This window comes from Halohasta litorea (genome assembly GCF_024494645.1).
Taxonomy (GTDB): Archaea; Halobacteriota; Halobacteria; order Halobacteriales; family Haloferacaceae; genus Halohasta; species Halohasta litorea.
Genome location: NZ_JANHDJ010000012.1, coordinates 1 through 41,481, shown reverse-complemented (window position 1 = coordinate 41,481; position 41,481 = coordinate 1). Strand labels below are relative to the sequence as shown.

General features: G+C 53.9%; 33 protein-coding genes and 7 pseudogenes. 19 read left to right on the top strand and 21 right to left on the bottom strand.

Annotated features, from left to right (window positions below; translation table 11 throughout):
- The first annotated feature begins 270 nt into the window (after positions 1-270).
- Complete coding sequence (locus NO877_RS18485; protein ID WP_256397780.1) at positions 271-2,127, top strand: Eco57I restriction-modification methylase domain-containing protein; 1,857 nt, start codon at positions 271-273, stop codon at positions 2,125-2,127.
- A gap of 21 nt (positions 2,128-2,148) precedes the next feature.
- On the opposite strand, the gene NO877_RS18480 is transcribed toward NO877_RS18485, so the two are convergent.
- Positions 2,149-5,961: a helicase-related protein gene (locus tag NO877_RS18480; RefSeq protein WP_256397779.1), complete on the bottom strand. Its 3,813-nt coding sequence runs from the start codon at positions 5,959-5,961 to the stop codon at positions 2,149-2,151.
- Between the two features lie 147 nt (positions 5,962-6,108).
- On the opposite strand from NO877_RS18480, the gene NO877_RS18475 reads away from it, so the two are divergent.
- Complete coding sequence (locus NO877_RS18475) at positions 6,109-6,351, top strand: hypothetical protein (RefSeq protein WP_256397778.1); 243 nt, start codon at positions 6,109-6,111, stop codon at positions 6,349-6,351.
- Between the two features lie 226 nt (positions 6,352-6,577).
- Here the strand turns inward: NO877_RS18475 and NO877_RS18470 are convergent, their stop codons facing one another.
- Positions 6,578-6,724 carry a hypothetical protein gene (locus NO877_RS18470; RefSeq protein WP_256397777.1) on the bottom strand — a complete coding sequence of 49 codons (147 nt, stop codon included), beginning with the start codon at positions 6,722-6,724 and terminating at the stop codon, positions 6,578-6,580.
- A gap of 109 nt (positions 6,725-6,833) precedes the next feature.
- On the opposite strand from NO877_RS18470, the gene NO877_RS18465 reads away from it, so the two are divergent.
- On the top strand, positions 6,834-7,703 hold the full coding sequence (locus NO877_RS18465) for a hypothetical protein (RefSeq protein ID WP_256397776.1): 870 nt from the start codon (positions 6,834-6,836) through the stop codon (positions 7,701-7,703).
- A 192-nt stretch (positions 7,704-7,895) separates the two neighbouring features.
- Entirely contained in the window at positions 7,896-9,029 is a 1,134-nt protein-coding gene (locus NO877_RS18460; protein WP_256397775.1) for a DUF3644 domain-containing protein, read from the top strand.
- Here NO877_RS18460 and NO877_RS18455 read toward each other — a convergent pair.
- From NO877_RS18455 to NO877_RS18445, 3 genes are all read right to left on the bottom strand, one after another.
- Positions 8,979-9,647 carry a hypothetical protein gene (locus tag NO877_RS18455; protein WP_256397774.1) on the bottom strand — a complete coding sequence of 223 codons (669 nt, stop codon included), beginning with the start codon at positions 9,645-9,647 and terminating at the stop codon, positions 8,979-8,981. The genes NO877_RS18460 and NO877_RS18455 overlap by 51 nt on opposite strands.
- A gap of 293 nt (positions 9,648-9,940) precedes the next feature.
- Entirely contained in the window at positions 9,941-11,566 is a 1,626-nt protein-coding gene (locus NO877_RS18450) for a bacterio-opsin activator domain-containing protein (protein WP_256397773.1), read from the bottom strand.
- Positions 11,567-11,685: 119 nt separating this feature from the next.
- Positions 11,686-13,389 (bottom strand): histidine kinase N-terminal 7TM domain-containing protein, encoded by a 1,704-nt coding sequence (locus NO877_RS18445; protein WP_256397772.1) that lies wholly within the window; start codon positions 13,387-13,389, stop codon positions 11,686-11,688.
- Positions 13,390-14,600: 1,211 nt separating this feature from the next.
- Here NO877_RS18445 and NO877_RS19855 point away from each other — a divergent pair.
- A complete protein-coding gene (locus NO877_RS19855) occupies positions 14,601-18,035 on the top strand; it encodes a PGF-pre-PGF domain-containing protein (protein WP_256397771.1) in 3,435 nt (1,144 codons plus the stop codon).
- A 201-nt stretch (positions 18,036-18,236) separates the two neighbouring features.
- Positions 18,237-18,833: a tyrosine-type recombinase/integrase gene (locus tag NO877_RS18435; RefSeq protein ID WP_256397770.1), complete on the top strand. Its 597-nt coding sequence runs from the start codon at positions 18,237-18,239 to the stop codon at positions 18,831-18,833.
- A 128-nt stretch (positions 18,834-18,961) separates the two neighbouring features.
- On the opposite strand, the pseudogene NO877_RS19985 reads toward NO877_RS18435, so the two are convergent.
- From NO877_RS19985 to NO877_RS18415, 6 genes and pseudogenes are all read right to left on the bottom strand, one after another.
- Positions 18,962-19,018 (bottom strand): annotated as a pseudogene (locus NO877_RS19985) (hypothetical protein); the annotation flags it as partial.
- Complete coding sequence (locus NO877_RS18430; RefSeq protein WP_256397769.1) at positions 19,000-19,179, bottom strand: hypothetical protein; 180 nt, start codon at positions 19,177-19,179, stop codon at positions 19,000-19,002. The pseudogene NO877_RS19985 and the gene NO877_RS18430, both read right to left, overlap by 19 nt.
- Before the next feature lie 306 nt (positions 19,180-19,485).
- The gene (locus NO877_RS18425; protein ID WP_256397768.1) at positions 19,486-19,764 is read right to left on the bottom strand and encodes a hypothetical protein; all 279 of its coding nucleotides are present in this window, start codon (positions 19,762-19,764) and stop codon (positions 19,486-19,488) included.
- Positions 19,765-19,984: 220 nt separating this feature from the next.
- Complete coding sequence (locus NO877_RS18420) at positions 19,985-21,223, bottom strand: RNA-guided endonuclease InsQ/TnpB family protein (RefSeq protein WP_256397767.1); 1,239 nt, start codon at positions 21,221-21,223, stop codon at positions 19,985-19,987.
- A 137-nt stretch (positions 21,224-21,360) separates the two neighbouring features.
- Positions 21,361-21,558 carry a DUF6199 family natural product biosynthesis protein gene (locus tag NO877_RS20045; protein ID WP_465262063.1) on the bottom strand — a complete coding sequence of 66 codons (198 nt, stop codon included), beginning with the start codon at positions 21,556-21,558 and terminating at the stop codon, positions 21,361-21,363.
- A 148-nt stretch (positions 21,559-21,706) separates the two neighbouring features.
- Positions 21,707-22,579, bottom strand: coding sequence for a winged helix-turn-helix domain-containing protein (locus NO877_RS18415; RefSeq protein WP_256397766.1), 873 nt, complete (start codon positions 22,577-22,579; stop codon positions 21,707-21,709).
- Positions 22,580-22,689: 110 nt separating this feature from the next.
- Here NO877_RS18415 and NO877_RS18410 point away from each other — a divergent pair, with 110 nt between their 5' ends.
- The 7 genes and pseudogenes from NO877_RS18410 to NO877_RS19850 form a co-directional block, all read left to right on the top strand.
- Positions 22,690-23,451 (top strand): CPBP family intramembrane glutamic endopeptidase, encoded by a 762-nt coding sequence (locus NO877_RS18410; protein WP_256397765.1) that lies wholly within the window; start codon positions 22,690-22,692, stop codon positions 23,449-23,451.
- Between the two features lie 492 nt (positions 23,452-23,943).
- Complete coding sequence (locus NO877_RS18405; protein WP_256397764.1) at positions 23,944-24,684, top strand: hypothetical protein; 741 nt, start codon at positions 23,944-23,946, stop codon at positions 24,682-24,684.
- Between the two features lie 77 nt (positions 24,685-24,761).
- Positions 24,762-26,549: a spermidine synthase gene (locus NO877_RS18400; protein ID WP_256397763.1), complete on the top strand. Its 1,788-nt coding sequence runs from the start codon at positions 24,762-24,764 to the stop codon at positions 26,547-26,549.
- On the top strand, positions 26,546-27,100 hold the full coding sequence (locus tag NO877_RS18395; protein ID WP_256397762.1) for a hypothetical protein: 555 nt from the start codon (positions 26,546-26,548) through the stop codon (positions 27,098-27,100). Before NO877_RS18400 ends, NO877_RS18395 begins: the two co-directional genes overlap by 4 nt.
- A gap of 48 nt (positions 27,101-27,148) precedes the next feature.
- Positions 27,149-29,326 carry a potassium channel family protein gene (locus tag NO877_RS18390; protein WP_256397761.1) on the top strand — a complete coding sequence of 726 codons (2,178 nt, stop codon included), beginning with the start codon at positions 27,149-27,151 and terminating at the stop codon, positions 29,324-29,326.
- A 43-nt stretch (positions 29,327-29,369) separates the two neighbouring features.
- Positions 29,370-30,326, top strand: coding sequence for a hypothetical protein (locus NO877_RS18385; protein ID WP_256397760.1), 957 nt, complete (start codon positions 29,370-29,372; stop codon positions 30,324-30,326).
- 11 nt (positions 30,327-30,337) lie between these two features.
- A pseudogene (locus NO877_RS19850) lies at positions 30,338-30,490 on the top strand (transcriptional regulator TrmB); the annotation flags it as partial.
- A 33-nt stretch (positions 30,491-30,523) separates the two neighbouring features.
- On the opposite strand, the gene NO877_RS18380 reads toward NO877_RS19850, so the two are convergent.
- Positions 30,524-30,937, bottom strand: a complete 414-nt coding sequence (locus tag NO877_RS18380) for a MarR family transcriptional regulator (RefSeq protein ID WP_256397759.1) — start codon at positions 30,935-30,937, stop codon at positions 30,524-30,526.
- A gap of 126 nt (positions 30,938-31,063) precedes the next feature.
- Between NO877_RS18380 and NO877_RS18375 the strand changes: the two genes are divergently transcribed.
- Positions 31,064-31,612, top strand: coding sequence for a DUF8170 family protein (locus NO877_RS18375; RefSeq protein WP_256397758.1), 549 nt, complete (start codon positions 31,064-31,066; stop codon positions 31,610-31,612).
- Here NO877_RS18375 and NO877_RS18370 read toward each other — a convergent pair.
- A pseudogene (locus tag NO877_RS18370) lies at positions 31,610-31,906 on the bottom strand (SWIM zinc finger family protein); the annotation flags it as partial. The gene NO877_RS18375 and the pseudogene NO877_RS18370 overlap by 3 nt on opposite strands.
- 402 nt (positions 31,907-32,308) lie before the next feature.
- On the opposite strand from NO877_RS18370, the gene NO877_RS18365 reads away from it, so the two are divergent.
- Entirely contained in the window at positions 32,309-33,487 is a 1,179-nt protein-coding gene (locus tag NO877_RS18365; RefSeq protein WP_256397757.1) for an outer membrane protein assembly factor BamB family protein, read from the top strand.
- Here the strand turns inward: NO877_RS18365 and NO877_RS18360 are convergent.
- Both NO877_RS18360 and NO877_RS19845 read right to left on the bottom strand, forming a co-directional pair.
- Positions 33,484-33,633, bottom strand: a pseudogene (locus tag NO877_RS18360) (DUF6735 family protein); the annotation flags it as partial. The gene NO877_RS18365 and the pseudogene NO877_RS18360 sit on opposite strands and share 4 nt — an antisense overlap.
- A 17-nt stretch (positions 33,634-33,650) precedes the next feature.
- Positions 33,651-33,875, bottom strand: a complete 225-nt coding sequence (locus tag NO877_RS19845) for a hypothetical protein (protein WP_321169434.1) — start codon at positions 33,873-33,875, stop codon at positions 33,651-33,653.
- Here NO877_RS19845 and NO877_RS19840 point away from each other — a divergent pair.
- The 4 genes and pseudogenes from NO877_RS19840 to NO877_RS18340 form a co-directional block, all read left to right on the top strand.
- Positions 33,813-34,064 (top strand): annotated as a pseudogene (locus NO877_RS19840) (primase-associated protein); the annotation flags it as partial. The gene NO877_RS19845 and the pseudogene NO877_RS19840 overlap by 63 nt on opposite strands.
- A gap of 630 nt (positions 34,065-34,694) precedes the next feature.
- Positions 34,695-35,246, top strand: coding sequence for a DUF7342 family protein (locus NO877_RS18350; RefSeq protein ID WP_256397756.1), 552 nt, complete (start codon positions 34,695-34,697; stop codon positions 35,244-35,246).
- 75 nt (positions 35,247-35,321) lie between these two features.
- Positions 35,322-35,696: a hypothetical protein gene (locus tag NO877_RS18345; protein WP_256397754.1), complete on the top strand. Its 375-nt coding sequence runs from the start codon at positions 35,322-35,324 to the stop codon at positions 35,694-35,696.
- 318 nt (positions 35,697-36,014) lie between these two features.
- A complete protein-coding gene (locus NO877_RS18340) occupies positions 36,015-37,154 on the top strand; it encodes a helix-turn-helix domain-containing protein (protein WP_256397753.1) in 1,140 nt (379 codons plus the stop codon).
- A gap of 1,086 nt (positions 37,155-38,240) precedes the next feature.
- Here the strand turns inward: NO877_RS18340 and NO877_RS18335 are convergent.
- The 6 genes and pseudogenes from NO877_RS18335 to NO877_RS18310 all read right to left on the bottom strand — a co-directional run.
- Entirely contained in the window at positions 38,241-38,522 is a 282-nt protein-coding gene (locus NO877_RS18335) for a DUF8108 domain-containing protein (RefSeq protein ID WP_256397752.1), read from the bottom strand.
- An 88-nt stretch (positions 38,523-38,610) separates the two neighbouring features.
- Positions 38,611-38,886: a hypothetical protein gene (locus tag NO877_RS18330; RefSeq protein WP_256397751.1), complete on the bottom strand. Its 276-nt coding sequence runs from the start codon at positions 38,884-38,886 to the stop codon at positions 38,611-38,613.
- A gap of 30 nt (positions 38,887-38,916) precedes the next feature.
- Positions 38,917-39,792 carry a DUF6997 domain-containing protein gene (locus tag NO877_RS18325; RefSeq protein ID WP_256397750.1) on the bottom strand — a complete coding sequence of 292 codons (876 nt, stop codon included), beginning with the start codon at positions 39,790-39,792 and terminating at the stop codon, positions 38,917-38,919.
- Positions 39,793-40,079: 287 nt separating this feature from the next.
- Positions 40,080-40,742 (bottom strand): alpha/beta hydrolase, encoded by a 663-nt coding sequence (locus NO877_RS18320; RefSeq protein ID WP_256397749.1) that lies wholly within the window; start codon positions 40,740-40,742, stop codon positions 40,080-40,082.
- Positions 40,742-41,353, bottom strand: a pseudogene (locus tag NO877_RS18315) (VOC family protein); the annotation flags it as partial. The pseudogene NO877_RS18315 and the gene NO877_RS18320, both read right to left, overlap by 1 nt.
- Positions 41,354-41,386: 33 nt before the next feature.
- Positions 41,387-41,481 (bottom strand): annotated as a pseudogene (locus tag NO877_RS18310) (IS5/IS1182 family transposase); the annotation flags it as partial.

Sequence of the window (41,481 nt, the reverse complement as noted above, 5' to 3'; positions counted from 1 at the left end):
GAGCCGACGCATAATCCGAGATGAGGAGGTTTCGTGGTACACACTCGTTGCCTCCTCGTTCCTTCCGCAAACATACCTCGATACGCCGCCGCTGTCATGCGGTTCGTCTCCTAACTAAAGACGGATGATGGTGGTGGTATCGGTGTTAGTGTTGAGGAACTCTATAACGATATTATCGAAGCCGTCGAACGGCATCGATATGCCTCAACCGGGAAGGAAGCAGCAAATGCGCGCCGACTAGCTGAATCGAAAATCAACAGACACAGCGAGGTGCTCAACGAGAAGATTCTCGAACAATTTGAGGCTGCTGGCGTCGAGGGTGTTTCTGAAAATGCCCTAAACTCGTACCACCCCTTCCACTGGGTGCTGGAGTTCGCCACTGTGTATCAAGACGGTGGCTTCGACGTGATTATCGGGAACCCTCCGTGGGATGTCCTCACTTCCAACCGTGATGATTTCTTCCCAAAATATGACGAGACATTTCGTACACGAATGCCGGAGGACAAAGATGCGATGATGGAAGAACTGCTAGAAGACTCCTCCATAGAAGAGGAATGGGAAAAATACCAGACAGAGATGGGACGACGTGCGAAATACTTCAATGATGGGGGACAATATGAGTTACAGAATCCCGAAGTAGGTGGCTCAACCGTAGGAAATGAGAATGACCTCTCAATGCTATTCTTGGAGCGGGTATTTGATATTATAAGTGAAGATGGATACGTAGCACAAATTCTTCCCGGTGTAATTCTCAACGGTGCAGCAGGCAAGGACCTAAGATCGCATCTGTTGGATAAAACAAACATTCAGCACATCATTGGTTTCGAAAATCGCGGCATTTTCGATCAGATTCACTTCCAGTATCGATTCGGTATAGTAACATTCAAAAATTCGGGGTCTACAGACGTTGTTAACGGCATATTTAGTCAGACAGATACTAGCATCCTTCCACAGCATGAATCGAAGACAGTCAAAATTCCAAGAAGGGTTTTAGAAGAATATTCTCCAAACTCACGGATATTCCCCAACATTGAGTCCGAACAAGAAGTTAGGGTACTCAATGAAGTTCTGAAACCTCCCTCTGTTGGCGAGGATGTTGAAGGATCGTGGTATGCGTCATTATATAGGGAGTTGGACAGGGCCCAAGACTCTGACCGGTTTGTTGAAGATATAAACAAAGGCGATTATCCGGTATATCAGGGTAAAAACGTCTTCCAGTTTGCCTACACCAATGAATACGTAGATGGGTTGGAAGACATTGCTCTTTGGAGCGTCGACGAGGATGATTCCGAAGAAGACAGTGCGAAGGCCCGAATACGTGGGAAGAATTTCCGTTCCCGTGATGCTGACATCAGTCTCAAGAAGGCCATCTACGAGAGATTCACTGAACACCCAGCGTATTCACATTTGAGCACTCGGTCCCAGAAAGGATTCGTGAACGATGTCCTGACGGACGAACACAACCGTCAGGAGTTATCACCACAAGATGTACTTTTGGACTCCACAGAGTATCGAATTGTTTTAAGAGAGATCGCTCGGGCAACTGATGAAAGGACGCTTATTGCCGGTGTTATTCCAAAAGGTGCTGTGGCAGTCCACACTCTTCACACGGTTCGTCCATATAAAGTCGAGCCAGAACAGGACGATCTTGATGAGTACCCGATGCACGGTGCTTATCAACGAGTGTTCACAGACAAAGAGCTGTTCGCCGCTGTCGGACTGCTGAACAGCATTCCTTTCGACTACCTCCTGCGAACCAAGGTCGACTCACACATTGTCAAATACAAGTTCGAAGAGTCACAGATGCCCCGTCTTACTGCGGGTGACGATTGGTTCCACTATATTTCCGACCGGTCTGCTCGATTGAACTGTTATGGCGAAGCCTTCGCCGAAATGCGTGATCGGCTGGGTGGTATCGAACCTGCAACCGATGAATCTGAGCGCAGAGAACTTCAGGCCGAGATTGATGCTGCTGCTCTACACGCCTACGAACTCAACCGTCGTGACACGGAGTTCATTCTCAACGACTTTCATCGAGTCTCTAATCCACGAATTATGGACGAGGAATATTTCGATATGGTCTTCGAAAAGTACGATCACCTCATACAGAATAGACCAGAACCCTGAGAAAAGACGGAGCTGGTCTTATTATCGTCCAACCACGCCCCAACACATCAATTTAGCTTGCACATCGCTTTCACCCACAAGTTTCGTCTGATACTCACTCGACGCTTCGACATTCTCTTCCAAGAACTCCGTAAGCGTCTCTAGGAATTCCATAGGCGGCCAGTCCGGGAACGACTCGTACTGTTCGCTGTGTCGGAACGTGTCCCGAAGGATACGGTCCTCATCGGTGTTGGCAAGCTTCACGCCTTGCAGCCGCTCTCGGAGATCCCCTGTCCAGTCGGCAAGCGTCTCGTAGCCATCCACAGACACTGCCATCTCACCGTGGTTCGGCTCCAGATAGTGTGAGATGAAGTCCAGAATCGTTTCCTGCTCCTTCGAAAAGGAGTCGCCCTGTTTGAACGCCCCCTCGACCTGTCCCTCTCGAATCGCTTCCAGCCGCTCGTCGAGTACCGCCTGCATCGCCTCGCGGTTTGCCACTACGTTGTCGGCGCTGTCCGTGATCGGCTCCCCTGCTACCTCGGGATCGAATTTGAGCATCCCGACCGGCCGTTCTTTCACCTCTCCGGCAAACGGTTTGTAGTAGAACGCCCGGCGTACACGCCCGAGTGGTGAGGATTCGTCGTCGTCATCGAACCAGAGATGTGCCAGCCCGAACACACCGGGCCGTGGCCCCGATTCGTGGTCGACGACGTTCGTATACAGGAACTCCCGCTCGTCGGGCGACTGGTCGAAATACTGCTCGGCATACTCAAAGTCCTCTGAGTCGAGACCAAACTCCTCGTTCAACTCTTTTTTCAGCAGGAACCGCTCGTAGGCGGCCTGTTCGTTGCTCCCGGCGTTCCGCAACAGCGGATTTTTGCTTGTATCATCGAGTTCGTTCACGTCGTCGATCTCGCGGGACTGCTGGAGGGACTCGCCGATCTCGTCGACCTGCAGTTCCCCAATTGTCTTTTCGGTCTCGACACCGGTCTGTTCGAGGATCTGGTCTTCGTTCGGATCGAGGATGTTGTTCTCCTTGCCAACGATGAGCGCGATGTCGTTGATCTTCGCCTGCAATCGCTTGAGGAGCTTGATCGCCGCCTCGATATCGCCGTCCGGGTAGAAGTTGTGGACGTACTTGTCGGCCATACTCCCGATGCGGTCAATCCGTCCAACACGCTGGACGATCCGCATCGGATTCCACGGCAGATCGTACGAAACCTGCACCGAGACGTCCTGCAGGTTGACACCCTCTGAGAGCGTATCAGTCGCTACGACGTACTGTAGTTCCGACTCACCCGACTCCGCGAGCGTCTGCTGATAGCCCGAGGCCTCGGGGGCGAACCGCTGGATAACGTCCTGCTTGTTGTCGTCACCACCCTTGACGACCGCACTATTGGCCTCCTTCAGCGGCGACTCGGAGTTGTTCAACAGCGTCCGATGGACGTAGTCAGCTGTGGCCCGGTACTGGGTGAAGATGAGGACCTTCTCGTCGTCGTACCCGTTAAGTACGTCCGCAAGCCGGTCGATCTTCGGATCGCGGAACTCCCGCAACGAAAACACCGCGTCGTAGAACTCTCGCGTCGCCTCGTCGACCTCGTTCAAATCGCTTTGCGGGTACAGAATCGGATTCAATTCCTCTTCAGGCACGTCTGGAAGCACACCCGCATTGTGATCATGCAACCACTGACGTGTCGACACGGCCTGATCATTCACATCGCCGGAGTCACGAGCAACGTCGCCGATGAACTGCGAGAGGAAGTACGCCAGTAGCGTCAGATCCTCACGAATGTAGGTTTTCACCTCGCCAATCGTCGCATCCGCCAGCTCGTCGCTATCGACATTTTCACCACTATCTTCGGCTCGAACCGCGGTCGCGTCGAATCCGAACTCTTCGAGCGTCTGTTCGAGATCTTCGGCCGCATCACGCCCCTCAACGAAGTCATTGAGCGTCTCCGGATGGTCATCACCCTGTGCCGCACGGAGTCTGTCGATCTTCTCATCTTCCGGCAGCCCATTGAGAAGCCCGAGGAGTTGCCGCTCGCTCTGGTGCAGCGTCTCGATTGACTGAACGAACGCATACGTCGACGACTCCAACCGTTTGAGCAGATTCAGCTTGTACAGTGCTTTGAGTGTCCCGCCCGCCTTCGGGTTCTTTACCGTGATGTGCGGGAGATGAAGCGCGTCCATCACATCCGGCAGCATCCGATACACCGGCTGGTAGGCCGCCGGGAGCGAATACTGCTCTTTACTGAGCGACGGCGGCTTGAAACTCATCTCGAAATCTTCTTCGTCCTGAATCTGCTCTTTGACGTGCTTTCGGGTCCGAAGCACCATCACCTCGTTGAGGATCTCCGAAATCTCTTCGGAGTGCCGCTGGAGCTGCTCAGTGATCTGCTGCTGTTCGTCCTTTCCTACCTCCTCCTTTCCGGCTGCGATGCGTTTCCGCGCCTCCGAGAGTTCGATGTACTCTTCGAAGGCGTCGAAGTCCAGCGATGCCTTATTCCGAAGCTCCTCTGCACTAGTAAACAAACTGATGAGGTTCTTCAGATCGGTCGCGGAGTTGTTGATCGGTGTTGCCGTCAGCATGATCATCGTCTTGCCGCGCAATTGACGGAGGTTGGCGTGTCGACGCGTTCCTTGGTAATCGTCGTCGTGGTCTGGGTTTGGTCGCCACTTTCCGTGGTTTCGAAAGCGGTGTGCCTCGTCGATCAGCACGACATCGAACGTGTCTTTGAGTTCCTGGACCTCGTCGAATGTCAGGTTCTGGAACCTGCTGATACTCATTACATCGAGGTGTGTTCCGTCGACCTCAAGTCCGAAATACGGATTGCCATCTTCGTCCGTATCGTTTTGTAGCAGGTCTTCCCACTGTTCGGTGAGATTCGCGGGGACGATGAGAAGGCAGTGATCGCCGTGCTGTCGGTAGTCGTGGAGGAGCTCACCGCCTATGAACGACTTCCCGAGACCGACCGAGTCGGAAATAATGCAGCCGTTGAACTGGGAGAGCTTCTCTTTCGCGCTTTCGTAGCCGAGGGTCTGGAAGTAGTACAGTGGACTGTCGCGGATGTCGACGTTCCCACTCAGTTCGTCATAGGCAAGGAGTTTGTACAACTCGAACGGCTCGATGTACGTTCCCAGTTCCTCAGAGGTATCTTCATCTTCCTCCTCGTCTTTTTGTTGTGCTTGCCAATCTTTGTACCGGTCGCTGTTCTCGATGATCCGAATGATTTCGTCGCTGAACTCCTCAGCGTTGGCCCACTGATTGTCATACCAGTCCTCGAACGCTTCCGCTTCGCGTTGATCCTGACTCGTGAGATTCAGTTCAATGTTGTTACGGTGCCCACTGGCAGTGAAATTCGAAGAGCCAACAATAGTCGCACAGGGTCGGGTATCGGTATCATCATCTTCTGCCCACCCATCATCGTCCAGAGGTGCCCGAAAAGACGCCCCCTTTGCATGGAAGTATCCGTTTTCTGGATCTCGGACACGCACACTAACTAGTCCCTCTGCTATGAAATCCCGGAGTCGATCAAGTCGACTGAGCTGGGCGTTGTTCAACTCAGCAATACTCTCTTTGACTTCATTTTTGAACTCTTCTCTTAGGTTTTGACCCTCGCCAATTTCATCTGCAGTAGATTGGTCTGTTTGCCGACCCATGAGAATCCGAAGTGGAGAATGACCGATCTCATCAGGATCTGCAAGTTGTTCGAGGTCCTCGCGGTAGAGATCGAAGCCAGACAGGTAGAAATAGCCTGTTGCGATACGGGCTTCTTCGATCTGTGGAATGATTCTCTTGAAGACCTCTTCGAGTTTTCTGTCGGCGTTGTCGACGAGAGGGGGTAGTGAGAGCATCTATTTATATAAGGTATCATTCACGCAAACTTAGTATTTGAGGTGTGAATTTTTTCAGCGGAGTGCAAGACTGCGAGCGATAGTTGAGCACTCTGATCCATACCCACTCCGACCTATTTTTTAAATCGAGACAAATACAGAGTGTGTATGACGAACTTGGTTTACGACGGTCCTGAAGGAGTTGAAGAGTTCTCGACTACCCAGCACAACGTGAAGTCCATCGAATATAACAAGCAAATTCAACACTGGCAGATTGAATTCGCTAATGAAAACCGCGAACAATCAGAAAGAGACCTCATGCAGATTCCAGTGCATAGAGTTTACGAGGTCTCGATGGTAACAGATGATCTTGCCGAAGGTAACATAGCATTTCTCACAGAAGAGAACTAACCATATTCCACTCGGCCACTGTATCTCGCAAGGAAATAGGACCGATGTTCAGCAGCGAAATGAATCAATATATATATATATATATATATATATATATATATATATGCTTTTTATTTTGTCACAATATGTGTCACAAGTGGTGTGTGGAAGTTACCTGTACGTAGACTGTATCAACTATTTTGGGAGCTACGTGGTCAACTGAGATTGCCAATAGGTGTGGTGATGGTCAGTCTTCTAGAGACTTTTCAGTCAGATCCTCAGCTCTCTTTGATCCGATACCATCTACCTCTTCAACCAATGTTTCGGGGTTGACGTCGTAGAGGTCTTGAGGTGTTTCTATAGTGATTACGGCTTCTAAGCGGATCTCTCCCATGTAGTCGGGTTTTTGTGGAGGTTTGACTAAGTAGTTCGGTCCTCTGTAGTTCGGAGATAGTGAATCTTTTTCAGATGGTTTTAGGGAGGAACGCTATCTGGTTGGTGATATGGATATCCGTAAGCTGGCTTTTGTGCCTCTCGGTGTGCTTATTCTTGTCCTTGGAGGACTGGTTGCTGGAGTTATTCTAGGGGATATTGAGCAGTCGACGGCGTCTACTGTGAGTTCTTTCACGCTGGTTGTTGTGACTGCTGTGTACGCCTATCAGACTGTGAAATCTGTTGAGTACACTGAGGAGAGTCTTGATGAGATGAGACGTGATCGGGAGAAACCCGGTTCAATTCTTGTTATTGCATATGGCATTGATCCGCTTCTGGATGAATTTGAGAGACGGCAGAAAAAATGGAGGGAGGAGGCGAGGAAGGATTCGTTTTCTTCTATTCAGGATTTGAAGATGCCTGATAATGTGTTTCTCAATGACTTAGACACAAAGTCTCCAGGGATTAAGGAAATGTTCAGCGAGTATGTCACTCAAAATAGGAGGTATATGATACAGTGGGGAAATCTGGTTGAAATGATGGAAGAAGCAATTCTGGAAGAACGGGAGGATCTTCTTCAGTCCTATGTTGATAATGATGTACGGGAGGAGGAGATTCTTGAGTCGTATGCTCACGTGTTTGCTCGTAATATTATGGAGCTTTCTAGTGGGAGACGGGGGCACTCTGAAATTTGGGCTGATTTGAACTCAGAGTTGTTGGAGCTTCGCGAGAAGAAAATTAAGGAGACTGATGAGATTGATGAGCTGATGGATAGGTTTGAACAGGTCAAGTCTTTGAACCATGAGCTTATTTACAGTCTTCGTTCTGTTAGGGAGGAGTACAAGAGTGAGTATGGGATTACGGATTTGGAGGTGCTGGAAGCTAAAGAAGAGTCTAGTTTGGAGCAGCCTGATGTTGTAATGGACGATCTTTTTGTATGATGTCGGGGATTTGTATCTAGCCAAACATTTTAACAGGTGTCGTCCTCTGAGGGAAATTTAGTGTGCCTAGGGGTCAATCACCTTGTCCCGAAATTGAGTCACGCTGACGGGCAGTTCGACATTAATCCGGGCTAACAGACTGATTAATCTCTTTCTGGTGAATTAATGGCACTTTAGCAACTCAATCTAACTATGCCCGAGAATGAACCCCTATTCAAGGACGCAGCTACAGACTCTATCCAGTTGGTAGTTGAGCTGTTCAACAGGCCTCACAATACTGGACGTGACTGTGCTACATTGATTCTCTTGAATCATAGTCTGGAGATGCTTCTGAAATCAATTCTCAAAGACAACGGAGTTGACATCAGGAAAGAGAATGGTCACACGATCGAGTTCAGTGATTGCATTAATTATCTCGAAAATGGGCATCACGATGCTCCGGAAATTGCTGTGCTTTCCGAGGATCAAACTGTCACACTATACGATATCTCTTCACAGAGGAACGAAGCTACGCATGGAGTTATTAACATCAGTGAGCAGCGTCTACATGGTTTCGCCAGATCTGGACTTACCATATTCGATGAGTTACTGAAAGAGTTCTATGATGAGTCTGTTGGGGATTATCTTCCTGACCGTGTGCTCCCGCTTTCAGCGATGCCGTTGAAGCGATTGGATATTATTTACCAGGAAGAGTTTGACACTGTTCGAGAGTTACTGGAGCAGGGTGCAGAGGAAGCTGCAAAGGTGAAACTACGGTCTATTGAGGCATCTGAAAGAACGCTTGAGGATGGTGATGGACCTGCCACGGATAAGGAATTGGAGGAGAAGTTGTCGCGTATTGAGGAGGGTAATGATCTAAGAGAGTTGTATCCCGGTGTTTCAAGCGTTCAGTTTAGTGTCGACAGTGATGGGCCGACGGTGAAAGTGAAGATGACTCGTAGTGAGGGTATGCCGGTGATGGAGGTTACCGAAGAGGATGCAGAGGAACTGGAGTATGTCGTAGGATATCGGGAGGTGAATCCGTTAGACAGGTATAGTCTTAGTATTACAAAATTGGCGGAGCACATTGACGGAATCAGTTACCCACGAGTATGGGCTATTGTACGGAAGCTGGATATCCATGATAATCCGGAGTATCATAAGAATGTGAGAATAAGCGATAGTCAAACCCAGGACCGCTACACGGACAGAGCTATTGATAAGATCGCAGAGGCATTGAAAGCGGTGAGGTTGACCCAGAAGAAGCCTGGGAGACATATGGCTGGGTGTAGCTTGTTAATCGATATACGGGTACGGGTTTTCGGGTTGTCCTTCGTCGAGAAGTGAATCAAGGATATTCACTAACCTGTTGGATCCGTTTGCGTATTTATCTCTGAGAGCTTCTACGTATCCTTCCCAGTCTAGGTGGTGTATCTGGTGCCATTCTTCGGGGTGGAGGACGTCGGCAAACATATGCCCGTATTTTTTGTAGTGCTTGTTACAGAGCGGAGCCAGATTCACCACGTCCCGTGATCCTCCGTATCTTGGTGGAACCATCCTTTTCACGTACTCTGCCTTTGAGTTGCAGGTGATACAGGTATGATCTGTTTCTTCAAGCGCCGCTTCTCTCTGTGACTGCGTTACAGACTTAATTTGCGATTTAGGCGTTGGTTCATACCCTCTTGCCCGGATGTGTTGCTCCCGATCGATAGAAGGGTATTCGTCGCATTCTGGGCATTTCTTTTTTCCTCCGTCTCTCCAGGACTTGCAGTTTGGCCAAGAATTTTTGGACTCGTCTCCTCTATCCAGTACTTCTGGTGTAAGTATGATTCCGCATTCGCAGGTGTAAGGTTCTGGTTCTATACGGTTTAGCCCGTGTTTCTCAGCTTTGAGTAAGACGAAGACGAGGTGGTTGGATCTGTTGCCGTGGTGTCTACCAGGTTCCACGAGAGTGTTGATCAACATATCATCGTATTCTATTGTCCCCGGATATAGTTCACTTGGATACTGGCTATGTTTCTACAATATGAGGTGGTTGATCCTGGTTTTGAAAATCCCTAGGGATACTGTGCTGATTACTGTGGAGAGAGGTTTGTCTTCTGGTCGGTGTTGAGTATCTGTACCCACTCTACGTACCCGGTCGTGCCGTCCGGCGCGGTGGGTACGTCTGGCGTAGCTGTACTGAGTAATCGCGTTATGCTAGAACTCGATTATAATCTCATTTATTGAAAGCACCACAGCTCACACGATAATACATATTACCTGTGAATCTTGCTTGCGAACAATTTCCGCTGGGCGGCTCGTAAGTGCTGAGTGAAGGTTGCTCGTGAAATATCAAGGGTATCGGCAAGCTCACCGGTGTTGTTGTGCCGCGGTCGCTCAAAGTAGCCCGCTTCGACGGCGAGTTTGAGCACCTGTCGCTGCCGATCGGTCAGATCGTCGACCGCCTCGGTCTTCGAGGTAGTGGATTCGTCGCTGGTCCAGAGTGTCGTCACCGAGCCATCGCCACAGAGCTCTGAGAGGGCGTCGACACACTGCTGGACACTGGTTCCCCCACCGAGAACGGCCAAAATCCGTGCATCTCGTCCACTGACATTGGTTTCGGATAGCGAGACTCCGGCGTCGACGATCCGTGTTTCGGGAACCGGCGATTCTGCGATGAGTCCACAGTGGATGACGCCGTCAGTTCGATAATAGTCGACCGAGACAATCGAATCGGTCACATCGACTGCCTCCGAGAGGTCGGCTTCCGTGACTCCCTCAGCGGTCGTCACATAGAGCACCTCGTCGTCGTTTCGAGGAATGATCGTTGCTATACGGAGCGTCGACTCGTCGGACAGTGCTGTTGCAAGCCCGAGAAGTGGGTGGCACCCTCCGCTGAGCGTGAATTCGACGGTTGGGGTCGCAGACGAGAGGAGTGTTCGTTTCCACGCGGTCGTCTGGAAGGCATAGCCGACCGTTTCAGCGTACTCGACGAGTAACGCCCGTTCGCGGTCGTCGATTCTTGCTGTCTGGCTATACACGGTCAACACACCGAAATAAACGCCGTTGTGACTGATCGGGATCGCTGCCACCGACCCAAAGCCGTGGTCGACGGCAACCGGCACCCAGTCAGCTGACTCGGGTTCTGTCTCCCCGATGGTTGCCAATGAGTGGACAATAGGTTCGGTTTCGTCGAGTGCGCGGAGGGTCGGTTCGGTGCTGTCAGTTGGCCGGGTTCCGGGCGTGATTGTGCTTTCAAGATAGGCGCTATCACCAACCGTCGACAGCGGGACAACCCCTTGGTCGTCGTCGAGAACAGCGATCCACGCACAAACGTAGCCGCTGTCAACAAGCTGCTCACAGATGGTCTCACCGAGTTCCGAGCGGGTCGACGAGGCGGTGACAGTTTCGAGGAGCGCCTCCTTGTGCTGTCGTTCGCGGGCCAATGCTCGACGGCTCCGGTCGACCTCGACGACCGTTTTGATCCGCCGGACCAACCCGATGGGCTGCTGGCTGAGATCCATTTTTCTCACGTAGTCAGTGACCTGCTCGCTTATCGCATCGCTGGCGACTGCCTCATCACCTTCTCCAGTCACCAGAATAAACGGTACATCCGGTTCGGTGGCCCGAACCTCGGCCAGCAGGTCGAGACCCGTCCCGTCGCCGAGTTGGTAGTCACAGACGATACAGTCCGGCTCGGTGGCTCCGAGCGCGTCTCTGGCCGCGTTGAAACTGGTCGCCGTCGACACGCTGAGTCGCTCGTGGGAGCGTTCGAGCAGTCGACGCTGTGTCCGGGCCCACGTCTCGTCATCGTCGATCAGAAGCACCGAAATCGGTCGGGTCGACGTGGCTGGCGAAACTGAGTCTGCCGGATCGATCACGGCTTCACTCCACAGATCCATCGATAGCGACCGGAGCCGACCATACCACTCCGAACATGATCCATCATAACTGATAGTATCGTCAGAGGCTACTAAAGTGCATACCACCGTATAGGGGTATGTTACAGAGAACGGTTGTCTTACCGGGTCTGTGGCGTCGTCTCGATCTCAAAACGTGCGCCACCCTCTGAGCTGTCGGTGACTGATAGCGACCAGCCATGGGCTTCGATAATTGTCCGGACAATCGCCAGCCCATAGCCGGATCCACTCCCGGTCGACACCCCAAAGGCTAGGAGATCCTTGCGTCGACCCACCGGAATGCCTGTCCCATCGTCCTCGACATAAAACCCCGAAGTGGTTGATAGTCGTCCGATTCGGACCGTTGTCGCACCTCTCTGGCCGTCGACAGCATGCTCGGCGGCGTTCCCAAAGAGGTTCTCAAAAGCCTGCTGGAGCCGACTGGCGTCTGCCTGTACTGTCTCAGTCGACTCAACCGACAAGCGAAGGTCGCCGGTGTTGACCACCTCCCAGGCCCCCCGAGCGACCGTTTCGAGATCGCAGTCGGTCGGCGTCTTCACATCCGTACTTTCGCGGGCCAGCGCGGGCAACCCCTCCGCGAAGGCTCGGAGCCGACGGTGGACGGCTTCGAGGTCTGCTAGCGACTGGTCGATCTCGTCCGAGGGCGAATCGAGGTCCTCCTGGATGAGATGCAGAAGGCTCTCGCCGGTCGCCAGCGGCGTCGCCAGATCGTGTGAGACGACGCCCGCGAGGCGTTCGAGCTGTTCGTTTTTGGCTTCGAGGCTCTCCTGTTGGGTCTTCTGGAGCGTGATATCTGTCAACGAGAGAATGTAGCCGCGTGGATCGTCTCGGGTGGTTGACTCAGTGCCGCGGAGCCGAGCGATGTACTGTCGGGGTGTGCCGTCGACCTCGATCACACACTCCATTGCGTCGTCGAGATCGGGATGCAGATCACCGTCTTCGAGCAGGGGTTCGGGCAGAATCCCGATGAGATCGCAGCCTTCGAGCGGGCCCGCAGCCTCGACGATCTGTCGGGCGGCGCGGTTAGCATCCAGGACCCGGTTCGATGTGGTGACAACGAAGACGGGATCGTCCAGGGTATGGAAGACGCGCTCGTGGGCGACTGGGACGAACCCAGTCAATTCGGCACGCTGGACGATCACCGCGAGCGGAATCCCGATGATGACGAAGAGAACGGGCGTGAGATCCGCCGTCGGGATCGGGCGAAAGCCGAGATGGAACAGGCCGTTGGCGAGCCACGGCGTACTCAGACAGGCCAGCAACACCAGCGATTGGCGTCGGTACAGCCGGTTGTTCGTGACGGTTTCGCTCACGATGAGGCCCGTCCCGATCAGAAGTAGAGCGTAGGAGTAGACGATATTGATTCGGTGGGCGATTGCAGGCGGCGTTTCGAGCAGAGCGACGCCGTCGACGACTATGAGTACGATATCGGCGTAGAATAGCGAGTGGGAGTCGGCGGTCCAGACGAGCCCGAGGACACAGATCGGAACCAGCGACAGGACGGCGAGTCGACGCCGTGAGAGCCACGCCTCGCGGTCGGTGTACTGGAGGGCGAAGGTGATCCAGACGATGGGCACCGAAACGACCGAGAGGTACGATAGTTGGATGAAAAACAGCAGCCACTGCTGGGTGTCGGCGACGAGATAGCCGACGTAGGTCGCCGCCCAAAAACCGACCACGAGCAAGAAGACGCCGAACGTAAAGGCGGGCTGTCGACGGTCGTATTTGACCAACAGCGAGACCGCCAGCAGCCCGCCGATGAGCGCCGACCCGCCGTAGGCGATCAGCCCGGCAACATACATCATCTTGAGACTGTCTTTCGACTCGACCAGTACGACTCTGTCGCTTCTGATCAGTTCACGAATAGTTGGGTCCGAGGCGATCGACGGCGAGCGTCTCAGGACGTGAAACTCGAAATACCATCATTCGCTGGTATTCCAACTAAGTATACACTAACCAAATCCAATATAAGAGTGGCTTGGACCATTCGTCAAGTGGGCCTCACTGGACAATGGCAAGACGCTACGAAAGACAGTATGTACCAGCGAAAGAGTCGAATGCCCGTCGCGGCAGAAGCCGATGGCGTACCGAACAGTGACCAACCCCCACAAGACAATCTTGCGAGGCTGTGCGAGACAGCAGCGGGGAACCAATGAGAGGACGGTCGGTGCGTGTGGCTGTTCTTGTTGCGTTACTCGTGGTTGTCGGCAGTGGCTTCATTGGGACGGCTGCGGCGACCACTACGGCACCTGTTTGTAGCGATATCGGATACACGCCGAACGCCAGTGGCTATTACGAAATCACGAACATCAGCCAACTACAGTGTATCGAGGACCAAGGATTAGACCAGAACTACGTTCTAACCCAAGATATCGAGGCCGCCGGAACTGAGAACTGGAACGACGACGGGGGTGGTGCCAAAGGATTCCTTCCGATAGCTAAATACGATGCAAGAGGTCCCCATTTCACCGGGACCCTCGATGGTGATGGGTATGTTATTCATGATCTGTACATCAACCCACAGGACGAGTCCTACGCCGGACTGGTCGGGCAGACGGAGAATTCGCTTATTACGGATGTTGGTCTAGAGAATGTCGACGTTACTGCTGACGTTGGCGCCGGAGGACTAGTCATGGCAACTGGCGAGGGTACCACAATTCGTCGATCATACGTGACTGGTGAGGTAGCTGCTGTTGGTCGTGATAGTGGCGATGCTGGAGGATTAGTCAGATCCAACAGCGAGGGCGCCACTATCAAAGAGTCGTATGCAGATGTTGATGTTGAGTCCAGACGTGGTACTGGCGGGTTAGTTGCGAGTAATTTCGGTCTGGTAGTTGATTCGTATGCACTAGGTGATGTTACGCACACAGATGGCTCTGGTTCAGCAGGTGGACTTATTGGTACCAGTTTTGGCCCCACTTTGGGCAACGCTATTGTGCGCAGGTCCTATGCGACTGGCGACGTCTCCGGGGGAACGGACGATGTTGGTGGGCTTATAGGTGACAATGACGGTTCCGTGGAAAACTCGTACTGGGATGTTGGAACGACAACTCAGACCGCTTCCGTCCAAAATGATGGCGGTACAGTAAGTGGCGTCGTCGGCTTTGGCGAGGTGAGCGACACCGAGCCAGCCTCGGAAATGCAGCGCTTTGGGCCGCCGGTCACCATGGACGCTCTTTCGTTCGACAATCCCCAGACATGGACTATCAGCGACGGCTACCCGGCACTCGCCTGGCAGAACGTCGACCAACCCACCGTTGAGAGTCTTACGGCCGAAACCATCACTACGGCCGTCGGTAACGACGGACAACTCAATGTCACTGCCTTCGTCGCTCCGGGCGACGACGCAGGCGAGGGTGTCAACGTGACTGTCACCGACGACGGCGGTATCAACGGAATCGTGACTGGTGACTCGGTACGAACCGACGAAAACGGTAACGCGACGTTCAGTTTCACTGAGGAGACCGCCGGTGAGTACACTTTGGCCTTCGAGCTGGAAGGCAACGGGGCAGTCAGCGATAGTTCGACGATTACGGTCGAACTCGCAAATTCCGTCGACGTTGGGACACAGCCTACCGAATCGACGGCTGGAGAGTCGGTTTCGGGACCACCCCAGGCTATCGTTACCACCGCGTCCGGGCTCCCAGTCCGCGGGGTTGACGTCTCAGTTTCGGAGGCGAACGGCTACGCGTTCGATAACGGAACGACGACGGTGTCGACCAACTCATCGGGTATCGCATCCTTCGACGACCTCGAAATCGAGACCGCTGGCGACTACAACCTCGATTTCGAGATAGATAGCACAGACCCCAACGTCAGCACCGATGCTACCGTGTCGACCAACGGGTTCAGCGTACGTGCCGCAGCCGCCGACTCCGTGACCATCGACACGCAGCCAGCGTCCTCCCAGACTGCTGGTAAACCGATCACTGGACCGCCAGCAGTTACTGTAACTGACGAGTTCGGCAACCCGGTCGCCGGGGTCGATGTCTCAGTCTCGGAGACGAACGGTTTCACATTCGATGCAGCCACGACGACACGGTCGACCGATTCGTCGGGAATCGTCTCCTTTGACGACCTCGAAATCGAGACAGCTGGCGACTATGGCTTGGATTTCACAATCGACAGTGCTGACGCCAACGTCGCTACCGACGCCACCGTGTCGACCAACAAGTTCGACGTTGTTGCCGCTGTTGCTAACAGTCTCTCGATAGTTGAGGTACCCGACACGATTACGGCAGGTGAATCGGTCTCACTAAAATTCAATGCAACTGACGAGTTCGACAACCCGGCCGCAGATCAACAACTCCAACAGTTCACTCTCAGCTCGGAGTTCGAGGGCATACTCAACAGTTCTGCGTCCGTGAGGCTCAACGAAACGGGTGAGTACGTGGTAGTGGTCGACGTAGATACTGTGACGACCGCAGATAACAGTCACACGTTGACAGCCGACGCAGATTCCGTCGGTAGTGAGAGCGTCGACATTGCGGTCGAACCAGCCGAAAGCAATACACTGACGTTCGTCACTCAGCCCGACAATTCGACAGCTGGTGAGTCGATCACCGGCGAGAATGACAACCCGATCAGTGTCGACATCCGGGACAAATACGGTAATGTGGTCGACGATTTCAGCGACAAAGTAACACTTGCTGTCGAAACTGGCGACGGTACTCTCTCGGGCGACACAGTAGTTGACGCGAATACAGGGGTCGCCGTGTTCGCCGGGCTCTCGATTGAAACGGCTGATGACTATATGCTGAATGCCTCCGCTGAGGGGGTGGCCAACGAGACCAGTTTACCGTTTTCGGTCGAACCAGCTGGCAGCAACACGCTGGCGTTCGTCACTCAGCCCGACAATTCGACCGCTGGTGAGCCGATCACTGGGCCGCCAACAGTCTCCGCGACCGATGAGTTCGACAACCCCGTGGAAGGGGTTGATGTCGATGTTACAGTCCTCGACGGAGCGGGCACTGTCACGGCCGGGGAGACCACAAAACAGACGAATACAACAGGGATTGCAGTCTTCGATGCTCTCGAAACCCAGATCTCTGACGACTATCGGCTCCAATTCGACAGTAACGAAACTGATGCCACTGTCGAGACCAGCGACACCATCGAGACAGAATCCTTTGCTGTTGAGCCAGCCCAGATAACTACGTTCACCGCACCGAACGTGACTGCGACCGCAGGCATCACAGAACGTCTAAATGTGACTGTTTCTGATACGTTTGGCAATCCGATCACAGACGAGGTACTCAACGTTACTGACACCGACGGCCTCGGCGGACTCGCCCCCGGTAAAATGAACCATACAAACGAAACCGGCGAGGCTGGCTTCGTGTTCACCGAACACAGTAGTGGTAACTACACCGTCGACATCGCAGTCGAGGCTGATCCAGCGATCAACACCACTGCGAACGTCAGTATCGAGCGGGCAGCCGTCGACTCCCTTTCGGTTTCACTCGCCGACGAGACACTCACGACTGGCGAGTCGACAACGCTCACCGCCGAAGCGACCTATATCAATGAGACCACACTCACCGTCACCGAGGCGGCCACCCTCACCTCGAACAATACGGCTATCGCAACCGTCGACGCCAACGGAACGGTACAGGCCAACGGAACGGGAAGCACTGACCTCAAATCCGCATACCGAGATGCGAACGACACGGTAGCGGTGTCGGTCTCGAACCCACCTTCCAGTTCAGGAAGTAGTGGATCATCAAGCGGTAGCGGCGATGACCGCGATGGGGATACCGAAGATGAGGTTCCTGTTGAAATCAACGAGGACGGCAGTGTCTCGGCAACCACGACGGTCACGGCCAACGAGCCGACGCGAGTCGACCTCGGTGACTCTGTCAGCGATGATGAAAGTGACACGAACTACAACCGCGTCGACCTCACGTTCGGCGCGGACACGGAGGTGACCTTCGAGGCTCGGTCAAGGAGCCGTGACGAACTGCCCGATGGAACGCCTCAACTCGGCGGTGCGGCTGGCGACGGCGAGCCGACAGCCGACGGCGACAGTGGCTCGGATAGCGCCATCTCCTACGTTGAGTTCACCGTCTCCTCGGAGGGCGTCGACGCCAGCGACCGCGTGAGTTCGGCAACCATCGAATTCGACGTGGCCACCGAGACGCTGGCAGATCGTGATCTCGGCGCTGATGACATCGCACTCAACCGCTACGACGAGGATGCGGGTGAGTGGACTGAACTCGACACGGAAATCGTCTCGGAGGGAGACAGCGAGGTCACCTACGAGTCGACCACGCCCGGTTTTTCGGTGTTCGCGGTCGGTGAACGCGCAGACGAGATGAACACCGAACCAACCGATGATTCGACAGAACCCATCGAGACGAACGACGACACGCCCGGATTCGGACTGCTTGTGGGACTCGTCTCGCTACTCACACTCAGTGTATTGGTGGGTCGATTTCAGCGGACCGATTAGCAGTTCGGAGCATTATGATTAGGAAGGGTGGTACTTTCGCCGGTACTGAATATTGACTCTCGTGTAGCTGTGACGCATTATTCTGAGACGTAGGAGAGTTATGTCTCAACTCGATTGGAGTTCACCCATATCTGCTGCTGTATGCTATCTCTCACGGATCGACACATCGGTTTATAATCGAATACGCTAATCTATCCGCTCATGGTTCGCATCGATGATTCAAACACGGTCGTCAAATGCTGGCTATCACCTGAAGAGATAGACCGTCTTGAAGAGACTGCTGGAAGCGAAGGATGGGAACGAGAAATTGCTATGCAACTCATGGGGCGGTGCGGACTCCGTGTGAGCGAAGTCTCGTATCCAAGCACTGAGGAACTCAGATGGTCGAAAAACGGCGAAATCTGGCTCTTCGAGGTTCAGGGGAAGAATACCAAAGGTGGTGGTCAGAAGACCCGGGATGCGTGGATGCCCGAAAGCGTAGCTGACGACATCCACAAGTATTCTCGTGAACGTAGTCTCTCTGAGTCTGATCGGTGGGTCGACGCATCTACACCATCAGTCCGACGCTGGGTGAAGGAAGCAACACAGATAATTGCCGACGAAACGGGTAACAACCGGTGGACGTCTGTCTCTTCGCATGATCTCCGCCGCAGCTGGGCTACCTACTACCTCGTCGAACGCCAAGTCGACATCCGCACTATGATGGCTATCGGTGGCTGGAGTGATTACTCGGCTACGGAACCCTATCTCGCAGAACCGACCGAGCGCCGGATTGGAGAGGCGATGGCAGGTGAGTAAGCTACCCCGGTAGTACTTTCGTTGCGTAACTACGGAGTTATTTATCTCAGTTCGTTCTATTGCAATACTGTGTACACTGAGGCAGAACTCCGGGTCCTTGCAACACTCGAGAGCGACTCATCCATCCCTCATCTCAGAAGTGCACTGGTCGACGATGGTGAGATCCCTAGTCGGTCTGCGACATCGTTAAGATGAGCCTCCCGTGGAACGCTGAAGTAGCCATCTTGAAGGCTGTCCTGAGCGTTTGTTCCTGTTTGTCGGTTAGGATCCCACCGTCGACCGACTCGAAATCGATCTCTTTGGCCAGTGGTTTGAGCAAGAGTTCAACGCCATCCGTGTCGGTCACATACTACGTTACTGGATTGACTACACCGGCTCGGAAAATGTCCTCTGGAATGCCGCGTCGACAGGGGGACCCTAAGCTGTTAGGTTAATCATTCTTGCCAGTCCAACACCTCTGTTTGGATAGGGAACATCAACGAAATCCCCGACCGTTGATTTACCTTGCCCCCACTGCCACGCCAGTTTCCCCCGCTGGCGTGGTTGTCCTCTCTTACTACATCGCTTCCCCCCTGTTGACGTGGTGTTTGAATAATTCTACACGACGAGTGGTTATCAGATGTAGCGCGGATGCGGGTCAGTAGGGCGTCGTCTACGCCAGTGCGATCCCGGCACCAACGGAAATACACGTCAGCGCGAGGCCGGTAAGTGCGACTGTCGTCCGGTCGCGGTGTCCGTCAAGGCCGTCGGAGTCGAATCCCCCGAAGCCAGTCAGAACGCCGAGACCGACAGCGACTGCGGAGAGGCCGCCAGCCAGCGCCAATACCGTCCAGATTTCGAGTCCGTGCTGTGCGACTTCTCGTGTAGCTGTCCCGGCGAAGAGAATACCGGTCGCTATTGGGGCTGCGGCTTTCGCCTTGTTGTAGGACATATTAGCTTCTTTTCACCCTGCACAATAAACCCGCGGAAGAGTCAACTCCTTTTTTCATTTTCCAGTGTAATTCCTTTTGCGGAACTCACTCTCAGTTGGTTACTCTGACGGACCGATATACTCGGTTGAAATAGTTCTGTATAGTAGGTGTAGTAATTAAAGTGTGTTAGAGTAAGCTACCACGCCCTGAAGGGCGTGGCATTCAGCGTGGACTCCCGTTCTAACTCGTCAAAGAGGTAGGCGAATGTTCGCCGTTCACGTTCAACATCCCGCTGTTCAAGCGCACGCCTACGGGTGCGCCTCCACGCCCAGACTTTTGCTGGTCGCGGAGATACTTCAGACCGATATTCTTCGCCGCGTTGTAATCCGCGTGAACATCATACCCGCACTTCAGGCACTCGAACTCGTCTTGTCCGTTGTTGTGTGGGCGATTGTCCTCGTGGGTGAATCCACACTTCGAGCACCGCTGACTCGTGTACGCTGGATTAATCTGCTTCACTACAAGCCCTTCTGACTCGGCTTTGTACGTGACGTACTCGTAGAGTCGGTGGAACGCCCACTTGTGAACTGCTTTCGCGTACGGCAAGCGTTCTCGGCTTCCTTTCAGTTGCTCGAACACGATATGAGTACAGTCATTCTCAAGGGCTTCCTCTACGATTTCGTTCGAGATGGTGTGAAGCATCTGCTCGAAACGCCCGGTTTGCTTGCGACCGACTCGCTGGACGTTCTTGTGTGCCCATCGAGTCCCAGTCTGTTGTAAGTCACCGCGACGCTTTTCGTATTCTCGGTGCCAGTGGTTGAGTTCGCCACCGCTCCAGAATCTTCCGGTTGAGGTGGTTGCGATGTTTGTGATGCCGAGGTCAACACCAAGGACGGAGACGTGCTTGGTATCGCCTTTTTCGGCCTCATCGTTCTCCACGGCGGGCTTTGTCCGAACGTGGAGGTAGAAACAGTCCTCAACCTTGTCGTAGTGGAGTGTGGCTCCCTTCACGTCGTAGTCATCGTTGAACAAATACGCCGAGTGTGGCGTGTCACGCTGTTCATCGGGAAGGACGAACTCTGCGGTCACTCGTCCGTCGATGGTGGAGAGTGTGGCGTGGTCGTCGTTGACGGTGACGGTTCGAGCATCGTAGCTGGCGAACCGAGACGTGAAGGAGGGTTTTGAGGCTTTCTTGCCTTGCTTCCATCTTACGACGACACCATCGACCGCTTCTGCAGCTCGGTTTCGTGCGGCTTGCACGAGGTTTGCCGGGAGAGGGGAGTCGTCTCGAACGTCGTAGTAAGTGAGGTCGTGGAGTTCTTGTTTGCTGGTGATTTTCCAATCAGGTTCCCACGCTACGTCTACGACGTAGTTGGCGGCGTCACGGAAGTGGTTGATTGTCTGGTGGAGGAGGTCAGCGGCACCCTTGTCCACATCGAGTTTGATGGGCACGGTTCGAGTGCTTGAGTCTTCCACCATCTGTACTTCATATGTAGTAGCCTGTATTTATATTAATTTGGGTTGGCGTGGGGGAGTAAGCCTGCAACTGAGTGGTTTGTGTAGGTGTTGTCGGCTTCCTCCCGCGCCTGAAGACGCGGGTTTCCGCCTTGCATTCATTATGAATATGAGATGCCTATTATGACGAGACAAATCCCGATAAATCGAAAAATCCAAATCATCGAGTCATCTGGTTCAGACGGTTCAGACTGTGGATCACGTAAGAATTTAGGAGCAAAGTGATAGATCTTTCTAGGGATGATTAGATACACAATTCCGAGTAGCACAAATCCAACTCCTGCGAGTTGAACAAACATATCCTCTGGAAAATTTCAGCTATAGCACTTAAATCCTGAACATTGAGTGACTGTCTCTCGAAGTATAACTGTCCAGTCAGAGGGCCAATATTGACTATGGAAAAACCCAGAATCCGATCGAAACCGATGTGTAAGCAGGTATTGACTATTATGTCTGCCAGTAATCGTGAATACGCACGTTTTCGTCGAGTTCGAAAACAAGCGGTTGATCACTGAGTCCGATGGTAAGCCGGGCTGCTGGTGGCTTGCTTTCATAGTAGTCGACAGCACTCACTCGTGCTAGATCATGGGGGCCGAGCTGTGTGTCTGCCGGACCAAGTCCGTGATCTGCGTACAACTGGTCGACGGCGGAGTGTCCGAGAACCAGATGCGCGACCGGAAGCGGATAGGACAGCCAACAGACATCACACATCGCCGTTGCATACGGAACGTTGTCAAGGAGGTATGAATCCGGCACGGAGTCCCGTGGAAACGAGAGCTCAGCGGTGCCCCAACAGTGCGGACAGACTCCCTGACGGAGCAGTCGTAAATCGCAGGCGTGTTTTCGAAGTGAGAGATCGATAACCTCCTCCAAAGACCGATCCACTACTGCCCGAGGCGGGGTCGGATAGGCGATTGCTGCGCCGTGATCTGGGCACCCAACGTACAGATAGTGATCCCGATAGCATGCGACGAGTGCCCCTTCACAATGTAGGCAGTCGTAGTCGATCTGCTGTTGATCGACCATCACCTCCTTGTCGTACATCCCTGCTCGGATCGCCGCCACGATCTCGAGAGCGGCTACTTGGGGCCGGTACTGCCCGTCGACCTTGTGAACGAACTCGTCTTGTAGCTCATCGAGATGATAACTGAACCGACTCGTGTCCTCTACGCCGACTCGATCACGCAACTCCGAAAACGAGGGGCACCCCGATGACCACGCATCATTGTACTGTTCGGCAAGCGCAAAGAGGATCCGAAGACGTGTCTCGTCGGTTAACACTGAATACGTACCATCGGAAGGCTCTCCCGAGTTCGCCATGGTTTCCACTGAGCTTTCTATCTCGTACGTCTTCCGGTCTCACACGTCAGTAATCCAACTTAATAGTCATTCAGATAACACTTACCTCCGGTCCGATACACTTCTCCACCATGTCGGATGCAGCGTCGACACTCACAGAAGGCGTCCCTGAGAAGTATATTAATCGAACCAGTATCGTCCGCACAGCACTCGTCCTCACCGGCGTTATTTTAGTCACAGTAGCCGCACACATCTCAGCGACACTGGCTGTCGTTAGCATGGTTGGAAGTGATACGAGTGATACACTCACCTTTGCTGCAGTAACTGTTGGATCGGAGCTTGCCTTTCTTCTGGTCGGCAGTATCTATCTCCACTTTCGGTCGTCGTTTCGTCTCCCCGTTGGTCTGCCTATACGGCAGGTCTATCCGATCCTGTTCGTTGGTCTGATCGGGAGTTTCGTCACGGCGTTTCTCTCGCTTGCTATCACTGACAGCATCGTTCCTATACTCGAATTCTCACCTGGGTATATGGAGTACAGCGGACTCGGCGAGGTAGCTGGCTCGGGGCTTGTGGTAGGGGCCGTCCTGTCGATCTCGGTGATCGGCCCTGTCGAGGAGTTCTTCTTCCGTGGGGTGATCCAGGGTCGACTTCGAGAGGCGCTCGGCCCTATAGCTGCTATCAGCATCGCCGGAGCAGTGTTCGCGCTCTTCCACGTCTACCCAGTCGCTTTGTTGTCCCCACCTCCCGCCGTCATTACTCATATGTCGGTTTATTACACGCTCATGGGTGCAATATTCGGTTGGGTATACCATCGAACAGACACCCTCGTTGCTCCAGCCTTCGTTCACGGGCTGTTCAACGGTGTAGTGTTCTCAATCCCGCTGTGGATTTAACTGAAATTAGGTGCTAAGTCCCTTTCCTCAAGGAGCAACGAAGGGAGCGAAGCGACCGAAAAGCACAGTAGGGAGGAGATACAGCACCGCATAGTGACCCCCTGAATACGAGCTGGCACCGCTCGACATCTTATGGGCCTCACTGTTCGGGCTGATCGTCATACTCGGTCTTGCATCGGGGCGGATCGTTCAGTTTCCGTTCGTGGGGGTCGCCCTCAGTTCGACCATCGTTGGAACCCTTCATGCTGTGTCTCTTGCTCAATGGTACGGCGAATCGACGGTAAAATCGGCCGCTAAGAGTTCGATCCGTTCTGATATATACTTTTACAGAAGACGAGATACGTTCTTACAAACATCACGAGATACCGATAGTCGACTACGCGACTGTTACAGTTGATTAGGTTTTAATATCATTGCGCAGAAGTCACCTGATAACCAATTAGCAGTAAAAGCTAAAAAATGAAATTTAAGCAACCAATAGATCGGCGTACCATGCTCAGAACCAGTAGCATCGTTGCTACTGGCGGGCTTACTGCCATTGCAGGCTGTATTGGTTCTAATAACGAACCCCCGCCACGGAAATCGAACGTTATCGACAACATCGAACTCTCAGCCGACGGGACAACACTTCGGATCGATCCGTTCGCCGAATCCAACCGCTGGGTGCAGTCTCGGCGGGATCTCGAAGTCAACGCGTCAGCCGGACCCACAAATCAAACGCGAGATAATGGCTCGACAGCGAGCCTGTCGGCGCTCTCCAAGCTCTCCCCGGTCGGGACCGCCCGGGCCGCAAAGGGACGTGGCGCAACTGGCCGCGGAAGCGGCGGCTACAGTTCGGCCCCACGGACCGCAAACGGCCGGGCGTGGTTCTGGGGCGGCTCGTATACGAACGGCTGGTACGACGATCACGACGACGAAGTCTCCCAGTATCCGGTCGACATCGCCACCCTCGGCGTCGCATACATCGGTTCGAACGCTCGCTTCGAGGAGCAGGACCCCGGCCCCGGACCAATAAACTGGGACGATACCTACGACTCCCCGACCGACGCCGAAATCGAAACCTCGGTCCAGGAGCTGCAACCAGGGTGGTATCGGGTCGGTGCCAACATCGTCGTTGCCGAGGGCCCCGACGAGGGGACCGATCTCGGCTGGGAGTGTATCGACCTCCGTGTCGAACAAACCGTCGACGGCAAGGAGATCACCGAACGATGGAAAGTCTCACCCCGTATCTGAGGAGCCTCCACGAGTGAGACGCCTCTCGGATTCGAATCCGGTAGTTGCCGATCGATGGTCGGTCAGTCTCTCATAGTATGTCAGACTCTACTCCGTCCGTCGTATCCAAGCAGGCGATGTTACACGGGATCGCGTGTATCGTCGCCCTCTGTAGCTTCGCCTACGAACTCGTTTACTCGGAACTACTGACGGTCATGTACGGCGGGACCGTCACGCAGTACGGGCTCACCATCGGGCTGTTTTTCTCCTCGCTTGGTGTCGGCTCGTTTCTCGTTCGCCACTTCGACGACGCCCAGCACTCGAACTTCTTTCGGACAGAGGTCTATCTGGCACTCGTTGCTCCGGTCGGCTTTCTGTTCATTCTCTGGCTGAACACCGCCGCACTCCCACAGGTCCTCCCGAACGGGATGGTACAGATTGCAGCGCGCTTACCGGTCGTTGTCGTCGGTGTGCTATCGGGGTTCGAGCTGCCGCTGCTGCTGTCGATGGTCCAGACGGAGGCGGGGTCGACGTCGCCACCCGGCTGGGTGAAGCGACTCGGGCGGGTAGTTGAGAACGGTTCCTACCGGCTACTTTCGGTTGTGTTTCATACCGACCGGGAGAGCACGGAGTACGACACCTACTCGACCGTGTTGGCGATGGACTACCTCGGTGGGCTCTTCGGAGCACTCGTCTACGTGTTCGTTCTCTATCCGCGACTCGGGCTGATTCCGTCGGTGTTCGTGTTGGCGCTGTTGAACTGTCTCGCAGCCATTCTGTTTGTGGCGCGGTTCAGCGACCGCTGGGGGATCACTAGCACCGGCGATCGCGTGATCAACTTCCGCGAACATCGAGCGATGCTGGTTGCGTGTTTGCTTCTTACCGCCGTCTATGCGGGCGTCAGTGTCCAGCACCAAGCGGTCGACGACGAACTGACGGGCTACTACATGGAATCGCTGATCGAGGACGAACACCCACAGGACACCGTGTCGGCGTCGATCACCGATCAGTATACCACCCGAAACCAGCAAGTAATTCGATACGAACGGTCGTGGGACGGCGAGTCGGAGAACCAACTGTTCGCTGGCGAGTCAGACACCTGTCTGCGGTTAGATTCGGCGATCCAACTGTGTGATAGTTGGGCTGACTCCTACCACCACGGGCTCGTCGATGTCCCGATGACGATGTACGAGAACTCGACTGAGACGGATGTACTGTTGGTCGGTGGCGGCGACTGGATCGCAGCGAACTACCTGCGGGATCACGGTGTCAGCGTCGACCAGGTCGACCTCGACGGGGAGTTCATGGAACGGACCAAACACAGTGAGTTCCTCGAACAGTACCACAACGATGCCTATGAGTACGACCACCTGACGGTCTACCAGCAGGACATCTATACGTATCTTCAGGGGACTGACCGTGAGTACGACCTCGTCCTCCTGGATCTCCCCGGCGCGAAAAGCGACGACCTACTCCATCTGTATTCCGTCGAGTTCTACAGCATGCTCGCCGACCGGCTATCAGACGACGGTGTCGTCGTGACGTGGGGGTATTCGGGCTACACCTACGGCCCTCACAACAAAGCCTACATGAACACTGTCCGTGAGGCCGGGTTCGACCACCGCATGGCGTACTACGCGTACAACGATCCCGACGCTGATGGCACCGACCAGCTCGGCGAACGGTTCTTCATGTTCTCCCCTGACGGACCCCAGTCGACCATCACTCCGCCGAATGGGACCGACTACGTTCGTAATCACAGCGAAAAGTACCGTGCGGTCGACTGGAGCGAAACTCCACAGTATGCCGGTATCGAGCCGAACAGCGTCTTCGATCCGAACTACGAGCTGATCGTCGAAACCAGAGTCAAAACGGAAAAACAATGACAGCACCCGAGTGTCTCTACCTTGCGTACACTGCCGAGCAGCCACCGCTTGCGGAGTATGACATCAAACGACGGGTACAACGGCGATTCTTTGAGACCGAGTTCACCTTTGCCGTGATCGGCGACTCACACTACATCGGGGCCCCGGAACTCGGTTTCCACGAACTGTTTTCGTGTAAACCGATTCGACAGGGACGAGTGAAAACAGTACCACTGGTCGACGAGAGTCGACCACCTGGGACAGCCGCTCCCGGTGATGAAGAGGCGATCCACGCCGGTCACTACCGGTTCGGGTCGGTCGGGGTGACCACGACGATCAAGCGTGAACCGCTGTCAGCGTTTCCGGGTCCAGAGCCGTTCGATATCGCCTATCGATTCGAGCCGGCGGCCTATACGACGATCAACTGCCGGTCGGCCAGGACCTACGAGACCTACCACACCTACCCGGAGTACGAGCTGGCGCTGTATACGGAACACGAGTTCACCGAACTCCCAGCTGCTCCCGCCGACAGAGAACCAGAATACAAAAAACCTCATGTGAAATTGAAATAACTACGGAACCATCACGTCTGTCAAAACAACTACCGTATCGAGATCCCTATGACCTGTACCTACGAGTTTGACCCCGCAGCACACGACTCGACATCGGTCGAAAACCGATGGTCGTGTCCACACGAACAACACGCATCGAGCGACTACTGCCCGTTCCACATGGCCCCCGACGAGCGTGCGGCCGCTGGTATCTCGGCAGCCGATCTCACCGCGTCTCTCGTTCGGAAACTCAAAGACGAAGACGATACCCACGCGACGCGGGCGTTCATCGGAGCCCACCTCCCAGAGCTGGACCTCGACTACGTCGACGTCGAAAGCGACGACCAACATCCAGTCGATCTGCGGCATACGACGATTCCCGGCGGGATATCCGTCCTCCATGGTCGATTCGAAGAACAGCTCGATCTCCGCCATAGCACGGTCGGCGGATTCATGGCTGATAACTGTGATTTCGAAAACGGTGTGTTGTGCACGGGCACCCGATTCACCGATACCGTCGACTGCTTTGAGGCGACAGTCACAGGCGACGATACCGAGTTCACGGGGACTATCTTCACCCAGCAAGCACTCTTCGATGAGGTGGAGTTCACCAACGATGTGGGTTTTACTGACGCAGTATTCGAGGCCGAGGCGAGTTTCGAGGGGACGCAGTTCTACGGTCGATCCAACGAGACGGGCGATAATACGACGTTCTCGGGGGCAGTATTCAACCGCAACGTCTCGTTTCTGTATGCTACCTTCGAATACATCGAATTCAGAGACGTCCTGTTCGACGGCGAGGCCGCCTTCGAGAAGGTCGACGCCTCGGGCACGGTGGTGTTTACTGGCAGCGAGTTCACCGCCGCTGCGGACTTCGACGAGGTCACCTTCGGTGAGGACGTCCTGTTCGACGACACGCGCTTCGATGAGGGAGCGAGCTTCCGTGGCGTCGAGTGTCGTGGTGGCACAGCACTGCTTGAGGACGATGTGTCGTTCGCCAATGCGGAGTTCGGCGACAGAGTGACCTTCGAGAAGGGGCGCTTCGGGTATTCGAACTTCACGAAAACTGAATTTGTTGGTGATGTAATCTTCGAGCGATGCGAGTTTACCGACGATGTGACGTTCGAAAACGCCCAGTTCCATGGTGTAGCCGATTTCGATGAAGTACTGTTTGACGGTGACTCCGTATTCACGAACGCTGTTTTCGGTGGATCCACTACCTTCCGTGGAGCGACATTCAACGGCGGAACCAACCATTTAGAAGACGATGCCGTCTTCCAGGATGCGACGTTTGTCGGCGCTGTCGACTTCAGCGATGTCGTCTGTACCGCTGCGGACTTTAGCGAGGTCGCGTTCAAAGAGAGTGCGGACTTTACTGACGCGGAGTTCACCGACTCGCTTCGGTTGAAAGCGGTCTCCTTCGGCGACGACACCTATCTCAATTTCACCGAGGCGACGATTGCCGAAGGGCGTATTATCCAGCCCGAAGACGGCTGGGTTCGGTTCGATCTGACACGGGCGACGGTCGGCGATGTCGAACTGAGCGCGGAGAAGCCGACCGATGAGCGGGAACTCCTCGACTACGTTCGATTCTGTGATACGACGTTCGATGAATTCACCTTCTCGGAACACACCAACTATCTGGACCGCAACGATTGGAACCTCCACGGGTTCGACGACGGGACGTGTCCGTATGATTTCGAGGTTGAGATGACGCCCGACGTAATCGAAAAAACGTATCTAAAGGCGAAAAACAGCGCATCGGCCCAGAGCAACGTGAAGGCTGCAGGCGAGTTCCGCGTCAAACGCCAGCAACACGCCCGACGAAAGTTCTTCGAGATCGCCGCAGATTCGAGTGAAGCACTGTTGACACGGGGGCAGAACGCGCTCCGCGGTATCGAAAACTTGTTTCTCGGGATCTCATGTGGCTATGGGCTCCGGCTCTATCGGATCACGACTGTTTTTATTTTGTTTCCGCTGTTCGCTGGCCTGCTGTTTGCAGTTGGTGGTTCGCCCTTCGAGACCGGGGCCGGACAGATCGCGGTTGCCGAGCTTGCCACGTTCGATGGGCTGCAGACGCTCGGATTGAATCTGTACTTCTCGTATATCACGTTCCTCACGATCGGCTACGGCAACATCGGGCCGATCGGCCCCGCTGCCAGACTCGTCTCCGCGTTCCTCGTCTACATGAACGTGATCCTCGCGGGGCTGTTTCTATACGCCCTGATCAAACGGAGCGAAATTTGAACCGTAAACAGAACTATAGCAATCAGCATACAATCTGACAACAATGAGTTCCCCTTCGACAACCTACTCCGGCGATATTACGCTCAACGGTGACGAACAGACACCCGTCAAGATTGTCGACCCCGAAAACATCCACGTCAAGTCCGGGGCCGTCGGCGGTGATCTGAAAATACTGAACGCGGAATACGTCTATACGAACACGCCTACGGGCGACACAGCCGATATCGGCGCCATCGAGACCGAGATCAGCGGGACGATCGAGGACGGATATATCGAATCGGGTGGGGTCTCCGGTGACGTCCTCATCGTCGACGCCGAAGATGTGTTCATCGAACACGACGCGGTCAGTGGCAACCTCCAGATCGTCGGCGACGAACAGCGGTTCCACGACGAAAGCGATACATCCCCACTCTCCCGGAAGCAGTACGACAACGGCGTGACCGGCTGGGACCGCGAGTTGAGCGTTTCCGAGCCGGAAACCGGGGTTTCGGTTACCGGTGGTCAGAACTCGGTGCGGATCGAGAACTCCGAAGCGGCGTTCGAACTCTACGTCACTGGCTGGAACAACAGCGTCCGAGTCGACGGCTATGGCAGCCTCCGCCTCCACCTCGTCGGGTCGAACAACACCGTCGAGGTGAGTGCTTACACCGATGTCACCGTCGCCACCGAAACCGGTCACGACAACACGGTGAGTGTCGACGACTTCCCTGTGGAGGATCTCATCAAGACATCACAGAGTGCAGCGTACAGAGAGGCATTCATGGGCCGCAAGAAAATCACCTACCAAGTCCCAGCCATGAGCGAGGACTACTGTCCTGGCTGTGGAGCGACCGCAGACGCTGTCATCGAACGCCACCAGGAGGATGCGTTTTTCTTGTTCGGCTATCCGATCTACCAGTTCGAAGCTGGCAGCGGCTCCTACGAGTGTGAAGAGTGTTCGACAAACGCACACCCGGATGTTCGGCTCTCAGAATCCGAACGCAAGGATCTATTTAAGTAATATTCTCGAACGACCTTCGTGAGCGAGCGGCGAAATATGAGATCGAAGACGAAATCGACGTCCCGATCTGTTACTTCGGTACGTGTGGTAAAGTCGACGACGACAGCCTCCTGGAGTGGGACGAGTTCCAGAAACTAGCGGCTGACTATGAAATCGAACGGTGATCGAGTACTGATACGGAGCCGATCCTCCAGGAGTTAGGCTTTGTCCGGTCGCGGGGCGTTCTCGTACTTGACCATCTTCTCGGGCTTGTCGGAGATAGTCTCGTAGATCTGTTGGAGGGTTTCCTCTGCAGTGAGGAGGTTGTGTTCGTCGAGGAAAGTTCGGCCGTCCTCTGTGAGGCCATAGAACTTCCAGGGGTAGCCCTGTCGACGCTGGTCGTCGTCCAGTGCGACTTCCTTCACGATGCCAGCGTCGATCAGCTTCTGGATGTGCTTGTAGACGGTGGCATCGCTCACGCTGGGATTGAGCTCTTCGAGCTCGTACATCGAGGGGAGCTGATCAGGATGTTGGAGGATGTTGTTGATGAGGGCAAATCGTGTCTGCTGGGTGACGAAGTGAACGAGTTCGCGCGGTTCCATCTCCTCAGCAGTCCCAAGTTCTGTACTCATACCATACAGTACACGGCGTGGCGACAAGTAGTTTACCCTTGAGTAAATTACTCTAGAGTAAATCAAGGAGTTGAACAGGTAATTTACTCTATAAATCATATCTCCCTGCCCCGAGAGACATTCAGTATGTCCGATGAGGAGTCGCCTGTTCCTGATGACGTTCTCAAAAGTGCCAAAGACCAACTTGATGAAGAGGAAATAACGCTGGCTGATAATGAAGAGATCCTCTACGCTTTGAGCGAGTTAACTCCGGTCTACGAGAACGACCGGTCGTACTTTGTGCTCGGGAACTACGACCGAGAGCCGATCCGACGTCTAAACTTGGTGGTTGACCGCCTCAACCGTCGCACTAACGCGTACGCCTTCCGGATGGTCGACATCCGTGGTGAGTGGGACAACAGCATCCAGAAGTTCTGTCTCATCGCCGATCTCGTGACGTATCTCGTCGGCGTTGCCGAGAAGGATCCGAGCGGCTTCCTCGTCGAGCAGGGTCTGCTCGTCGGCACGACCGAGTACTTCGCAAAAAGTCACGTCCTCAAGCGGACGTACGAGGATGAGGTGCATCCATTCGGCTGGATGCAGGATGGTATCTTCGAGTTGTTTGACCGAGGGGGACGGCTGTATCGGTGGCGAACCGAGGAGGATCTCGTCAATATGACTGGCGAGCTGCCGTGACCTACCGTCGGCGACCAGCTGCATCTGGGTCGCCACATCCAGGATGGTTGGTCGGATCGCGATTGCCGTTCGGTGTTTACACGGGCCGCCAAATCGTTCATCGGCAGGACACTCACAGCTCTCTGGCACACCGTCGACGACTGCAACATGGTACTCGTGATCATCTGGATTGAGGTGACTCTCGTTACGAATGAGGACATCACCGTCGTAGAGGGAGAACGCGAAGGCTTCGTACTGGGCTCGTTTCAGGACACGATTCATCGGGCTAAGCTTCTCCAGAAGTGATTGAGTCATTGTGAGATGGGACACACATACTGAGTGCCGCACCCCTCAGGGCACGATAAAACCTCTATTGAAGTGTACCAGTCGTGTTCGCTGATTGAGGTCGACCAAGAAATCCGACTCTGGTATTCAATCTAGACCTAGACCCCTGCACTGCGAGGATGACTGAAAAACAGAACTATTCAAGAGTTGTGCGATCAGATGGTCGTAGCCTCTACGGGCTGTCGACGACGAGACGTGTGATCACATTGAGACGGCCATTGGGTTGGTCGACGAACTGTCGGGGTCCGAATTACGAGCCTATGGCGGGGATCACCCATACTGGCCCTGAAAAACAGCAGCTGTCTTCGAGTAAATCGCCCATCGATGGATATCCAAAACCCCTATGGGTTCTGTATCCGATGTCTCGGTTAGATGTCCTCCATATCGCGCCGTGAATACCTTGCAGTCTCGGCCACGACAGTTCTCGCGGCAAATGCCGGCTGCCAGACCAACTCGTGTACGCCGACAGATCCTGGCGTCGCGCAGTGGCCACAGATACGTGCTTCTCCGCAAAATACGAACGCCATTCCCGATCAGCCGACGCTCACGGCGGGTGGTGACTATTGGACGAGTTCCCTCGCGGACGATATCGATATCACCGGACTCGTTGCCACAAATAATACGGCTGTCGTCGTCGGCCGCACGTCCGGCGAGCACAATGGCATCCTGACCACCGTACAACTCGACGATGGGTCCTCCGATACGACCCACGAACTCAATCGGCGTCCAACTGGGCCACCGGCCCTCGCCGGTTCGGTCGCTGTTACGCCCGTACTTGGCGACTATACCGAGCCATCGACCGGCGGGCTCGTCGCGCTCGATACCGCTAGCTGGACGACCACTTGGACACACGATACAGCTGGCAGACCCAATCCGCCGACCGTCGCTGACGACCTCCTCGTCGCCACGAGCGATCGGGGTGATGTAACTGCGCTTGCGGCGTCCAGTGGCGACACGCAGTGGACGCGGACGTTTGGTGACGGTCACCAGCGTGCAAGCATCCCTGCACCGCCAGCCGTCGACGACGACCACGTGTATATCACAGCAGATGGCTCTGCCGCCCAAGGCATCTATACGCTAGACCGCGAGACGGGTGAAATACAGTGGGAAATCCCTGGACCAAATATTCCGGAACCGTTAGTTCGCACGGAGGATGTCGTTCTCGCGAGCTACGACCGCTATGAACTCGCGGCGTTCGATGCTGGGAGTGGAGACCGGCAGTGGTCGAAAGCGATGTACGATGGTGGTCTGTTCTCACCAGCAATCGGACATAGCCGCGTCTTTAGCGCGGACGAGGAAACCGTGTATGCGCTTGCCGTCGAGGATGGCGATGTCCGCTGGGAACAAGACCTCGATGTCGCAGGCTCCCCAATGGTCGTTGGGGAGTCGGTCGTCGTTCCGACGACTGACCGGATTGTGGGTCTGAGTATTGAGGATGGTAACGAGCTGTGGGCTCGGTCTGAGACATCTGCCACAGGGTGCGTTCCTGTAAGTCGGGGCCTGCTTTACACATCAGGGAATACGGTGACGCTGCAAACAAACTGTGACTAATCAGGACGAACGGGGTGCTGGTCTGGGTTGAGACGGAGTAGCTCCTGTCGGTCTCCGACCCGCTCAGCGAGCTTTCGTTTCAGGTACTGTTTCGACGTCGACGGCGTGAAGACGCCCTTGTCGAGCATGTCGCCGCCGACGTCTCTCCTGACGTGATTCGGTGTCAGTGCCATCGTGATCGCGACTCGGCTATTCGATCTGCGACGACCGAGGCTATCTGGTCGACGTTCTCCAGCCGATCATCGATGCTCGTGATGATATCAAGGCTGCAATCCGTCGTGAAAAGCAGCATGACGAGCCCGACAAGGACCGCCTCAAGGAACTCGAAGATCTCAAAGGCGTCTTTTCGCGTTGGTCCTGGTATGACGAGCAGGTTACGGACTATCAACTCCGCTATGAATTCTCGAATATGATTGGTGGTAACACCCCGCTTCCGATGAACTGTGGTAACGATGATATGCAGCGGTACTGCATTGGCGAAGACCAGTGTCCATACTCGATCTGGGGGAGTCTCCCTTTCCCAGATGAAATGTATGACCAGTTGGATGCGACGGCGTCGACTGGGATTGAGTTTTGATCCTGCTGGATTAAGTACTAGAATTTGTATGTTTTCGTTGTAAGTCCAGAATAATCTGCTTGTAGAGTCCGTCGGGCACTTTTCAGGGTCTCTAACCCCCGATATGCGCAGAATAGTTGGTATTGATCTCAAGATTGTGTCTGTGTCTGATTTGAGTGTCTATCCGTATTTTTCGTCGTAGCCTTTCTCTTAGCCTGAATCAGTCGATTTTAGGTGTTTCAACTATCCGTCGGGGTCAATTAGACCACTCCCACCATTTTTGATCGCGTCGGGGTCATCAAAACGGTTAGAGAAGTTCCCGACGATCTTTTAGGCTAATCTGAGGCCGTTATATTTCCTTCTGTACCTCTGGAATAGTCCAAAGAAAGGCTAGGGTACAACGGTGCAAACGCCGCTGGCTCTCTCTGGCCGAAAAGCCATCTGGAGTATAGGGCATACAGATGATATATCAGAAAACGCTCAGGCGATAATAGTCCAATTTGTTTTACCATTTGTCTCCTACTGACGGGAGAAGTGGTGTCGAACAATAGTGTCGACTACTACTCAGTCCCTCAACTCGGTTGTAAGCCAATACCAACTATTCCATGCTAGTGCGAAATTATTAGTGTACTGGTGGCGAAGATTCTACTCATGAGTGAGAAAGAACCGAGATGGCCTCCTGGAGCGGATGCAGCAGAACGCGTCCGTCATGTTGTACTGACACAGACTGAACCACAAAACGCAGGATGGATCGCCACCGAGGCAGACGTCTCACGCGATACCGCTGTGAAGTATCTCAATCGGATGGTCGACCAGGGGGATCTCGAAGTCACCGAAACTGCTGAGGGTACGTGCTACAAGCCAGACAGCATCACCCAGCTACTTCGAGAAGTTCGCCAACTGGCTGAAGAACACACACTCGACGAACTCACCCAGGAGCTCAACGCGATCGGTGACGAAATCGATGGGTGGAAAGAGAGATTCGGGGTCGACTCACTCGCTGAGCTGCGCAAAAGTATCGGCAGTGAGGTCCTTACTAGTAAGGATCGCCATGAGCGCTTAGAGGTAATCGAAGAGTGGGAATACAACGTCGAGATACGCGAATCAATTCAGCTTGCAATCAGTCTCAAAAGTTCGCTGTCGACACTCGGTACTGATTCGCTGTCTAGTGGCTCGTCGACAACACTCCCGCAGGAAGGCTAGTCGTTAGATGGTGATTTTTCTCGCAGGTGCCGGGGATTCACCCGGCGTGAGGGTCTTCGTCGACTCAAAGAACGAATGGAGAACGTACCTGGATTCGATAGCGTTCGATATGAACTGTCTCGAATCCGTCCTCGGAAGGTTGTTGCTGATGTCGACATCGAGATCTTCCTTAGTGAGTCGTTTCCACGGACAGACGCAACAGTCGAGGTACTCTGGCGGCCACGTGAGGGCACTGACGTCCAGCGTGTTCACTGGGCAGATGATGGTGTCAGTGTTGGCTGGCACAAAGACGATGATCACCCGGATCTTGGAACAACGCACTTCCAACTCGAAACGACTGACGACTCAATTCATGAGCCAGGAGATATCGAGGTCGAAGCACCGCTGAGTTTCTTCGAAATCTGTCTTGACCGACTCTCCGAGGAACTCCGGAAAACAGTCGACGACTGAATCCGGTAACCAGTCCAATTTTCTTTGTTCTATTGGCCCAGAACACCGACTGTCTACAAAATAGCCAACAACGTCTATTCGTATACACTCCTAGAATAGACAATGGGTTGTTCGGGTCAAATCGATAGGCAGGTGGTTTTCAGAGTTTTCGACACAATGAGTGATACCACAGAGCCTCTCACTACGGAAGAGGTTGCGAGTGGTGTGGGATGTAGTCCATCCGTGGCGCAGGCGACACTGAATTCACTGGGCAGTCAAGGACAATTGAAATCTAAATCGATTGCCAACGACATACAGGTATGGTGGCGACCACCGTCTGTGGATGATTTTGATCTGGCTCATCCGCGCACTGAATCCGACAGCACTGGTCGACTCGCTCGTGGCCTAGGCGAGGATTTGCTAATCGAGCAGATCTTGGAGGCCAGTCCTGTAAGTATCGTTGTTGTCGACTCCTCTGGGGAGATCGAATTTGCGAACGAACGTGCTGAGGAGATGTTAGGCCTCGAACGCAGTGAGATTACGAGCCGAACCTACAGACAGCCTGAGTGGAACATCTATTACGACGATGGAACGCCAGTTCCTGTGGATGAGCACCCAATCACACGTGTTTTGAAAACGGGACGGGCTGTGTATGGGTTTGAACACTGGATTGAGCTCCCAGATGGGACCGAACGATGGTTGTCGAGTAACTCTGCACCTGTGTTCAATGCCAGTGGGGATGTCGACTACATTGTTGTCGGCATTGAAGATGCGACAGCGCTGAAAGACCGCGAAGACAAGTTGACGAGCGAAGAGATACGATTGGTCGAACTCTCTTCAGAACAGCTGTTTGAGCCGTTTGTGGCCGCTGCTGATTCCGGATTCCAGATCGATATCGATGAGGTGGTGAGACTTCCCGATGGAACCGCACTCGAATACCTCTCCGCAACTGGAATTCCAACGAAAACAGTACACAGCGTGGCCGCTGAAGATTCTACCATCTTAGATGCGAAATTGCTCAAGTCGACTGATGAGGTCTGTCGACTAGAGGTCCATGTAGGGGACCTGCGTGTCCCGTTAGTCTTTGAGTCTCTCGGAGGGCAAGTGATTTCTCTCATTAAACCTCAGTCGGATGGCTCAGTGGTGCTTACTGGAAGACTACCGGGAGATCTCGATCTCCGAACTGCCCTTGGAGAGATTCGGCATGTGTGTTCGGATATCGAAGTCGTGTCTCACGAACTCGACTACTCACCACGGCTCTTGTACAATATCATCGAAGATGTGCTGACCGAAAAGCAGCTTGTAGCCGTACAGATGGCCTACTATGGCGGCTACTTTGAGACCCCACGAGCAAGTTCCGGCGACGAGTTAGCAGATCGCTTGGGAATCACACGGAAAACATACAATCGCCACCTCCGCAAAGCAGAACAAGCGATCTTCGAACAGTTATTCGAAGCTTCCGGGAAAGGCATACACTGACTAGTCAGTCTCACTATTCATATACGCCACTGTCTTACTAAATGCGTGGATTGAATTCCACTCGGTCTGCTGTATGGGGGAATGCAGCAGTCGTATTGAAACCGGGCAGGCTGATAATCCAGCAACAGGCCATTCTGGGGGGAATGGACGTCTTGCTGTATTACCAGTTTGGAAGTCCACTGGTAGAGATACCGAAGACGTGTTTTGTCCGGGGGTTACGTCAGTTGGACTTACTGTAGTGGTCTCGCACTGGGGGAAAGTAAGAGACACACTAGACTATCAGAGATGGGGGAGGGGGAAATCTATCCAATAGCATTATATTCGGTATCTCTACTTCAGTGCAGGTGTCGGATGTGCAAAGTACAGAGCCTAATTGTTTCAATTGGTAAATAAAAATAGTCTCGGAAATGAAAGAGTCGACTCCGGAATTCGATGTGATCTGCAATCGACGTACTTCGAACCGACCTGTAAACAGCTACGGACACCTGATTTAATCTCACAGGGGGTACATGGCATCCGGTTCGATGCGGGACGGAGGTATGACCGATACGCGCCCTCTATTCAGCACTGCCTCAACAAACGGTCATGGGTATGCCAGAGCAGATTCTCAATCATCAATGCCGAAGTGGGTCGCCACACCAACACAGGTCGACCGCATCGGCCGTCCACGCACATTGCAATCGCGCATTCCCGATCGTCTACTCATCAAATCTTAACCAACAAGCGATCAGCTCTGGCTTAACTGTTGGTTAAGAAATTCAAAATCACACCCGATTCGTCCACAGTCGGCTTACATTCCTGGAACCGCAATGACACCCGTCGACGAACTGTGTGATCAGTTGGCCGCCGCCGCAACCACTGCCGTCGACGCTGAAACACTTGAGCATATCTAGATAGCCATTACGCTGGTCGACGAGCTCTCGCGACCCGACCTGTTGGAGTGTCCTGATTGTGTACGTGAGGGCCTCCCAGAGCGGATCGTCGACCACGACTGCCGCAGTGGGTCGACCGACAACCTACAGCAGAGATGTGATAAAATCAGCGTTACAGCGCTGGAGCAAACTATTCGCCGTCTTGTCGACCGTCTTACCCATACTTTTCCGTTCGTTCCACAGCTCCCTCATCAGGAGCCATCCGTCGACGGACAACCAGTTTCTCAGGCCGGTTGAACCACCGGTAGAACAGATACGCAATATTCCCGACTCCAAGAGTAAAGATGAACAACGGGACGTGCCAGATCCAATCGCCACGAAGCCCACGTTTGAGAACAGCGCGCCCTTGGGCCTTTTCGATCACTTCATAACCAACCGTCTGATAATCAAACACCGCTTGCTCAAATGCCTGTTCGGTGTCGACAACTTCTCTCATAGTTTGACAGTCACACCAGTCAGTTAGAAAAGTTGTGACTATCCGACACACAAAGACGGACCCTCAAAAGGGAGACTCAAAGGTCTAGTCACGAATCCACCAAACCGAGACCCCACTCATCGAGCTGCTCGTTGCTGTATATGTGTTTAGAGGCCCACACCTCACCGTCGACAACAAACAGTCGCTTCTCAATCTGGTGGCCGGCCTCAATGTGACCCGCCCGCTTGTAGGCATACGCGTTGGTTGTCCCGTTAGTCCATAATTTCAGATCAATCACCCACTGGTCGTCGTCCCAAACCGTGTCGGCTGCCGCCGCAAGCCTGTCGACCTCTACGTAACACTTGGCCCGTGAGATCCGGCACAAAAAATTCAACCGACCCACAGACTGTCGACATCAAATCCGGAGTCGGTACTGGCTATGGGAGTCGACGCGTACACTGCTAAGGACCGGCTTTTCACCATCAAATGGCGTACATTCGTAGATATGGTAGTCGATCCCACCCTTGATCTCTTGGGCTCGGAGGTAGACCGGAATAATCTCAAAGTCCTCATTCGAGGCCTCTGATTGAAGACTCATCAGTGGATAGAAGAGCTTGTGTTTGGCAAGCGATCGCTTCGTCCCGGTCTTCGCCTCAAGCACGATCAAGACTCGCTTCCCATTCCGTCGACTCACAAAACAGGCGTCGACTTCGACTTGTCCATTGTTATGTCGGAGTGTCACTGGGGTCGCTGGGTGTGGTTGGAACTCAAACTCAAAGGTCGAGGCGACGGTAGCAGGCGCAGCGCCGACTGTTTCAACGTCAAGACCCAGTGTTCGACTCACCAAGCCACTCGTGAGTGCCAGATTGACCAACGAGGACTCAGAAAACTGGGGAAGGAGTTGATATGCACGAAGCCTATCTTGGGTTTGCTGGGCGAAGTTCTGTGCGTCTTGGCTCTCTGGGCGCAGGTCGAGCTCGGTATACTGATCTGAATCGAAGGTCGCCTCGTCGATAAAGAAGTCATCTAACCCACCTTCAGCTTCGACCAATGCAAATTGGGTCCCAGTGCCGTCGGGTGCCCGTCCCAGCCGAAGCACCATCATATCGTTCTGTTCTAATTCGCTCGCAAGATCTCGTCTCTTATCGATAGAAATCTCTGCAGCCGTTCGATAATCACGAGGGTCCTGCCCAATGTCTGTGATGTAATCTCGAAACGACTGTGGACCATAGATCCCAGACTTTGAGTTGCGCGCCGTCTGTATCGCAGCCTGCCAATGCGAGTCGGTCATTCAGTGTTCTTCCATCGAGATATGTGACGATGTGCTTTAGAGACACGGTAGCGGTGGTATTTCACACTGTCTCTTGAATCGCCATTCTATGACAGAGTCTGCGCAGTTACTGAGCGTGTGTTTCGCGAGATCGTCGCTGGAGAACAGAACGTAGATGTCTCCATTGAGTCGGAGGGGTACATCTGCACCGCTGATATATACGCTGTTGCTGCCGGGTACTCGTTGGGTATTCCGAAAGCTCACACAGTATCTGCAGGCCGGAGTCTGACCATTGACACCACACCGGCTCAAAGTAATCGTTGGATGAATGTGTTGATCATCTGGATTTCGTCGTCATTGATCGCGTGTCCCAAATCATCATAAAGTCTGTAGTCGACCGCACTATCGAGCTGTTCAAACACGTGAGCTGATTCGCGAATGCGCTCTGCAGGAACGTAGGTATCGTCACTACTACACCCAAGAAACACCGGTGTGCCATCGATAGAGCCTTCGTAGTCTTGTCTGATTTCTGGTCCAAGTAAACTCCCGGATAACACCACGAGTCCACCGTAGCGACGGGGATTTCGTGCGACGAACTCGCTTGCAAGGCACCCACCTTGTGAAAACCCCAGTAGGAGTGTGCGTTCGTAAGGGATACCTGCGGCAGCGGCTGTCTCAAGACAACTCCTTACCTGATCAAATGCTGAGGAGAGCCACGGTTCGTTCTCTTCGATTGGTCCATAACCCGACCGGGGATACCATGTGCTCTGGGCGGCCTGGGGAGCGAGATACATCACGCCATGGTGGAGAAATTCGTCGATGAGTTTCAGAAAATATTGTGCAGTCGACCCCCGGCCGTGAAGCATGATCACGGCCGCTTCAGCTGCTTGTGGAGGTGCGCCAGCGGTCTCAGTCGGTTGGCCTTCGTGTGGGTCCGCTTCTGGATCGGTCGAAGATGTATGCTGGGCCATCAATTTGGTTCCGAATCAGGCGTAATATTGAGTGGCGGAAGTTGGCTTTCGATTATTTCACGGTCTTCTTCGAGCCACGGTGGGAGGAACAACGATTCGCCAAGCGTATTAAGGTCGACATCGGCTGTCAGTCCTGGTTGTTCGGTCGCAAGTTCAAACAGAATACCACCGGGCTCACGAACATACAATGAGTGGAAGAAGTGTCGATCCATCACCCGTGATACGTCGTATTCGCGTTCTCGGAAGAGTTTGTGCCACTCAAAGAGTTGTTCTTCATCAGGGACACGCACGGCAACGTGGTGGATCGACCCAGCACCCTCACGGCCGAAGTCGACATCTCGGTCGAGGAGATCGATACTCGTAGCACGGTCACCTGGTGCTTGATATCGAACCCGATCTCCCTCCTGTTCGAGGAGTTCGAACCCCAGCGTCTCCAGCACACTTGCAGTAACAAAGACATTCGTCGAAAGCAGCGTCACACCAGAGATGCCACGAATTGCATATTGTGTTGGAACTAGCCCGTCTACATATGGTTCTACAGCCGACTCGCCGGTGACAAGTTCTAGTTGCGTGCCGTCTGGGTCAGTAAATCGAAGCACCGTCTCGTCAAACGGCTGTGTTGAATCGCCATACAGCGTAGGATTTCACTGTTTGACGAAGCGTTTGATGTTATAGACGGCACACATCAGCGCGATTTCGCGGAACTCACGGAACCAGGAACGCGCTCGCACGGCGAAGC

Bases quoted from the DNA above. Each gene is read 5' to 3' on its own strand.
- NO877_RS18475 (WP_256397778.1), top strand. From the start codon at position 6,109: ATGACGAACTTGGTTTACGACGGTCCTGAAGGAGTTGAAGAGTTCTCG.
- NO877_RS18410 (WP_256397765.1), top strand. From the start codon at position 22,690: ATGTCGGATGCAGCGTCGACACTCACAGAAGGCGTCCCTGAGAAGTAT.
- NO877_RS18390 (WP_256397761.1), top strand. From the start codon at position 27,149: ATGACCTGTACCTACGAGTTTGACCCCGCAGCACACGACTCGACATCG.
- NO877_RS18425 (WP_256397768.1), bottom strand. From the start codon at position 19,764: ATGTCCTACAACAAGGCGAAAGCCGCAGCCCCAATAGCGACCGGTATT.
- NO877_RS18380 (WP_256397759.1), bottom strand. From the start codon at position 30,937: ATGAGTACAGAACTTGGGACTGCTGAGGAGATGGAACCGCGCGAACTC.
- NO877_RS18480 (WP_256397779.1), bottom strand. From the start codon at position 5,961: ATGCTCTCACTACCCCCTCTCGTCGACAACGCCGACAGAAAACTCGAA.
- NO877_RS18385 (WP_256397760.1), top strand. From the start codon at position 29,370: ATGAGTTCCCCTTCGACAACCTACTCCGGCGATATTACGCTCAACGGT.
- NO877_RS18365 (WP_256397757.1), top strand. From the start codon at position 32,309: ATGTCCTCCATATCGCGCCGTGAATACCTTGCAGTCTCGGCCACGACA.
- NO877_RS18470 (WP_256397777.1), bottom strand. From the start codon at position 6,724: ATGGGAGAGATCCGCTTAGAAGCCGTAATCACTATAGAAACACCTCAA.
- NO877_RS18325 (WP_256397750.1), bottom strand. From the start codon at position 39,792: ATGACCGACTCGCATTGGCAGGCTGCGATACAGACGGCGCGCAACTCA.
- NO877_RS18335 (WP_256397752.1), bottom strand. From the start codon at position 38,522: ATGAGAGAAGTTGTCGACACCGAACAGGCATTTGAGCAAGCGGTGTTT.
- NO877_RS20045 (WP_465262063.1), bottom strand. From the start codon at position 21,558: ATGTTTGTTCAACTCGCAGGAGTTGGATTTGTGCTACTCGGAATTGTG.
- NO877_RS18405 (WP_256397764.1), top strand. From the start codon at position 23,944: ATGCTCAGAACCAGTAGCATCGTTGCTACTGGCGGGCTTACTGCCATT.
- NO877_RS18450 (WP_256397773.1), bottom strand. From the start codon at position 11,566: ATGGATCTGTGGAGTGAAGCCGTGATCGATCCGGCAGACTCAGTTTCG.
- NO877_RS18375 (WP_256397758.1), top strand. From the start codon at position 31,064: ATGTCCGATGAGGAGTCGCCTGTTCCTGATGACGTTCTCAAAAGTGCC.
- NO877_RS18445 (WP_256397772.1), bottom strand. From the start codon at position 13,389: ATGATGTATGTTGCCGGGCTGATCGCCTACGGCGGGTCGGCGCTCATC.
- NO877_RS18415 (WP_256397766.1), bottom strand. From the start codon at position 22,579: ATGGCGAACTCGGGAGAGCCTTCCGATGGTACGTATTCAGTGTTAACC.
- NO877_RS18420 (WP_256397767.1), bottom strand. From the start codon at position 21,223: ATGGTGGAAGACTCAAGCACTCGAACCGTGCCCATCAAACTCGATGTG.
- NO877_RS18460 (WP_256397775.1), top strand. From the start codon at position 7,896: ATGCCCGAGAATGAACCCCTATTCAAGGACGCAGCTACAGACTCTATC.
- NO877_RS18455 (WP_256397774.1), bottom strand. From the start codon at position 9,647: ATGTTGATCAACACTCTCGTGGAACCTGGTAGACACCACGGCAACAGA.
- NO877_RS18350 (WP_256397756.1), top strand. From the start codon at position 34,695: ATGAGTGAGAAAGAACCGAGATGGCCTCCTGGAGCGGATGCAGCAGAA.
- NO877_RS18435 (WP_256397770.1), top strand. From the start codon at position 18,237: ATGGTTCGCATCGATGATTCAAACACGGTCGTCAAATGCTGGCTATCA.
- NO877_RS18345 (WP_256397754.1), top strand. From the start codon at position 35,322: ATGGAGAACGTACCTGGATTCGATAGCGTTCGATATGAACTGTCTCGA.
- NO877_RS18395 (WP_256397762.1), top strand. From the start codon at position 26,546: ATGACAGCACCCGAGTGTCTCTACCTTGCGTACACTGCCGAGCAGCCA.
- NO877_RS18320 (WP_256397749.1), bottom strand. From the start codon at position 40,742: ATGGCCCAGCATACATCTTCGACCGATCCAGAAGCGGACCCACACGAA.
- NO877_RS18465 (WP_256397776.1), top strand. From the start codon at position 6,834: ATGGATATCCGTAAGCTGGCTTTTGTGCCTCTCGGTGTGCTTATTCTT.
- NO877_RS18400 (WP_256397763.1), top strand. From the start codon at position 24,762: ATGTCAGACTCTACTCCGTCCGTCGTATCCAAGCAGGCGATGTTACAC.